Raw genomic sequence first — 55,663 nt, 5'->3', positions numbered from 1 at the left:
CGCCTGCTTCATCACCAGGACGACCAACTCGTCGAGCACAGCGTCTTCCTGCTTTCTAATATCGATGTAATAAGAGTATCGCATGAAATTTCTCGATCGACCCAACGTCGATGCTCGGAAAATAACCTAGTGCTCGGGCGAGCGCATTATTACCGTGTTCCCAGACCGGCGTCCCCGGCCGTGCTCATCGCCACCACCTTCTGGTTCGCCCCGCCCCAGACGGTCCTGCGGGATCATCCGACCGACCTTCGGCTGCAAGCTTCAGCCCGAACTTCAGTACGGTCAGCGGCAAGCGACGAAAACGCTGAGCCCCTTGGCATGCTCAGCCAGATCGGCCGGGGGCAGTGCAGCGCTGTCCGTCCCTGTCGCATAGGCCACGCCGTTGCTCTCCAGGAACGCCCCTGCCAGCGACCCCTTGATGGCGAAGTTCACGTTCTGCGGGATGTCGCCATTCGTGGCCACCATCACCTTCAAGGCGTTGAGCTTCGCACTCACCACACCGATCAGGTTGCCGGAGGCGTCCACGAGTGGACCACCCGAGTTGCCCGGTTGCACGGGCGCCGAAATCTGGAAGTAGCGGCTATCATCGGCGAGCCCGGTCAGCGCCGTGACGTTGCCCAGCGTGAAGTTGCCTGAGGTCGAGAGCATGCCCGACAACGGGTAGCCGAAGACGGCCACCGCCTCGCCGAGCCGCACCCCCGTGCGCAGGGCGGCGATCTTCACAGGGGTGATCTCCGCCTTCAGAAGCGCGAGGTCGTTCGTCCGGTCCTGGGCCACGAGGCGGGCGCCTATCAGTCCGTTCGGCCCGTTCACCTCGATGGCCGAGCAGTCCTGAACCACATGGGCGTTCGTCAGCAGGTGGCCAGCGCGGCTGATGAAGAAGCCGGTGCCCGACGAGGCCGTGTGCGGCTTGGGATCTGGCTGCTTGGGAGCAACTGCGGGCGGCGTCGGAACGACTGGCAGTGAGGGCGTGGTCACCGCGACCGCCGGAGGAGGAGGGGCTACGGCGATTGGCGCCGTGAATGGCGCGCCAGACATGCTGGCGGCCAGGGAGCCCGAAACTAGCACCGCGACGCGCTCCATGTGCAGGTCGGCCTCGGCGGACTTCCACGCCAGGAAGAAGCCGAGCGTGCCCGCCCCGTCCCGGTGGAAGCGCATGTACCAATCCAGCCCATCCGTACCGGAGGCCGATATCGCGAAGAAATCTGGGCGCAGTACCTTGTAATTCACCCGCGTGCCGTCCCCGGCGAACCGTTCGAGGGCAGTGCGATAGCCGTCCTCCAACGGGCTCGGGGTGGCGATGTAACTGAGCGTCGCGCGCTTGGCGGAGTCGGTCCAGGTCAAGCCCGAGCCCGTGCGCTCCTCGCGCAGCCCGAGGCCGAACGGCACCCAGATCGGGTGGCCCCTGTATGGGTGCGCAGCGGCGCGAAAACCCCAGGTGCGCAGCAGCGGCGTCGCCTCGCTCATGAGCGTGGCGGCCTGCCCCTCATCGATCACCCCGGTGACAGGTAGCCCGCTCTGCGACTGGAAGCGTACCACCGTCTCGAACAGTCGCTTGGAGAAATCGATGTTTGGCACGGCGACCTGATGGCCAGTGGCGGTCAGCAGCACCTGGAGGCGGATGCGCTCATTCACGGGCTGGGATGCGAAGGCCGCAGCGGCGGCCTCGTACCGGGCCGGGCCCGCAGGCACGGTGATCGCAGGCGGCGCCACCGCCAGGGGCCCGAGCCAGGGCGTCGGGTAGCCCGCTTCGTTCAGGTGACGACGCAAGGCGGTCGGAAAGTCGGTCTTGCGCTTCCGCGCCTCCGGGCATTTGGCCAGGGGCAGGGCGACTGTGCATTCCTCGTAGGGCCACTCGGCATTGCGGTCGTAGAGTTGCAGCATGCGCGCCCACGCGGCCTCACCGCGTCCGACGAGGATGCTCTGCGCGACCCATCCGCCGAGGAAGTTGTTGTCATGCCACCGCTCGGGGTCGAGGCTTGCCGCGTGCTCCATCCCCGCAAGCCGCTGGCGCTGGTAGCCCGCGAAGTTGGCGTGGCGGGTCACATCCTCCAGCCGTCCGGCGCGCAACCAGTGGATCTGAGCGGGTGGATTGGACGAGGCATAGGGGCCGAAGGCGTACAGGAAGCTGTTGTCGCCGTTGAGCAGTTCGTAGGCGCCGTCTCCGTCGAGGTCCTCGAAGGCGTAGCCGCCGCTATCCAAGGTCTCGCCGTCCGCGACCAACCAGCGGCCTGTCCGCGAGTCCTGCGTGGCAATCTTCGTCACCGTGCAGCAGTGGGCGCCGCCCCAGAACGATGAGAAGACGAGGCTGAGGCGCGGCGAGATCGGGTCGAGTCGCACGACGGCGACCTCGGCGAAGTCCGTGTTCGACTCGTCGTCCGTTCCACGCGTGGACTGATCGAGGGACATGGCGAAGGCCGCCTGTCCATCCTCGCGGCCCAAAGCAACCGGGTGGCGATCACCGTCCTTCCCTCTGGCGTTGCCGAGAAGCACCGAAAGGGTGCCGACGCGTAGAATGCTATCGTGCTTACCGTCGTACTTGGCGCTCGGGCCGCCGGGCGAAGGCGGTGGCGTCCAGACCTGCTCGACATAGCTGTCACCGCGCGAAAAGATAAAGTCACTCGGCAGGCCACCTGTGCGGGTGAGGCGCTGGCGCAGGGCGCGCGGATCGGCGGCGTTCTCCGGCCCAGCGACGACCGCAAACCAGCCGTTGGCCGCACGCATGACACGCACGCTCGGGAACTGCCAGCGATGGTAACGGGCGACTCCAATGGCGGCGTCGAGGTCAGGTCGGCTGGCTATGACAACCCACCGAGCGTTGCCGGACAGCGCGAAGCCGCCTGCGAAGGCGTCAAAGGGCGGCGCGATCAGAAGAAGCGTCGCGACAAAACCGGCCCACAATCTGCCCATGCCAACCTCCGGGAGGCAAACTGGCTGGGTCAGGACACCGAATCAATCTGAAGTCGGAGGCTATCCAACCCTCACGCGAGGGCTCGATCTGCCTATGTCAAAATTTTCTGAACGTGCGACGCTGTTGAGGTGGTCTGTCTCACGCCGACAGGCGGCATCTTTGGCACACCTCTGGCACACCATCCCTCAAAAGAGCAGGTGAACCACCCCGGCGCATCAGATAAGTCGCTGACGAATATGGGGATATTTGGCGCACCCGACACGATTCGAACGTGTGACCTTTGCCTTCGGAGGGCAACGCTCTATCCAGCTGAGCTACGGGTGCTGGCCGTGGCCATTCCCTAGCCCAACCGCGCGGGGAGCGCAACGGCGCCTTCAGCCTCTCTGAGCCTCGACGTGGAAGTCGCGAGAGCTCATAAGGCAAAGGTCACACGTCCGAAGCGTGTCGGGTGCGCCCAAGCGCTGAGCGGGTTGAGCGGGATAGGGTGGTGAGGCTCAGTAGCGGCGCTCAGCCTGCGCCGCGAACGTGCCGCGCCCCGGATGCCGGCCCCAGCCTTTCGCGACGTGCCAGAGTTCGATGCGCGGCAGCGCGACGTTTCTCCCGAGGCGCGACAACCTGAAGGTGTGAAGCCCGTAGCCAGGACCAACCAGCTGTGCTGAATAGCTCCAGAACGGCTGCATCTCGCTCAGGCGCCAGCAGCGAGCCGGCAGCACGGTCTCGGTTTGCTATCGCCTCTCCCTTTCGACACTATGGCCCGACCGCGGATCATGGCAGACGACCTGGCTCGGAGCCTTACCGGCTTGGGGCAGGGCGAGCGCCTGGTTATCATGGGCATCGGCCGCGACGTCATCCGCGCCCTTATCTCAGATGAAACTGAGCGCAGCGCGCTGCTGGTCGCAAGCGAGGGCCAGCTTGGGGCCGAGGCGCTCATCGATCGGCTTCTCGACGATCTCGCCGCGTTGGCTCTCGAAAGCTGGCCGCATTGGGACGGCTGTGATGCGTCTCTCAATCCGGTAATGGCCGATCCATGGCTGAAGGCGGCGTCCAAACGTGCCAGGCTCGGCCTGATCCCGCGCTTCCGCAAGATGGGGCGAGATCTCGAACTTCGCCGACTGTCCCGGCTGCTGGACCCTGCTGGCGTCATTCCGGTCTGGGATGTCGATCCAGCATCGGCGACGCGCGCACACCCGGCGATCGAGGCGCTGGAATGGTGCACGCGGCAGGGGGCCGCGGTTGTGACAGCTCTGACCGTGGGACCACCTGAGACCGCACCCTATGACCGTAATCTCTACGGCGCGTATGAGTTCATCCGGTCGGAAGGCGCGGCATCCGAGCGTTTCATCGCGCCGGTCGGAGCGCACCATGCGAGCGCCACTGAGCGGCGGGTCGCAGAAGCGTTGGCACAGGACGCCGACCTCAAGGACCTGTTCATCTGCAATGCACCTGTGCCCGTGGGTGCGTGGGGCGCGAGACCACGCGTCTACTTGCTCTGCCGCAAGCACCGCATCGTCGTCGAACTCGACGGCCCTGAGCACCGGAGCGAACCTAAGTTCGGCAACGATCGTCACCGGGACTATGAGCTGCTGACGGCGGGCTACCTCGTCCTGCGCTTGACCAACGATCAGGTCGCAGCCGACCTTCCCCTGGCGATCGAGAAGATCCGGACCGTCGTCCGCCTCCGGCGCGGTTCGCAGGAGGGGTGAGTCGATGAGCGCGACGCCGACGCCGAAGCAGGCGCTGATCCTGTGGTGCCTGCTCGGCCGTTATGGAAGCGCCCTGCAGAGCGCGATCGCACCGCGCATCGACAAAGCAGACCGTGAAGCCCTGATCGCGGGCCGCTACCTTGAGGCTGTGTGGCAGGGGCGCTCGCTGCGCTTGACTGTCACGGACAGGGGCTGGAACTGGGCGAGCGATCATATGCGCGAGCCGCTGCCGCCAACTTTCCGGGTGCCGCAAGATTGGCTGGAGCGCATTCAGTCCGATCTCGCCACGACAGGTCGGACTCTCGCCGACCTCGTCGGAACCGCCCCGGACGAGCCGACGCCAAAGGTATCTGCCTCTCGTGCGCGCAAACCGGCTGCCAAGCGATCGAAGAAGCTTGGCCCTAAGCAGCTCCGGGCCCGCATCGAGGCCGCGTATCTCGCCCTGACTGGCGGGGAGAGGGCTAAGGCCGTGCGCCTGAGTGCCCTGCGGATCCACCTCAGCGATCTTGACCGTGAGACTGTCGATTCGGGCCTCGCGGCGATCTTGCGTGGCGACAAGACCGCGCGGCTGAGTCAATTCAGCGATCCCAAATCGCTCGATGCCGCCGAGCGCGAGGCGGCTTTCAGCCCCGCGGGCGAGCCCTTCCATATTCTCTGGATCCAATCATGACCAATGCCCTCGACGCCCTGCGCCGGGTCGATTTTGACTAAGTGCGCACGCTCGACAGCATCTGGATTGATACGGCGCTGACCGGCGGTCCGAACGAGCGGCTCGTCCCGGACATCATCGCCGACCTGCACCGCAAGGCGCGCCAGCCGACCGACCGGGCGCTGGGCCGCGTGCTGGTCGGTCAGTCCGGAGTCGGCAAGACCCACCTCGTCGGTCAGCTCCGGCGCGAGGCTTGGCGCACAGGCGCATGTTTCGTGCCCCTCGACGTGCTTGGGCTGACAGATTTCTGGCGCAGCGCGGCACTGAGCTTCGTGACCGCCCTGCTGCAAACGATGCCGGACGGGCGGCGCCAATCAGATGCCGTGCTCGCCGGCGTGGCGCGCCGCTTCCGGGTCGAGGCGCAGGTCGAAGCCGCGTTCAATACCCCGAACATGGATGCGCGCCGAATCGTCGACGTGCTGGTCCGGGCGCTGATGAGCGTTGATGCCGGCCGCGCGCTCAAGCATCTCAACGTCTTCCGCGCCCTCTGCCTCCTGCGCTCGCAGGATCTGACCGTGGTCGGGCTCGCCCATGCCTGGCTGCAGGGCTACGACGCTGATCCAGCGGAACGGGCCGCCCTCGGCTTCAAGACGCCACCGCCGGCCCCCATCGAGCTCGTGCGCGGCATGTGCTGGATCATGGCACTGAGCGGGCCGACACTCATCGCTGTCGACCAGATCGACGGGGTCATCGAGACCGGCCGACTCGCGGCTGAAGACGGGATCGACGCGGAGGCAGGCCTCGCCGAGGTGCTGGCCGCGGGGCTTCTGGAGGTCAACATCGTCTGCGATCGCAGCATGACGGTGGTGACCTGCCTCCAGGAATCTGGGAGCGGCTGAAGGCACGCGGTCTAAATCCGATGCGGGAGCGCTTCGCAGCGGCGGTGGGGCTTGTGGGCATGAACGACCGGGCTGCCGCTGCCGCCCTCGTGGCCAGTCGCCTCGAGCCGGCCTACGCGGATGCCAGCTTCGTGCCCCCGTCCCCGACTTGGCCGTTCAGCGCGCGCGCCATCGCCGACGCGGCGGCTGGCATGATGCCGCGCACCCTGCTGATGCGCTGCGACGCCTTCCGCCGCCACTGCCTCGCGCAGGGCGCGGTCTCGATCTGTGATAGTCTCGGCACGGCCGGTCCGTCTCAAGAGGGCTTGCCTCAGGACGCCGGGTTCGATCTCGCTGCCGCGTGCCGCGAGGCCGACATTGCGGGCATCCGCAGCGATGAGGATACCTGGCTAGGCCAACTGCTGCGCGACACCTTCGACCTCTACGTCCTGGAAGAAGATCCGGACGACACGCTCGACGTCGCCAGCAAGGGCGAGCCCGACCAGCGGATCCCGCCGCTGCACGGAAGGCTGATCTACATCCACCGGGACGAGAACGACCGCGAGCAGCACGTCTGTTATCGGGCGCTCCAGCATCAGAACTCCATCGCGTTCCAGGCTCGTCTCCGGGCGGCGCTCACGGCCTCCGGCATCTCGGCGCGTATCCCCGACCGGGCATTGCTGCTGATCCGCCGCGGGCCCATGCCCGGCGGGGCCAAGACGAAGCAGCTCGTCGACGCCTTCACGGCGGCTGGGGGCGTATCGATCGACCCCTCGGACGCGGATCTCCGTGTCTTCGTCGCCCTGCGCGACCTGCACGCGCGGGCGCAGGAGGAGGGCGCGTCCGATCGGTTCGAACGCTGGATCCGTGCCGAGCAGCCGCTCGTGAACACGGCGTTCTTCCGGGATGCGGGTCTCGCCCATGCGGCGAAGGTCGGCCAAGCTCAGGGGAAGGCTCAAGCGGCCGGGGAGGGGTCTGCGGCTCCGGTCCACTCGCCGGTCCTCGACGGTAAAGCCGCCGCCGAGAACTCCGTCGTCGCGAAAGGATCCGCTTCGCCCGTAGCGGCTCGCACCGAAGCGGATGCGATACCGGTCGGGCATCGGCTCACCCCTGGCGTGCCCGGCGTGAGCCTGCCGCTGCGACTTCTGCCTCGCCACACCGCAATCATCGCGGGCTCCGGTTCCGGCATGACCGTGCTCCTGCGCCGCCTCGTGGAGGAGGCCGCTCTCGCCGGGCTTCCGGCCATCGTGATTGACCCCAACAACGATCTCTCGCGGCTAGGTGATCGGTGGCCCAAGCGGCCGCAGGGCTTTTCCCCCGACGACGATCGCAAGGCGGCGCTCTACGCCGAGCGGGTCGAGGTCGTGGTCTGGACCCCAGGCGTCCATGCCGGCCACCCGCTGTTCCTCTCAGTCCTGCCCGACTTTGCGGAGCTGGGGGAGAACCGGGACGAGCGCCAGCAGGCGATCGAGATGGCGGCCGAGACCCTCGGACCGCTGGCCGGCGCCAAGACCAATCTCCAGCGCGGGGTGCTGGCCGATTCGCTGCGCCACTTCGCGGAGCGCGGCGGCGGCAACCTCGCGGCCTTCATGGCCCTGCTGGCAGATCTGCCCGACGGGATCAGCCAGATCGGCAACGCCGCCAAGCTCGGGCTCGGCATGGCGGACCAGCTCCACGCCGCGATCGCTACGAACCCGCTCCTAAAAGTGGAAGGCACGGTGCTCGACCCGCGGCACCTGTTCTTCGGGCGCGACCCGGCGCGCACCCGCATCTCGGTGATCAACCTGTCGGGTCTCGCCTCGGAGGCGGCCCGCGAGGATTTCGTGAACCGGCCCCAGATGACCCTGTTCGGTTGGATCAAGAAGAACCCGTCACCGCGCGGCATGCTCTACGTCGTCGACGAGGCGCAGACCTTCCTGCCCGCCCAGAGGGCCTCGCCCAGCCTCGGCAGCGGCATCAAGCTCGTGGCGCAGGGCCGCAAGTATGGGCTCGGGATGATCGTGGCGACGCAGGTGCCGCGCGGCATCCACAACCAGGTCGTCTCCAACTGCAACACGCAGTTCTTCGGCCGACAGAGCGCGCCCGCGACTATCGCGGCCGCCCAGGAGATCCTCGCGGCGAATGGGGGCGCGGCTGCCGATATCGGCAAGCTGGGGGCAGGGCAATTCTACTTCGCCACCGAGGGATCCGGACGGCCGGCCAAGCTGCGCACGCCGCTCTGCCTCTCCTACCATCCGGCCAACCCTCCGACGCCGGAGGAGGTCATCCGGCAGGCAAAGCGCTCGACCGAGCCGGGCACCCGCGCGCGAGCCTCCTGACTGCACAGATCCCGAGCTGGCACCGCTACGACCAGGGCGGCGACATCAAATGCGCCGCTTCGACTTCGGAGACGGCAGCGCGGCCCCGTCGTTCATCGTAGCGAGAACAGCCATCACGTCCGCGCTTGAGATCGGGATCAGCGATACCTCGGCTATCGCGTCGCCGTAGAGGGCGGCGGCAAGCGAGTGCCGGACCGGCAGCGGCTGCCCATGAGAGGCGGCCCCGACGCAGAGCGTGACAGCCTCAGCATCGGGATGCACGACGATGCCGAAGCCAGCGTAGAATGGACCAGTGTCAAACACGCGCATGGCGATCACGAGACCTTCCGATGCCGAAGCCTCCAGGCTCTCGTCCATCAGCCAAATGCGTCGGCCGGGCTTGAGAAGGTCGTCCAGCCAGACACCGCCGGCCTCATGCCAGCCAGCAACGCAAAACATCGAGAAGAAGGCCGATGCAAGCTTATGGGCGACATCGCGGTCGGGTAGGGGGAGGGCGCCAAGACGCTTGTCGAGGAAGCTATCGACGACGCGGCGCCCGCGCTGATTGGGCTCGAACAGCGCGATATCACAGAGCATGGCGAAGGTTGCTTCGCCGTCGAGCTGTTCTTGGTCGATTAGATCGAGGTGCTTGGCGGCCCGGTCGAAATCCAGCTTCTTGCACTGCTTCACAGCTTCGGCGAGCACAGCCTGGATCGAGGCGCGGATCGGGCGGTAGCATGCGAGGATCTCTTCGCGGCTTGGCGTTGTTCCCTCGGTCAAGGTTGGCCTCCGGATCCGGGATGAGGTCCTCGCATGAGCGGCGTCCGAGATAGGCTGCGCGGCAAGTGGCGCATCACCGAGACCGGCACATGGGACAACGACAATCTAGATCTCGTTGAACCCGCCTTCATCGCCTTCGAACAACCGGGTGTCGGGAGCGAGTTTCGCTTCGGGGCCGTCGTCGCGTCCCTGAACTGCGCCTACAGCCAGACCGATGTCGGCTTTGAATTCCACAGCTCCGACGAGGGCACAGAGGTCTGGAGCGACGGCTGGGCCGAGGTGGACGGGCCGGACGCGATTCACGGCGAGATCGCGTTCCACAACGGCGACGAGACGACGTTCAAGGCACGGCGCTGGTAGCCTCTTCCTGTCCATTTTGTGGGACCGCAATTAGCGTCTGCGGATACGTCTCGTGGCACGTGCCGCAGGTGTGCCACGGCTCAAAGCTCGACGCTGGGGTTGAGCCGGCATGCGACGTGTGCCGCTGGTGTGCCGTTTCGCTCTAAGCTGAGCTGCTAGACCGACTCAGGTCGCCCTGTCTCTGGTCAGGGTGTCGGGAAATGCGCAAGAGAAGCCGATGACCCTCGCCGAAGCTCTACAACGATTTAACCGCAAAGAGCGCCACTGGCTCGTGCGAGACGCTCTCGGATCGGCTTCCGCTCTGCTCGACAAGAGTTTCACGGATCGCATTCAAACTGCCGTTCGGCTACGCGATCCTGATTTCGAAATCGATCCCGAGGCGTTGTGGGCTATCGATTTTCATATCGATTGGCTCGTCGCCGCCCTCCATATGCTTCAGCACGGGCTAGAAAGCGCTGTAGCACCACAACCAAATAATCCGGCGGTAGTTACGGGCAGCCAGCAAGATATCGACTTAGTGATCGCGTCAGGCTCAACGCTCGTTCTAGTCGAAGCGAAGGGTGTAGGGCTCTGGAGTAGCGTAGTGATCCGCCTCCAGTGAAGTGGTCCGCCCTGAGGTATGGCCTTCGGGCCAATGGAGTTGACCCGGTTTGTGGTCCACGACCTATGCAAGTTCTCGGGCTGTTGGAGTTGACCCGGTTTGTGGTCCACGACCTATGCAAGTTCTCGGGCTGTGACAGCTTGGTTGGCGAAGGCTCGGGGCGTCAAGCCGCCCAGGGCCGTATGGGGTCGATCTTCGTTGTAGTGGCACCTCCAGTCCTCGATGCGTTCACGGGCATCGGCCAGCGACAGGAACCACGAAGCGTTCAAGCACTCTGCCCGTAGGCGGCCGTTGAACGACTCGATGTAGGCGTTGTCGGTCGGCTTGCCCGGTCGTGAGAAGTCGATCTCGACCCCGTTCAGGTACGCCCACTGGTCGAGCATGCGCCCGGCAAACTCCGGTCCATTGTCGACCCGCAGGCTCTTGGGCCGCCCGCGCAGCCGGACCAAGGCGTCCAGGGCCGCAGTCACTTGGAAGGCGCGGAAGTTGGCTCTCGGTGTGAGCGAGAGCGCCTCTCGCGTATGGCAATCGACCACCGTCAGGATCCGGAACGGACGCCCGTCGAACAGGCGGTCGGACATGAAGTCCATGGCCCAGACCTCGTTGGGTCCGCCGATGGCCGGCCGCCCTTGCCGGTAGCGACAAGCCCGTTTGCGCTTGGGCAGCTTGGGCCGGATCGACAGCCCCTCGTCCCGGTAGATCCGGTAGGTGCGCTTATGATTCACCTCCCAGCCCTCTCGTCGCAACAGGATGTGCAGCCGCCGATAGCCGTAGCGCACCCGTGCAGCCGCTAACTCCTTCAGCCGCATGCGCAGAGCTACCTGCGGATCGGCGCGCTTGCGGTAGCGCTGGGACGAGCGGCCGAAGCCGGTGGCCTGACAGGCCCGACGCTCGCTGATGCCGTAGGCCACCTGCAGGTGACCGGCGACCTCGCGGCGAGCAGCGGGCCTCACCACTTTCGCTTGAGCACGTCCTGCAGCATGGAGCGGTCCAGTGTCAGGTCGGCGACCAGCCGCTTAAGCTTGCTGTTCTCGTCCTCCAGCTGCTTCAGCCGCCGGATCTCCGGCACGCCCATGCCGACGAACTGCTTCTTCCACCGATAAAACGTCGGCTCGGACACACCCATCTTCCGGCAGACCTCGTCCACCGTCGCACCGTTCTCCGCCTGCCGCAGGGCAAAGGCGATCTGCTCGTTCGTGAAGCGTTTGCGAGGCATGGCATCCACCCTCCTTCAGGGTTCAGGATGCCCGAAAAACTTGCGCTCGACGCGGACCAGTTTGCTGGGTCAGGGTCAGTGGTAAGGTCCTCAGTCAGACCGTCGGCGAAGAATTCTTGCTCGGGATCGTTGCTCAGATTGGCGAAGGGAAGCACCACAAGGGAAAGAGGTGGTAGCGGTTTCGGAGGCAAGCCGTTCTGAACGGCAAGCGTGTTCTCAGGAGAAGGCGCTTTTGCACGTGTGACCGACCAACCGTAGGAGCCTGCGGCTGCTGCGACGGCCGTTGCCACCAGCGCGATCGGAATGAGACCGCGACGGCGAGGAGCTTGGAACGTTGATGCTGGTTTCCTCCCCTGGCTTGGCTCAGGGGTCTCCTCCTCATCCTCCTCCTCATCGCCGGTCAGGGTTAGGGAGCGAACGGCATCGGCCGACAAGGCGAACACGCCGATGGGCCGGGCGATATTTTTGAGGTCCAGCTTGCCTTTGTCCTCGAAGCGGTAGGGGAGCTTGTCCTGCACTTGGTCGTGGACGGATTGTGACACGCACAGGCCACCGGGCTCCGCCAGGGGCTCAAGGCGAGCCGCTACGTTGACTCCGTCACCGAAGAGATCACCGTCTGGTTGAGCGACGACGTCGCCCACGTTGATCCCGAAGCGCAGCCTGAAGCGTCGGTCCTCGGACAAGACCGGCTCCCAGTCGGCCATAGCGCGTTGGATGCGAACGGCGCAGGAAACGGCTCTTAGCGGGCTTGGGAACTCGACGAGCAGGCCGTCGCCCATCGTCTTTACGATCCGGCCCTGGGCCGCGTTGATAGTGGGATCAATGAGTTCGCGTCAAAGGGCCTTCAGGCGCCTGATTGTGCCTGCCTCATCCAAGCCCATGAGCCGGCTGTAACCGACGATATCGGTGACGAGGATTGCCGCTAGACGCCTACCCATCGTCCCATGGCCTTCGGTTTACACGTCCGAGTGCGACGTGCCGTCGGACCCGTGATAACACGCTCGACTTCCACGCAATATAAAATCGGAATTGCTCCACCGCATGGGAAGCGAAGACTGCGGGTCGCCCACAATCGAGCGACCCACAATCCCAGCGTCACTCTGCTGGGGCCAGATCGGCCGACTCAGCAGCCTCCAAGTGCCTGCTGACCTTCAACGTCAACGCGACGAGTCCGCCGGCCAAGGTGCAACCTGCTAGGACGAGCAGGCCCGCCGAGAAATTACCCGTCGCGTCCTTGAGGTAGCCCATCACGTAGGGTCCTGCGAAACCGGACAGGTTCCCGATCGCATTAATCGCAGCGATGCCCGCCGCGGCCGAGGTTCCCGTCAAGAACGCGCTCGGGATAGGCCACAAGAGCGGCGGCGTGGCTGAGACGCCAATCTGGCTCAAGCAGAGCAGACCAAGCACCAGGACCGGCTCCGAGACCAGCGCCGCTCCGGCTACGCCGACGGCGGCGAGGACCATGGCGAAGCAGACGTGCTCCCGCCGCTTCAAGGTGCGATCAGAGTTGCGGCCCAGCAGGACCATGCCGACAGCGCCGAACACAAACGGTAGGGCGGATAGCAGACCAGTCTGGAAGTTGCTGACGCCGAACCCCTTCACGATGGTGGGGAGGAAGAACGCCACCCCATAGCTTGCGGCGTTCAGGCAGAAGTAGACGAACGAACAGGCGAGCACGCGCGGGTCAGACATAGCCTTGGTGATGCTGACGTGCCCGGCATGGGCTTTCTGTTCGTGCTCTGTGGCCAGGCGAGCCTCAAGCCAGGATTTTTCGTCGTGCGTGAGCCACGTCGCCATGGCTGGACGGTCCGTGAGATAGAAGATGACGCCGAAAGCCATGAGGATCGACGGCACCGCTTCAAGAATGAAGAGCCACTGCCAGCCGTCGAGACCGGCACCAGTGAGGTTCAGGAGTGCCCCCGAGACCGGCGCACCGACGATCGAGGAGAAGGGGATGGCCAGCATGAATAGGGCAACGACCCGGGCGCGGTAGACCGAGGGGAACCACAGCGTCAGGTAAAAGATGATGCCGGGAAAGAAGCCCGCCTCCGCGATACCGAGCAGGAAACGGAGACTGAAGAACACCCACTCGTTGGAGATCCCGGTCGCCGAAGAGATCGGACGTATGAAGGCGAATAGACCGGAGATCACACCCCAGCTGAGCATGATGCGGGCGATCCAGAGTCGCGCACCAAAGCGATCCAAAGCAAGGTTGGAGGGAACTTCAAGAAGAAAATAGGAGAGGAAGAACAACCCGGCACCGAAACCATAGGCGGCCTCCGACAAGCCAAGGGCCGCGTTCATCTGCAATTTGGCGAAGCCGACATTCACTCGGTCGAGGTAAGCGACGAAGTAGCAGACAAAGAGAAACGGCATCAGCCGCCACATCACTTTGCGGATAGTGACACTCTCGATTTCAGCCATGACGCCTCCACTCCCGATACTTTCAATGGCTCGTTGTTCTGGCGCGTATAGCTTGCCGTGGTCCTGAGCTGAATTTATTAGAACAGGCCGAACAGCAAGCATCCCAATACGGTCAAGGTCACGGCGCTCGCGATGAGTGTTCCTGGCGGATCATCGAGAAGTGGATTGCGGACTTGGGTTCTGAAGCTCATGGCCGCCTCCCGTTCTGCTGCGGAGAGTGCGCCGCCTGTTGGGCGATGTCACTCAAGGAGGCCAAGACTTAGTGACAGCCGGGTCCCACACGTCCACTTTTGGCATCCGGCCAAGTCAGGTTTAAGCCTCCGTTTCAGAACTGCCGAAATCGGCATTTTGCATCCTGGCTGCGACGTAGATAGCCGGTCAGCCATCTCCTCAAATGACAGGAAATGGCGTAGCTTCCTAAGCACCAAGGCTCAACAGTATCAGCAGTTTACATGCTGACCAACAAGGGAGGGCCACCGCATGACCGTCGCGGCAGCTCCCTTCCCGGAAGCAGCGGGCACGCCCTGTTATCGAGTGCAATTGATCGACCTTGAGGGCAACGTCGTTCGGACCGAACGCCTGCAGGCTACCACCGAAAATGAGGTACTGGCTCTCGCGTCCGCAATGACCGATGGCTACGCTGTCGAACTCTGGGACCGACTCAGGTTCGTAGAGCATTTCGACGCCGCACATCCGCACTTTTGAACTATCGGGTAGGGGGAGCCAACTCGGTTTGGAGCGTTAACTTATTGTTGACATGGGCAACTCAGGCTCAACCGCCGCGTAGCGAACAGCTCGGGATCGTCTCTGTCTTGGCGACCTACCTCTTCGACCTACACAGTGACAGCCTGTCATCGTGGGATGATGAGGGACAGGAATGCGCGAAACCTGAGGAAATCGTGCAGCGCGCTAGCGAGATGCTGACGACCGCTCTGGAAGGCACGAGATACGATCACGCAGTGGTGTCTGTGCGTGATGCAAACGGGAGGTGGGTCCTGACGGTCACGCTCAACCGGCGGTTGGGGCCTCGCAGCGACTGGGCTACCCCTGTCCGGCCCGGAACGGATCTAGACAGCGCGTCGTTCGACTCCTGAGACGCCACGTTCAGGGCGCCTTTGAAGGACGGAGAACAGCATGGCTGTCGATAAGGATCGCGTCGAAGGCTCCGCTACGAATCTCGGTGGGAAGGTAAAGGAAGGCGCCGGCAAGGTCACCGGCGATGAGAAGCTCAGGAACGAAGGACTTGCCGATCAAGCCAAGGGCAAGATCCAGAATGCGGTGGGCGGCGTGAAGGACGCGCTCAAGGCGAAGTAACCTCTCCTACATTCAGCCTCTCGCGTGCTCAGTGATGTGCGCGAGAGGCGCTGAGCTCCCCGGAAGTATCTCAGAATGTTCGCCTCGTTAGGGCTTACTGCCTGCTGAGGCGTAAACCCGAACGGCACCACAGGGTGGAGTGGGACGTATGGCCGATCAAATTCCGAACGTCCCTGGTAGCCCGCACTTACGAACCGTTGCCATGCCTCGGGACACCAACGCCTCAGGCGCCATTTTCGGAGGCTGGACCGTTTCGCAGATGGATCTGGCTGGAGGCACCTTCGTCGCTCAACGCGCCCAGGGGCGCTTCGTGACCGTCAGCATCGAAGCGATGCGATTCCTGAGGCCCATCTCGGTGGGTGATGAGGTGAGCGTCTACTGCACCCTCCAGGAGGAGGGCGACACCTCGATAACGGTCAAGATCGAGACTTGGGTTCGTGACCGATCCGGCACCAACCCGGAGAAGGTGACGGAAGGGGTGTTCACCTACGTGGCTCTGGATGAGGACGGAAAGCCTCGCGCTCTCAACGTCCATGGGTAAGGGCAGATCGGGGCGTAGCTGACGGCCCGTCGAGGTAAACTCCTCATCGCAAGGACACTTGAGGTCAGTCGAGCACCGGATCGAAAGCCGTTGGGAAAATGGGGCTGGGAGTGCCCACGTCGCAGCCTGGGTTCTGAACCAAAGCCGTTCCCCAACGTTTTTTCCTCATGGAGCAGATTTTCTGCCGTATCCTGATTAGTGCTCCTGAGTGCACAATCAGGATCGATGCTGAGACTGAACGAAAAGCTGCAGAATCAGCTGAGGCTTTCCTGCGGCTGTGCAAGGGACGAATTCAATCATTGACCGTTGAGATTGAGTGTTTTGACGGTCGAGCAGGTGAACGTATGCTGACCTACCTCTCCGAAGTAGCAGAAGAGTTGGATTGCGTCTAAATGCCAAAGGCAAACTTAAGCTTGAACATTGGCAATTCATGTTTTTCTTCTTCTCTAATCGCCTCGGCTGCGCTGGATCGATCCTCTTATCCGTTGTGCTCACATTGGTGCTGATCGCGATATTTCGAGGTCTCTAAAAGCTCACAAAGAAAGGCACAGTTGAAGCATGTTATGACTATCAAGCCGATCGCTCTTCAATGCGAAGGGCGGATGTAGGTCTCCCTAGCAGGTTCAGCCGCATCCGAGTGCTTCTGCGGGCTTAGAGCGTGGAGACAGCGGATCGACCGTAGGTCGACGCTGGTTGAGGAGAGCTACTGAGATCGCTACGACCGAGACGCGAAAATTTGTCCAACGCAGCGCAGCTTGCGGCGCAATTCAATTCTGACCCAAAATATTCCTACTACATCTCAGGAAGCTTCACCGCCAATACATAAATTTGCCATTTTCTGGTTCGGATAAGAAGCTGTATTGTGCAGGCCCCTCTTCAGCGAGCACCGCCGAACCGACTCGGTCAAGGTAAGACTGGATGCGGAATGACTTTTCCTCGAGCGGTTCGGCTCCTGCGTCAAACGAAGGAGCGTTGCGCGATCTCGATGTGCTGGTGATTGGCGCCGGCCTTTCCGGCGTCGCTGCTGGCTACTACCTGCAGGCGCAGTGCCCCGGCAAAACCTACGCAATACTCGAGGCCCGCGATGCCATGGGCGGCACCTGGGACCTCTTCCGCTACCCCGGATTTCGCTCAGACTCCGATCTCTACACCTTCGGCTTCAGCTTTCGGCCTTGGACAGCAAACAGGTCGATCGCCGATGGCGCCTCGATCCTGCGCTACGTGCGCGATACGGCCGCTGAATACGGCATCGACCGGAAGGTCTGCTACGGTCACCGCGTGCTCAACGCCGCGTGGAGCACCGCGGAGGCGCGCTGGCACGTGCAGGTAGAGATCCGCGGCAACCCAGCGCCAGTCCACTTCACCTGCCGCTTCCTGTTCGGTTGCGCCGGCTACTACAACTACGATCAGGGCTACATGCCCGGCTGGCCAGGGATGGAGCGCTTCCAAGGCCCCGTCGTGCACCCGCAGGCCTGGCCTGAAGATCTCAACTATGCCGGCAAGCGCGTGGTGGTGATCGGCAGCGGCGCGACCGCCGTGACACTCGTGCCTGAGATGGCCAAGACCGCCGCGCACGTCACCATGCTGCAGCGCTCTCCCTCCTACGTCATGGCTCTGCCGGCCGAGGACCGGATCGCCAACTGGCTGATGAAGCGGTTGCCGTCGCGGCTCGCCCACAGACTTGCACGCTGGAAGAATGTGAGCCTTGCCATATTCCTCTATCAACTCGCTCGCAGGAAGCCGGATCTGCTCAGCGCGCAACTGCGCAAAGCCGTGCAGGCTCAACTCGGGCCGGACTACGACGTCGCCACGCACTTCACGCCGGCCTACAAGCCCTGGGACCAGCGCCTCTGTTTTGTGCCGGACGGCGATCTGTTCCAGGCAATCCGGAAGGGTCAGGCCTCGGTTGAGACTGACACCATCGAGACATTCAACGAGGCAGGGCTGCAGCTTGCCTCGGGCAAGCACCTGGAGGCCGATATCGTCGTGGCTGCCACCGGCCTCGAGTTGAAGATGATGGGCGGTGTGACGCTCGAGGTTGATGGGACGCGAATCGAGGCTTCGGCAACCCACCTCTACAAGGGCATGATGCTCAGCGACGTGCCCAACTTCGCTGCGGCCATTGGCTACACCAACGCCTCTTGGACACTGAAATGCGAGCTGACGGCGCGCTATGTCTGCCGCCTGATCCGGCGCATGGATGCGCGCGGTGAGGCTTGGTGCGTGCCGCGGCGCGATGGCAGCGAGGGCGAGGCGCCAGCCATCGACTTCTCGTCCGGCTACATCCAGCGAGGCAGCCACCTTCTGCCGAAGCAGGGCACACGCAAGCCGTGGAGGCTCTACCAGAACTACGCGCTCGATTTCCTCACCATCCAGTTCGGCTCGATGGACGAGGCGCTCGAGTTCGGCCGTCTCAGTCCGCAGCAGGGCGCGGCAGCGCCCCCATCAGCTCAAGTTCTGGCTTGACGAACCTTCAAGGGCGGACCTCCCGCGTCACTTCAGGTCGAAGTCTGCCAAGGATGGGATGTCGATGCTGGTGGCAACAAGAGGCACAGCCCAGCCAGCACGACGGATTTTCTAGGACTTCACCATCGCCCTGGAGAGAGGTTCTGGGCCCGGCGCGGCTCCCACGGGCTCGCGATCGTGAGGGAGCTGGGTGGACGGGCCAACAGGGCCTTTAATGTCGCATGTCTATCGTGCTGTGCCGCCGAAAGAGGCAGCCTGACGAACGCGGCTTTCAGACGCCGCAAGCCCGCTGCGGAAGGCGGGGGCGGCGAGCTGCCCGATGTGGCCCAATTGCGCCGTGAGCGCGTCATACGCGCTGATCGGCATCTGAGCCACCTGCTAAGATATTGATGTGATTGGAGGCACTTAGCGCACCGAAGAGCTGGGTCCTCCACCTTCGGAGGGCAACGCTCTATCCAGCTGAGCTACGGGTGCTGGCCGCGGCCACTCCCTAGCCCAACCGCGCCGCCAGCGCAACGGCCGCCGCCGGCTCGTTCTCACCCGAGGGCGCGCTCAGATCATCGGCCAGTGTTGCCTCCGCGTCCTTGTGTTCGCGCGCCGTTTCCCGGCCCCTGGCATGGGTCTGAGGGATCAAAGGCGGGCAGGCGTGTCGGAGGTGTTGGGCGGCCGAGACAGGGCGGCGAACAATTTCGGGTCGCTGCGTCTTCTGTTCGCCGTCTTGGTGGTTCTGTCGCACGCACCCGAACTCGTGGACGGAAACCGCTCGCGCGAGTTGCTCACGCAGGTCTTCGGCACGCTGTCCTTCGGGGAGATCGCCGTCGACGGCTTCTTCCTGGTGAGCGGCTACCTGATCACCGCGAGCTACTGCGCCAAGCGCTCCTTCTCCGACTACGTGATGCGCCGGGTATTGCGGATCTACCCGGCCTTCGTGGTCGCCTCCCTGATCTGCATCGCCGTCGTCGCGCCGCTCGGCGGCGGCAATGTCGCCGCGGCCTCGCCGCTGGAGACCCTGCTCCGGCTGTCGCTGCTACTCATGCCGGTGGTCCCGGGCGCCTTCGCGGAGCTGCCCTATCCGCTGCTCAACGGCTCCATGTGGACGATCCCCTGCGAGTTCGGCTGCTACCTGCTGCTCGGCCTCGTCGGCACCGCCCGGGCCCTGCGGCGGCGGGGCCGCTATCTCGTCATGCTCGCGGGCCTCGGCGTCCTCCTCGCCCTGCGCTGGCTCTACCTGCCCGTCGGGCATCCGGGCGACGGGCTCGGCTCCCTGTCGGAGATGATCCGCCTCACCTTCGTGTTCTGCTGCGGCGGCGCCTTCCGGCTGTTCGGCGACCGGATCGCCTATACCGGCCGCGGCGCGGGCCTCGCCGCCCTTCTGCTCCTGCCGCTGATGTTCAGCCGGCCGCTCGCCGAGCCGGCCTTCGCGATCCTCGGGGGCTATCTCGTCTTCTGGTTCGCCTTCGCGGTGCGCCCCAACGCGCTCAGCCGCGTCACCGCGCAGGTCGATTTCTCCTACGGCCTCTATCTCTACGCCTGGCCGGTGCAGAACCTGCTAGTCGCCCGGCTGCCCGGGATCTCGCCCTGGGCGGTCGCGGCCCTGACCCTCGCGGCCGTCATCCCCCTCGGGATCCTGAGCTGGTACCTGATCGAGCGGCCGATGCTCCGGCACCGGCCGGGCGCGAGTGGCTCCCCCCGACTCGAACCGGGCGAGGCGCCGGCCGCGAAGCCCGCGCTCAGCCCCCAGGCCTCGTGACCGCGGCCCGTCTCGCGGGTTCTGTGATGAGGATGCAGCACGCGACCAGGGGAGCGGGCGATGTCGCAGACCATCGATCGCGGAACGCTCGACCGGCTGATCGCCCTCGGCCGCAGCCGGGGGGAACTCACCGTGGATGACCTGCGGGCGGCGCTGCCCGTGGAGCGCATGGACGTCGATGCCCTGGTCCTGGTGATGCTGGAACTCGAGGCGGCGGGGGTGAGCGTCGAGCCCGAGGCCTTCGGACCACCCACGGACCGGTCGGTGCCCTCGCCGGCGATCCTGCCGGCACGGGATCCGGGCAGCGTACCGCCGATCCGGCGGGCGGAGGGGGTGGCTGTCGCGGTGTCGGCGACCGCCCCGGTGCGGCAGCCGACCGAAGCGACGCAGCCGGCGCCGGAGGACCGGGCCGGCGTCAACCGGGCGATCGTCCTGGCGGGCCTCGCGACGCTGCTCGTCCTGGGCGCCGTTCTGCTGATGCTGTGAGAGCCCGAAGCGGAACGCTTCGGCCGATGGCTCCGTTGGCCCGGGCCCGACAGGAAAGACCCAGAGGAAGAGCCCGCCCCATGCGTCCACGCACCGACGGAACCCTGGCCCTGCTGGTCGCGTCCCTGCGCGACGGGGCCGCCCATATCGAGGCGCTGCTGACGCTGGCGCGGATCGAGCTCGACGGCAATCTGCGGGCGATTGTCTCGCTGATCGCCATCGTCGGCACGATCCCGGTGCTCCTGATCGTCACCTTCTTCCTCGGCCTCGACGCCGTGGTGAAGCTACTGGCCGTGCCGTTCGGCTCCGAGGCGCCGGCGGCGCTGATCGTCGCCGCGCCCTTCCTGGCCGTGGCGCTCGCGCTGGGCTGGCTCGGGGCGCGCCGGATGGCGCTGTCGAACCTGGAGCCCTGGCGGACGTGGCGACAGGTGAAGCGGGACGTCCGGGAGGTGGCGCGGACCGGAGCCTGAACCGCCCGGAGCGCTTCAGAGCAGGATGCGGACAAGCGGAGGCCGGCTTTCCGAGAACATCATGCCGTAACGAAGATATAGAGCGCTCGCTGCCGAAGGGGACGCCGGTTCGGCGCAGGCGAGCGCGTCAGGTCAAGAACTCAGGGCCGCTTCCGATTGCAACGCGATCGGGGACGGCTCTAGCGCGTCGGCACCAGGATTCCGCTGAGGCCCGGCGCCAGCGGCACGTCGAGCTGGCAGCGCAGCCCCCCGGCCGCGAAGGCGATGTCGACGGTGCCGTCGAGTTCGCGCTGCACGCCGCCGGTGATCAGCCGTGTCCCGAATCCGGTCCGGGTCGGCTCCCGCACCGGCGGGCCGCCGCTCTCCTGCCACGTCAGATGCAGGCGCGACCTCCCCGCCACGGAGGCGGCGAGCGACCACGTCACCCGGACGCGGCCCTCCGGCACCGAGAGCGCGCCGTACTTGGCGGCGTTCGTGGTCAGCTCGTGAATCGTCATGCCGAGCGCCAGCACCTCCCGGGGGGACAGGGATAGGTCGGGACCCTCGAGGCCGATCTGATCGCCGCCGGTCCGGTAGGGCTTGAGTTCGTTCTCCAGCACCTCGGCCAAGGGGGCGCCACTCCAGGCCTCGCGGGTCAGGAGGTCATGGGTCTTCGACAGGGCCAGGATCCGCGCCTCGAGGGCGCCCTCGGAACCGCGCGACTGACGCACCAGGGCCTGCACGGTGGCCAGCGTGTTCTTCACCCGATGGTTCAGCTCGTGCAGCATCGTGACCTGCTGCTCCTGCAGGGCGCGCCCTCGGCGGATCTCCCCATGCAGTGCGCCGGTGCTGCGCTGGAGCGTGCCGGCCATGGTGTCGAGCTTGCGGCCCAGCCGCCCGAATTCCGTGGTGCCGCGCAGGCCGGTGCGAGCCGCGAGGTCGCCCGCCTGCCAGGCGGCCGCCGTGCGCAGCAGGCGCTCGATCGGCCGGCGAATGAACACCCGCCCGGCCACCAGGGCGGCGGCCAGGGCCAGAACCGCGCCCAGGGCGATCAGCACCAAGCCACGGCGCGTGGCGGCGTCGATATCCGCGAAGGCCGCCGCGCAGTCGCGACCGACCACCACGCGCACGCCCGCGAGCGGGCCGTCCGGCCTGACGGTGGCGATGATCCGCTCCCGGCCGTCGAGGCCTTCGGCAACGCGAACCGTCCCGCCCTGGGCGTCGAGCATGGCGACGCGTCCGGGCGGGATCGGCTTGCCGATCCAGGCCGGCCCGTCCGGACGCCGGGCGATGACCAGGCCGTCGCGGTCCGTGACGGTGATCGCCGTCTCGTCCTGACGCAGCGCCTGCTCCAGGTGGTCGGAGAGCCAGTCGAGGTCGACGGCAGCCAGCAGGACGCCCTTGGGGACCGCCGTCGCATCCTCCCCGCGCCCCACCGCCCGGGCGAAGTGGATCGAGGGCCGTCGCGAGACGTGGCCCACCGTGTAGCCGCCGATGGCGAAGCCGGCCGACTCCAGGGCTTGGCGGTGATAGACGCGCATGCCGCTCGAATAGGCGCCCGGTACCGAGCCGGCGCTGTCGCAGATCACGGTGCCCTCGGGATCGGTGAGCGCGAGCAGGAGCACGTGCGGGAGCCGCGCGGCGGACCGCTTCAGATAGGCGGCGCAGGATGACGGGTCGCGCGCCTGCACGGACGGATCCCCGGAGATCAGGTCCAGGGCCTGCCGCATCCGCTCGGCGGTCTGGGAGAAATCCGCCGCGACGCCCCGGGCGCTGGCGAGGGCGTCGGCGCGCACGGCCGCGTTCCGGCTCGCCCGCAGGGCGACCTCGTTGTAGCCCTGGATTGCCAGCGCCGGCGCGAGCGCCAGTAGGACCAGCAGCAGGATGCGCGTCGTCAGCGAGAGGGAGGGCAGCGGCATGGGGGAGCGCGCGAGTCCGTCAGTCGAGGCCGGCGCTCATCGCGCGCACCCGGGCAGCCAGCGCTTCGACGGGGAAGGGCTTGGTGATCATCCGGATGCCCGGCCCCAGGTGCGGTCGAGATGCGTGCTGGCGGTCACGAGGTGGCCGTCGTCGGGCATCGCGTCCCGGGCGTTGAAGGCGAGGTTGAGAGGGCATTCTCGAGCTGGTGCGGGCGGACCACCTCGTCCTCGAGGGCGCGGTTGCGCCGCCGGAGATCCTCCGTCTCACCCGCACTCATGAAAGGGCGACCGCGCCGCGCCACCCGGACGCAGCCGAGGCATGGGTGGAGGCGTGGTCGGGGGCGGTACTCCGGCGCATACCGGCGTTCTTGCAGAACCGACCGGGGCTTGCCAGCCTGCAGACGGGACCGCCCCCGGTGGTTCGCGGGACGGATCGTCTCAGCGCCCGCGCGGCAGGCCCGCGCCGGGGCGCAGATGCAGGAAGCTGCGCTCGCCGGTGGCCGCTTCCGCCACGTGCTGGATCGTATCGAGCAGGTCGGACACCGCCTGCGGCGCGGACGGACGAAAACGGGCCTCCGGCGCGACCCAGCGCTTCTGCGTGCGGCCCGCGGCGATCTGTGCCGCGCTCAGCGCGTCGAAATCCCGGCCTTGGGTCATGCTCAGCCCTCCATGAGAAAATCTGCCCGGAACATGGTTGATGAAAGGTTAATGCCGGGCCCGCCCCGGTGCGGGGACCGGCTGCGGGCCGCGGGTGGTGGCACACGGAGGCAACGGACCGGCCCGGCTTGATCGGCGCCGCCGTCCCGCCTAAACAGCAAAACCTGAAGCACATCAATAGATTAGTGTGATTACAAACTACCGCTCCCGGGCCATTGCCGCTCACGGTTCCGGATGTCGGTCGCGGTGACCGGCTCCGCCGGACTCGCGATCGGGAGCCGCGTCGCCGGGACCTGGGCCGGGCTGCGCCCCCTGGCGCCGTTCTTCTTCCTGTACGTGACCTTCGGGGCCACGCTCGGCTTCCTGTCCGGCGGGGTCCCGCTGATCCTGCGGGCGCGGGGCGTCGACCTGGTCGAAGTCGGGCTGCTGCAGCTCATCAACCTGCCGGTCGGGCTCACCTTCCTGTGGGCCCCCGTCCTCGACCGCGTCCGCCTGCCGGTCCTGGGGCACCGGACCGGGTGGATCGCGGCCGCGCAGGCGTCGACCGTCCTCCTGCTGACCACCATGAGCTTCGGCGAGCCCTGGCCGCTCCCGCTGCTCCTCGCCCTGGCCGTGGCGGCCTGCGCCTGCGTGGCGACCATGGACATCGCCCTGGAGGCCCTAGTGGTCGAGACCGTGCCGGCGGCGCAGCGCGCCTTCGTGGCCTCGGCCAAGCTGTGCGGGGCTTCGCTGGGCGGGATCCTGGGCGTCGGCGTGCTGGTCGGCGCCTTCGGCAGCCTCGGCTGGCGCGGCGCGGCCCTGGCCTGCGCGGCCCTCGACGCACTCTGCCTGCTGCCGATCCTGGGCTGTCCGGAGGTGCGCCTGCACGGGGCGGCGCCCCCCGAGCGGTGGGCGGGCTCCCTGGCACGGCTGCGCGACTTGGCGGGGCACGTGCTGGTGCTCGGGGCCTATTTCGCCGCCGCCTACCTGCTGTCCGGGCCCAACACCCTGGCGCTTCTCGATCTCGGCGTCTCCCTCGGCCAGGTCGGATTCCTGACCGGCAGCGTCCTGCCGGCGATCAACCTGGTCATGGCCCTGGCGGCGGGCGGGCTCGCCGCCCGGTTCGGCACGGTCCGGCTGATCGCCGCGGGCGCGCTCGGCGTCCTCGCCTCGGGAGCCCTGATGGCGGCTGCCTGCGCGGGCGGGATGGCGGACCTCGCGGTCGCCGCCACGGTCCTGAACTTCGTCGCCGGCGGGTTCCTGGGCGTGCCGGTGTTCAACATGATCTATCGCTGGGCCCAGGGGCCGAAGCCCGCCACCGACTACGCGCTGCTCTTCGGGGCGGCCTTCTTCGCCGCCATGCCGTTGCGGGTGGCTGCCCCGGCGCTGGCCGGCTGGATCGGCTGGCCGGGCTACTTCGCCGCCACCCTGCCGCTCTACGCCGCCGCGGTGGCCTGGCTCGCCGTCGCGGTGGGCCGGACCCTTCGAGCCGACGGGGGAACGCGATGATCGCGGAGGTCGCCGCCCGGGTTCCCGACGCGCTCGCGGCCTACCGGGACGGCATCGCCGTCGGTCCCGGCGGTGGGCAGGCGCTGCCCCTCTGCGCGCTGCGCGATCCCTGCCTGTTCGACGCGACCCTGTCGGCCTTCGCGGCGGGCCTCGGCCAGGGCTGCGGCACGGCCTGTGGCGGAGCCTGCGCGGTCCCCGACCGGCGCGTCGTCGTCTCGTACTGGAGCCAGTTCTACCTGGCCGCGCTGGCCACGCCTGCGCTGACCGCCCTGATGCGCCTCGGCCGCCCGCTGCCGCTCGCCTTCGACGCCCTGCGCCTCGAACTCGACGCGACCGGCCGCCCCGTCCGCTTCCTCATCCCTGAGGCGGAGACAGGCTCCGACCCGGCCCCCGGACTCGCCGGGCTGATCGAGGCGCATCTGCACCCGTTCGTGGAGCTGTGCCACGCCCGATGCGGGATCGCCCCGCGGATCCTCTGGGGCAATGCCGCGGTCATTCTCGACTACGTCGCGCGGGAACTCGGGGGGACGTCCGGCGCGTGCGAAGCCGGGGCGGGGACCGGCTGTGACGACGTCGCGGCCTGCCTCGGATGGCGCGGCGGCCCGGCCTGCGCTAGGAGCCCGCTCGCGCAGGCGCTCTGCCCGGGGGCGTCGGGCTGCCGGCGACGGCGCGTCTGCTGCCTGCGCCACCGCCTGCCCGGGATTCCCTCCTGCGGTGCGCTCTGCCCCGCCGAATGCGCCGCCCAACGCTGATCCGAGCCGCGATGCTGAAGGCCTTCCTCGCCTATTACCGGCCGTACCGGACCCTGTTCCTGGTGGATTTCGGCTGCGCGGTGCTGTCGGGCCTGCTGGAACTCGGCTTCCCCGTCGCCGTGAAGGGCTTCATCGACTCCCTGCTGCCCCGGCAGGATTGGGGCCTGATCCTGCTCGCCGCGGCGGCGCTGGCGCTGGTCTACGTGGCCAATGCCGGCCTGATGGTGGTGGTCACCTACTGGGGCCACGTGCTCGGCATCAACATCGAGACCACCATGCGGGCGCGGGCCTTCGACCACCTGCAGAAGCTCTCGTTCCGCTTCTACGACGGCCAGAAGACCGGCCACCTCGTCGCCCGGGTGACCAAGGACCTGGAGGAGATCGGCGAGGTCGCCCATCACGGGCCCGAGGACCTGTTCATCGCCGTGATGACGCTGGTCGGCGCCTTCGCGCTGATGCTCTCTGTCCACGCACCGCTGGCGCTGATCACCGGGGCGATCCTGCCGGTGATCGCCTTCGTGTCGATCCGCTACGGCGGCAGCATGACCCGCAACTGGCAGGCGCAGTACGGCCGGGTCGGCGCCTTCAACGCCCGGATCGAGGAGAATGTCGGCGGGATGCGGGTCGTCCAGGCATTTGCCAACGAGCCGCACGAGCGCGCCCTGTTCGCCCTGGACAACGCCCGCTACCGCGACACCAAGCTCGAGGCCTACCGGCTCATGGCGGCGGGCCTGTCGATCAACTACCTCGGCCTGCGCCTCGTCCAGATCGCGGTGCTGCTCGGGGGCGCGGCCTTCGTGGTGCGGGGCGACCTGACGCCCGGCGGCTTCGTGGGTTTCCTGCTGCTGGTCGGCGTATTCTACCGGCCGCTGGAGAAGATCGGCGCGGTGGTCGAGACCTACCCGAAGGGCGTCGCCGGCTTCCGCCGCTACCAGGAGCTGCTCGCCACCGAACCCGACATCACCGACCGGCCCGACGCCCGCGCGGTGGAGTCCTTACGCGGCGACATCCGCTTCGAGGGGGTGGGTTTCGGCTACGGCCCCGGCCGCCCGGTCTTCACCGGCCTCGACCTCGCGGTGGCGGCCGGCGAGACGGTGGCGTTCGTGGGCCCCTCGGGCGTCGGCAAGACCACCCTCTGCGCCCTGCTGCCGCGCTTCTACGAGGTCGAGGCGGGGCGGATCGCCGTCGACGGGATCGATATCCGCGACCTGACGCTCGCGAGCCTGCGCCGCCAGATCGGCATCGTGCAGCAGGACGTGTTCCTGTTCGCCGGCACGATCCGGGAGAACATCGCCTACGGCCGCCTCGGCGCCACCGAGGCCGAGATCGACGCGGCCGCCCGGCGCGCCCGGCTCGGGTCGCTCCTCGACAGCCTGCCGGAGGGGCTCGACACGGTGGTGGGCGAGCGCGGGGTGCGGCTGTCGGGCGGGCAGAAGCAGCGCATCGCCATCGCGCGGGTCTTCCTGAAGAACCCGCCGATCCTGATCCTCGACGAGGCGACCTCGGCCCTCGACACCGAGACCGAGCGGGAGATCCAGCGGGCGCTGGCGGAACTCGCCCGCGGGCGCACGACCCTGGTGATCGCCCATCGTCTCGCCACCATCCGGGACGCCGACCGCATCGTGGTGCTGGGGGAGGGCGGCGTGGTCGAGCAGGGCCGGCACGCGGCGCTCCTCGCCGCACAAGGCCCCTACGGCCGCCTGCACGCGGCCCAGTTCGGGCGTGCCGACGGGGAGCCGGAGGGGATCCTCGCCGCCGAGTGAGGAAGACCGGGCGGCCCGCGCCGGTCCCGCCCGGAGCGGGCCCGGCCCTAGGAATGCGTCCGCGGCTCGGACCCCGTGGAATCGCGGACGACGAGGCGGGTGGGGAACAGCCTCTGCGCAAGGTCGTCCGGAGGGCGCGTGCCCTCGATCACCTCCACCAGCGTCGCGAAGGCGAACCGCACCATGTCGAGGGTCGGCACCTCGACCGAGGTCAGGCTCGGCACCGTGTAGGCACCCTGGACGAAGTTGTCGAAGCCGACCACCCGCATCGCCTCGGGCACCCGCACGCCGCTCTCGTGCAGGGCCTTCAGCACACCGAACGCCACCTGATCGTCGGCGGCCACGATCGCGTCCGGCCGGGACCGGCGCGCGAGGAGATCGAGCGTCACCCGGTAGCCGCTCTCGGAACTCCAGTCGCACGGGACGACGAGGTCCTCGCGCAGGTCCAGACCCGCCTCCGCCAAGGCGTCCTTATAGCCCCGGTACCGCTCGGCCACGGTCCGCAGCCGCCCGTCGCGCTCGCCCTTGTAGAAGCAGATCAACCGGCTCCCCGCCTGGATCAGGTGACGGACGGCTTCGTAGACCGCGTCGCGCTCGGCCCGCATGGCGAAGTGCGTGCCCGGCACATCGAGGCCGAACACCACGAACGGGAAGCGCTTCGCCTGCAGCAGCGCGATCAGCGGGTCGTCCCGGCGATCGGCCAAGACCACGATGCCGTCGACCCGGGCCTCGCTGACCAAGCTGGCGATCCGGCTCAGGCCGTCCGGATCGTCGCCGCGCCAGCGCCGGTGGACCAGCGTGTAGCCGTGCTGGTCGGTGACGTGCGCGAAGGTCTGCAGGACGAGGCCCTGATAGGTCTCCTGCATCAGACCCGACACGTCGTCGTAGGGTTGGGCCCCCACGGAGAACACGCAGGCGATGCTGCGGCTCGGCTTCTTCCGCAGCGAGCGGGCCGCGAGGCTGGGCACGAAGTCGAGTTCGCGCATGGCGGCCTCGATGGTCGCGCGGGTGGTCCGGGCAACCTTCTCGGGGTGGTTCAGGACCAGGGAGACCGTCTGGAAGCTCACGCCGGCCCGCCGCGCGACATCCTTGATCGTCATCTGGCCCATTATCACCTCAGCCCCGGCCTGTCGGCCAAGTCAGCGCTCCCAGGGACGATTCCGGCTTGCCGCGTCCGGGGCCCCAAACGCTGCCTTGTCTGATGAACCAGTCTAGGGCCGACTTGATCGGAGATAAAGCTGCGGATGCGAGGGAAACACCCCCTCTAATAGGGAGGATGCGGGTAAACCAAACTCGAAGACTGCCATCGCCGCAATGAAAGCGGAGGGCGATCCGCGGCAGACGGTCGGGTCCCGGACGCTCTCCGCCGCGCTCGATCCACGACACGCGCCGTGGATCCCCCGGGTGATCGATGCGGCGGCCGAACGGCTCCGTCAGCCGACCCGGTCGCGCCATGTCCGCACCAACCTGAGCAGCACGCTGCGGACATGGGACCGAACGGAGGTGTTCTCTGCCATGGGCTGCCGTGGGAGGCGCTGGACCGCGGAATGTCCAGAAACACGCCCATTCGAAGAGCGTTGCTACGTAAAAAGTGGGTCGGCCGCGGAGGCTGCACCCCAGGCCCACCCACCAAGGGCGTATCGCGAGGACCGCATCGACGCGTCGCTTCCTCCGGTATGATTGCCCCGGATGTTCGACAGAACGCTCTTAATATGCGCGCGCAACTTATCTTTGCTTTGTGAAGCCTTGTCGGTGCTCTTGGCGGCAGGTGGATTGGTGGAGGACGACATGGCAAGGGCCCCGGATCAGGAGCGCCGTCTCTTTAAGCCACAGGAACGTGGTCGGGAGGGCGTCCGACGAAACCTATAGTGGATAGCTTTGCCGGAATCTCGCCATCATTGCACTGCCCCCGACAAATTCAGGTTTTACATGCATTAAGGTTTATCCTGTCCAATACCTATCCCTGTCGTGTTCCGCACTACGTAGAGAAATCCATACGCCCGTCAGTGGGTAGCAGGAGGGGGGAGGTCGGTGCCCGAGCGCTTTTACTTCGACGTCGAGAACGGCCGGGACACGATCCGCGACGAGGAGGGCGTGGAGGCCGGCAGCCTGGATGAGGCCCTGACCGAGGCCCGCAGCGTCATCGCCGAGATGGCGGACGAAGTGAGCGCGGCCGATCCCGGCCGCTCTTGGACCCTCGTCGTGCGGGACGCGTCCGGACTTGCCCTCTGCCGGCTGCCGATCAGGCGTTAGAGCCTGCTGGCTTTCGCGGACGCACGCCCCAAGCCTTTGGTGTCGGGGGCGTTCGGAATACCGGATGCCGCTGTTCCGCATCCTGCCCGTGCGACGCCGCCCCCGGGGGGGTCCCGGCAAAGAGCCCGCCGCGGCGCGGGCCGGGCGGGCTAAGGTGATCTCGTCTCGGAGAAGGCTTGACCGTAGAGGCTGCGCCGAGGCAACGCATCCCCCATCCGGGTGAAGCCGGCACACGATCCTGCGACCAGGCCGGCCGATCCTGCGGCTCAGGATCGCGTGAGCCGGCTGAGGACGTCGGCGAGCGACAGGGAGAACAGGATCGCCGCCCAGAACAGGCCACAGGCCGCGGTGAGGCGGATCAGGGCGCTCGCCCGGTCGAGGCGCATGAACAGCAGGGCGACGAGGCCGGCCTGGGTGGCCGCCAGCCCGAAATTCACCGCCACCGTCCAGGCGCCCAGCGGCGCGTAGGCCGCGGCGCAGGTGAGCGCCAGAAGCGCCATCAGGCCGAGCCAGACCGGCAGCACGGGGCGCCAGACCGCGCCCGCGGAGACGGGGCCACTCATCCCGCGCGCCCCGCCAGATACAGGGCCGGGTAGAGGAACAGCCAGACCATGTCGACGAATCCCCAGTAGAGCATCGTCACCTCGACCTGCGGGTTGCCGGGCAGGCGCTCCGGTTCGCGCCAGCCGATCCAGATCAGGCGCGCCACGAGGCCGATGCCGATGGCGAGGTGGATCCCGTGGACGCCGGTCGAGAGCCAGTAGAAGCCGAAGAACAGTTGCGCGGGCGCCTCCGGCAGCTTGAAGCCGGGCCCCGGTACGAGGTGCTCGGTGATATCCTCGTGGTATTCCAGGCCCTTCGTCACCAGGAAGGCGAGGCCGAGGACGGCCGTCGCCACGAGGCACCACAGGGTCAGCCGGCGTAAGCTCGCGTGCTCGGAGGCCCGCGAGGCCGCGGCCGCGGTCAGGCCGCTGGTCAGCAGGATCGCGGTGTTGAGGGTGCCGTAGACGATGTTGGTCTCGCGGGCGGCCGCCGCGAAGGCCTCCGCGTGCTCGGCCCGCACGGCGGCGTAGAACAGGAACAGCGCCCCGAAGAACAGCACCTCGCTGGCTATGAAGATCCAGATGCCGAAGGTCGCGCCGAAGCGCTGCGCGGACAGCGCCTCGTCCTCCGGCAGCCTGAGCCCGTCCCAGGGCTCGCGCAGCAGGGCCTCGGTGGCCATCGCGGGATCGGTCATGTGAGCGAGCCCTGCGAGGGGATGCGCGGCTGGTCGTGCAGCGGCTCCGCGCCCTCCGGGTGGTAGTTGTAGGGTTTGCCGAGGACCGCCGGGTGGCCGAAGAAGTTATCCCGCGGCGGCGGCGAGCTGGTGCGCCACTCGAGGCCCGAGGCGTTCCAGGGGTCGTTCACCGCCCGGGCGCCGAAGAACAGCGACCACGTCAGGTAGCCGAGCGGCATCAGGTAGGCCACCGCCAGCACCGCCGCGCCGGAGGAGGAGAGCACGTTCCAGACCTGGAATTCCGGCGGGTAGACGTGATAGCGGCGCGGCATGCCGAGATAGCCCGCGATGAATTGCGGGAAGAAGGTTAGGTTGAAGCCGAAGAACATCAGCACCGCGGCGAACTTCGCCCACGTCTCCGGGTACATCCGGCCGGTGAACTTGGGCCACCAGAAGTGTAGGCCGGCGAAGTAGGCCGAGACGGTCGCGCCCACCATGATGTAGTGGAAATGCGCGACGACGAAGTAGGTGTCCTGCACGTGCACGTCGATCGGGATCGAGGCCAGGAACAGCCCGGTGAGGCCGCCCACCGTGAACAGACCGAGATAGCCCAGCACGTAGAGCATCGGCGACTCGAACCCGACCTGCCCGCGGTAGAGCGTGGCGGTCCAGTTGAACACCTTGATGGCCGAGGGCACGGCGACCACGAAGGAGAGGAACGAGAAGATCAGGGCCGCGTAGGGCGACATCCCTGAGGTGAACATGTGGTGGCCCCAGGTGAAGAAGCCGATCACCGCGATCGCCACCAGGGCGTAGACCATGAAGTCGTAGCCGAAGATCCGCCGCCGGGCGAAGCAGGTGATCACCTCCGAGACGATGCCCATGCCGGGCAGGAGCATGATGTAGACGGCCGGGTGCGAGTAGAACCAGAACAGGTGCTGGTAGAGGATCGGGTCGCCGCCCCGGGCCGGATCGAAGATCGGCAGGCCCAGCGTCCGCTCCGCCGCGACGAGGATCAGCGTCAGCGCCAGCACCGGTGTGGCGAGCACGAAGATGATGCTCGTCGTGTACATGGACCACACGAAGAGCGGCAGGCGGAACCACGTCATCCCCGGCGCCCGCAGCAGGTGCGTGGTGGCGATGAAGTTGACCCCCGTGGCGATGGTCGAGAAGCCGGAGACGAACACGCCGAACACGCCGAGGGTCACGGCCGTGTTGGAGAACGTGGTCGAGTACGGCACGTAGAAGGTCCAACCGGTATCGATCCCCCCCGCCAGCACCGCGGTCGTGGTGAGCAGGCCGCCGATGACGTTGAGGTACCAGCTCGCGAGGTTGAGCTTCGGGAAGGCGAGGTCCCGGGCGCCGATCATCAGCGGCAGCAGGAAGTTGCCGAAGGTGGTGGGAATCGACGGGATCAGGAAGAACCACACCATGATCACGCCGTGCAGCGTGAACAGCTTGTTGTAGGTGTCGGCCCCGACGAGGTCGGCCTGCGGGGTGAACAGCTCCAGCCGCACCAGCGTGGCGGCGATGCCGCCGATGAAGAAGAACACCGTCACCGACAGTCCGTAGAGGATCGCGATGCGCTTGTGATCGGTGGTGGTCAGCCACGATTTCAGGGTGCCCCCGGCCGCGAGATAGCTCTCGGGCAGGCCGAGCGCCAGCTCGTCCGGGTCGGCGAGGCTCGCCGGGCTCTCGGCGACGCGCGTGCTCATGCTGGCACTCCGGATCGGGAGGTTGGGACGGGGATCACGGCCGCACCGCCGGTCCGGCGGGGGCCGGCGTGCCGGCGACGGGGGCGCCCGGCACCATGGCGGGGCTGCGCTCGGGCTGGGCCCCCGGCACCCGCGAGGCGAGCGGCGGCATGCCGGGCGTGCGGATCTCCCGCGGCCCAGCGCCGAGCGAGCGGATATAGGCGGTCAGTTCCTGGATCTCGCCGTCCGAGAGCAGCCCCTGATAGCTCGGCATGATCGGCGCGTAGCCCGCCACGATGTCCCGGGCCGGCTGCAGGATCGAGTCGCGCACATAGGCGGCATCGACCGTGGCGAGCTTCCCGCCGTCGAGCTGCACCGCCTGCCCCCAGATCCCCGCGAGGTTCGGGGCATGGACCGTCGAGCCCGGCGCGTGGCAGCCCGAGCAGCCCTTCTCGGAAAAGAGACGCTCGCCCTGATGGGCGAGGTCGTCCCCCTCGGGCTGGGCCGAGAGCCAGGCCGCGTAGTCCTGCGGCTCCATCACGATCACGCGGCCGAGCATGCGGGCGTGGTCGGTGCCGCAATACTCGCTGCACATGAGCTGGAACGTGCCGGTCTTGGTCGCTTGGAACCACGTCTCGGTGACCTGATCGGGCACCGCGTCGCGCTTCAGCCGGAAGGCCGGGATGTAGAAGGAATGGATCACGTCCTGCGAGGTCAGGACCAGGCGCACCGGCACACCCACCGGCACGTGCAGCTCGTTGATCTCGCGGGCGCCGTTGGAGCTTTGCGTCTTCCACATCCACTGCTTGCCGACGACATGGACCTCCATGGCGTCCTTCGGCGGGGAGAAGGCGGTGATCTCGGCGGAAGCCGCCCACCAGAAGATGAAGACGAAGACGAACAGGGTGGCGGTGGTCCAGCCGATCTCGAATTCGCGCGAGACCACCTCGGGGAGCGGCCCGCGGTCCGCCTTGGAGCCCCGGCGGTAGCGGATCGCGAAGGTGACCACGAGGCCGACCACGATGAGCACGATGAAGGCGGAGATGAGGGTCAGGCCGTAGAAGATCCGGTCGACCTTGGCGGCCTGCGTCGAGGCGGCGATGGGCATCAGCCAGGCGGGCATGAGCGATTCCATCAGCGTGCCCCCTCGGAGGCGGCGCGCTGCTCGCTGCCGGGCTGCCCGTCGGGCGAGGGCAGGGCGCTCGACGCGCCGCCGCGGCTCCCGAGCGGCGGCACCTGCTCGGGCTGGACGGGCGCGGCGAAGCCGGCATCGCCCTCCGCGGCGAGGCGGGCCATCGCATCCGCGATCGGCATGCGGGCGACGCCCTTCTCCCGGTCGACCCAGGCATAGCCGGAGAGCCGCGCCTTCTGGGTGCGGAGGAGGGCGTCGAGGTCGCTGGCCGGCGCCCGCTGCAGGTGCGGTTGCGGGAAGGTCCGGGGCGGCCGCATGAGCGGCAGGTCCACGGTGAGCGTGTAGTAGAGGCGCAGGCCCGCGAGCGTCGCGCCCACAAACACCACGATGAACAGGCCGGTGAGCAGCACCGGGCGGAGCGCGAGGGTCGCCGCCTCCGTGCCGGGGCGTGCGTGGCCCACCGCGTCGTCGTGGACGCCGGTATGCAGCTGGCCGTCGGCCTCGGAGACCGCCTGCTCAGACATGGCGCGGCCTCCGCGAAGGCCCGATCCGGGCGAGGCGGCGGCCGACCGGCACCGACAGCGCGCCGAGCAGCGCGGCGCCCAGGACAGCGAAGGCGGCGGCAGGCCCCGCGCCGGTCTCGTAGGCGGGCAGGACGTACCAGGCGAGGTGCAGCGCGACGCCGACCAGCACCAGGAGGCCGACGACCCTCAAGGAGGCGGCGCTCCGCCGGATGCGGGTGAACAGCAGGGCCGCGAAGGGCAGGATACCGCCGGCCGCCAGCGCGGCGAGGAGCACGGCGATCCAGGGTCCCGTGCCGCGCTTCAGGTACCAGACCGACTTCTCGGGCAGGTCGCCGTACCACGCCACGATATAGGACATCAGGCCCATATAGAGGACGCCGAGCAGCGTCGCGAGGATCAGGCCGGCGAGGTCGGAGGCGCGCTCCTCGTCGAGCCCCGCCGGGCTCGCGACCGCGGCCCAGGCGAGGGCCGCCAGGATCTGGTGCAGGGCGAAGCTGGCCGCGAAGGCCGACGAGGTGAAGTGCGGCTCCGCCGAGAGGATCCAGTCGACCGCCACGAGGCTGATCGTGAGCCCGTAGAAGCTGAGGCCGAGCCCCGCCGCGAGGGCACCGCAGCGGCCGGCGAGGCACAGCAGGGCGAGCACCGACCAGCCGACGAGCGTCACGGCCGCCCGCAGGTCGAACAGGGCGGGGTCGAGGTAGAGTTCGGCGACCCCCGGCTTCACCGTGCCGGGATCGGCCGCCCAGGGATAGAGCGCGGGCAGGCCGAGCGCCACGCCCAGGAAGGCGAGGGCGGCGAGCGGCACCAGGGCGGCCGCCGGCCGCAGGGCCGGGGCCAGGGACTCGCCCCAGCGCCCACCGGTCACCCGGTGGATCAGCATCAGGACGAGGCTGCCCACGGGCACCGTGCTCCAAGTGAGCCAGGCGAGAAGCCAGCCGCGGGCGAGCGCGTGCATCATGGCAGCCGCTCCGCGAGGCCCGGCACGTCGGCGACCCGCGCTCCTTGCGAGAGCTGCAGGGCCCGGATGTAGGCGGCGATCGCCCAGCGATCGCGCGGCGCAACCCGGTTGGCGTAGGGATACATCACGCCGTAGCCCTTGGTGATCACGTCGACGAAGTAGCGGGCCGGCGCCGCCCGCAGGCGGTCCTCGTGATAGGAGGGCGGGGGCGGGAAGCCGCGCTGCACGACCATGCCGTCGCCGTGGCCGGTATAGCCGTGGCAGGGGGTGCAGATCGCCTCGTAGCGCTCCTTGCCGCGCGCCAGCAGCGCCGCGTCGAGGTGCGGGGGGATGTCGAGGCCGGCCTCGTAGGCGGCGTCCCCCTGTGCCACGGTGCCGGCCGGAGGCGTCTGCGTCTCGGCGCCGCCCGGGAAGAGCGGTGCCTTGCCGTAGACCTCGTAGCGGTTCTGCACCCGCATCGACTGGTCGTCGCAGGCTGTGAGCCACAGGGCCGGCAGGACGGCGAGGAGGAGCGCGCGCCTCATCCGTGCATCTCCGAGACCAGCAGCGCGCCAGCCTCCTCCAGCCGGGCGCGCAGGGGGCCGGGGCCGCCCTTCGGGGCGACGAGCAGCAGGAAGCGATCCTGGCTCGCCCGCTCGAATTGCGGCATGTCGTGGACCGGGTGGTTGAGCCGCGGCAGGCCGCAGGCCCAGAGCATCGCGGCGAAGCCCGCGAGCGCCGCCGCGAACACGCCGAACTCGAACGGCACCAGGGTGAAGACCGGCCAGGAATGGAGCGGCCGCCCTCCGGAATTCAGCGGGTAGTCGTAGACCGCGCTGTACCATTGCAGGCCGTACATCGCGGCCGCCGCCCCGAAGCCTGCCGCCGCCATGACGAGCCGCACGGGGTTGCGCGCCGGCGGGAAGGCGCCCGACAGCTCCTCCAGCGGGAAGGGCGTGAAGGCGTCGAGCAGGCGGTGGCCGTCCGCGCGGGCGAGCCGGAGCGCCCGGACCAGAGCCTCAGGGGTCTCGAACTCGGCGAGCAGCGGTCCGTTGGAGGGTGCACTCATGCGGCGGCCCCCTCGTCGTGGCTGACCTGCCGGACCTCGTGCATCGACACGGCGGGGAAGACCCGGACCAGCACCAGGAAGCCGAACACGAACAGGCCGAGCGGCCCGAACAGGATCGCGAGGTCGTAGAGGCTCGTGTGGTAGGTCCGCCACAGGGTCATGGCGTGGCCGTGCGAGAGCGTGTTCCACACGATCAGGATGCGCTCGAACCACATTCCGACATTGATCACGATCGCGATCGCGGCAAGGATCCAGAGGTTGCGGCGCGCCCGCGGAAACCACAGGGCCTGCGGCACGACGCAGTTGCACGCGATCAGGGCGTAATAGAGCCAGCGGTAATCGCCCGCGAAGTAGTAGCGGACCACGTCGCGGTCGGCATGCTCGCCGCCGTACCAGGCCATGAACCACTCGGTGGCGTAGGACAGGGTCATCACCACGCTGGCGAACAGCATGACCTTGCCCATGACGTCGAAATGGGCCGGCGTGATCACCGACTGGAGGTTCAGGCCCCAGCGGATGAAGATCGCGATCATCACGACCATCGCGAAGCCGGAATACATCGCGCCGACGACGAAGTAGGGCGGGAAGATGCTCTCCTGCCAGCCGGGCATCAGGCTCGCGGCGAAGTCGAGGCCGACGATGGAGTGCACCGAGCAGACCAGCGGCACGGCGAGCGCCGCCATGGTCTTGTGGTAGGTCTCGTAGACCTGCCAGTGCCGGGCCGAGTTGCGCCAGCCGAGCGCCAGGGCGCCGTAGATCACCTGGCCGGCCCGGGTCGTGGCCCGGTCGCGCATCGTGGCGAGGTCGGGCAGGAGACCGGTGAACCAGAACAGGGCCGAGAACAGGATGTAGCTGAGGATCGCCCAGAAATCCCACACCAGGGCCGAGCGCCATTGCGGCCAGAGATGCATGGTGTTGGGGTAGGGGGCCAGCCAGTAGGCATAGAGCGGCCGCCCGAGATGGATGATCGGGAAGATCCCGGCGATCCCGGCGGCGAACAGGGTCATCGCCTCGGCGAAGCGGTTGATCGAGGCCCGCCAGCGCTGGCGGGTCAGCAGCAGCATCGACGAGATCAGCGTGCCGGCATTGCCGATGCCGATCCACCAGACGTAGTTGGCGATGGAGAAGCCCCAGACGACGGTGGTGTTCACCCCCGACAGGCCGATCCCCACGGTGAGCACCGCGCCGATCGCTCCGAGCGTCACCAGCACGAAGGGCAGGGTGGCGAGCAGCGCGATGACCCAGACCTTGCCCGGGCCGCGCTTCTGGATCGGGTCGGCGATCGCCGCCGAGATCGCGCCGTGGCTGAGCTGCGCCGGGGCGATCCAGCGATAGGCCTGCGCGCTGCCGCTCATGTCCGCCCCCCGAGATCCGGATTCGGGGCGTGCAGGTCGGCGAGGTAGGTGGTGCGCGGCCGCGTGTTCAGCTCCTCCATCAGGGCGTAGTGCCGGGGGTCCTGGCGCAGCGTCAGGACCGGGTCGCCGGGCTTGGCGAGGTCGCCGAAGGTAATCGCCCGGGTCGGGCAGGCGGACTGGCAGGCGGTGGCGACCGGGCCCATCGGCCGCCCGTCGCGCTCGGACGCCTGCCGCTCGTTGGCGATCCGCTGAATGCAGTAGGTGCACTTCTCCATCACGCCCCGGGCGCGGACCGTGACGTTCGGGTTGTGCTGCGCCTTGACGCTCTCGGCGCCCATCGTCGCGTAGGGCTGGCCGTCCGCGTAGCCGAAGAAGTTGAAGCGCCGGACCTTGTAGGGGCAGTTCGCCTCGCAGAAGCGCGTCCCGACGCAGCGGTTGTAGACCTGCAGGTTGAGCCCCTCGCCGTCATGGACCGAGGCCGCCACCGGGCAGACCGGCTCGCAGGGCGCGTGCTCGCAATGCAAGCACGGCACCGGCTGGAAACCGGCGTTCACCGCCTCGGGCGTGCCGGAATCGTAGAGGTCGACCCGCAGCCAGTGCATCATCCGGCCCCGGGCGATCTCCTCCGGCCCGACGACGGGCACGTTGTTCTCCGACTGGCAGGCGACGACGCAGGCGTTGCAGCCGATGCAGGCGTGGGTGTCGATCACCATGGCCCAGGCATGGCCGTCGGCGTCGCCCTGCCACGGATCGAGGAGGGTCGGCTGGTCGTCGCCGATGCCTTTCGGTTTCGCCGACGGCAGGTCGGAGAGCGCGATCTGCCGGAAGAGTTTGCGGGTCTCGCCCTCGATCTGCGTGTAGTTCTGGGTGCGCAGCACCTCCCCGCGCCGGCCGATCTTCCCCAGGCTCGCGCCGGCGAGCAGGCGCGGGGCCGCCGTGGTGGCGAGGCGATACCCGTCCGCGCCGACACCGTTGCCGATGGCCCCGGCCCGGGGGCGCCCGTAGCCGAGGGTCAGCGCACCCGCCCCCTCGGCGACGCCCGATTCCACCGCGACCAGCGCGGCGATCTGGCGGCCGTTCAGGCCGAGGGTGACCAGATCTCCCGCCTCAAGGCCGCGCCGGGCCGCCTCCGCGTGCGAGAGCGCCAGCGCGTTGCCCCAGACCTGCTTGGAGACCGGCTTCGGGCATTCCTGCAGCCAGGCATTGTTGGCGTAGCGGCCGTCATACAGGCAGGGATCGGCGCGCAGCTCCACGGCGAACCCTGCATCCGGGGGTGCCGGCAGCGACGGCAGCCGCGCTTCGCCGGGATCGACCGGCTTGGCGGCGCTGTCGGGGATCACCCCGTCGTGCAGCGCCCGGCGCCACCAGCCCTCGAAATCGCCGCCCCCGCGGTCGCGCCATGTCGCCCGGACGCTGTCGTATCCGGCGGTTGCGGGCTCGTCGGCGAGCAGAGACAGGATCTCGTGCGCCGAGCGGCCGCCGTAGAGCGGCCGGACCAGCGGCTGGACGAGGCTCGCGGTGCCGTCCAGGGCGCGCAGGTCGGACCAGGCTTCCAGTTCGTGCGCCAGCGGCAGGTGCCAGTGCGTGGCGCCCGCGGTCTCGTCGCCGTGCAGCCCGGCATGGACCGAGAAGCCGGCGCGCCCGAGCTTGTCCGCGAAGGCGAGGTCGGCGGGTGCCGTCTGGACGGGGTTGCATCCGAGGATCGCCAGGCAGGAGACGGCGCCGCGGTCGAGATCCGCCGCCAGGGTCGCGAGATCGGCCGGTGCGTGGTCGCCGGCCACGTCGACGGGCGCCATGTAGGTGATGGGGGCCTTGAGCCGGCCGTTGATCCAGTGGCCGAGCGCGTGCAGCTCGGGCGCCAGGGCACCGCCGGTGAGGATCAGGGCCCGGCCCTCGGCTCCGCGCAGATCCGCCGCGGCGGCCGCGGCGAAGCGCGCCGCCTCCGGGGGCAGGTCGGGAGCGGGCAGGCCCGCGCCCAGATTGTTGGCCACCGCGACCAGCAGGGCACCGGCGTCGCGGGGATGGAGGGCGCAGCGGGCGTCCGCCTTGATCCCGCTCTGCGTCAGCGCGGTCTCGGCAACGTAGAGCCGGCCGAACCGGGCCGGGTCGCGGCGGCGGTCGATGAAGGCACGACCGAACCGGATCTGGTCGGGGCCCGGCCCGAGGGGGTCCGCGCCGACGCACAGGATCGTCTCGGCCCGGCCGGGATCCGGCAGCGCCCGCAAACGGCGGCCGAAGGCGAGATCCGCCCCGCGGAGCGCAGCGGCATCGTCCAGGGGCTCGTGGACGTGCCAGACCGCCCCCGGCATCGCCTGGAGCAGAGCCGCGATCTGACGCGCGAGCGTCGGCGAGGTCACGCGCCCGGTGAGCAGGCGCAGACCCTGGCCTTTCTGCCGGCGCGCCTGCGCCAGGGGCGCGGCCAGCGCCCGCTCGAACATGTCCCAGGAGGCGATGCCGTTCACCCGCTCGGTCACCGTGCGCGAGCGGTCGGGGTCGTAGAGATCGAGGATCGCGGCCTCGGCGAAGACGTCGGTGGCGCCGCGGCTGCCCGGGTGCAGCGGGTTGCCCTCGATCTTAATCGGCCGCCCGTCCACCGCGATGGCGTGGACGCCCCGGGCCCAGCCGCCGAGCGAGAGCGCTGTGGCGTAGCGCTCCGGCACGCCGGGCAGGAGCCGCTCCGGCGCGACCACGTAGGGCACGAGTTCCTCGGAAGGTTTCGAGCAGGCGCCGAGGCCGAGCGCGATCCCGGTGGAGAGCAGGCGCAGCGCCTCGCGGCGGGAGGCGAGGGGAGCTAGCGGTGGCATATGGAGCACTCGCTGAGCCGCTCGGGCGACTTGATGTGATACGTCTTCGCAAGCTGCGCCCCCACCGCCTTCTGGTCGGGCGGGGGCGTCCAGTTCGTGTCGAACACGGCCTCGCGGGGGCGCAGGTTCGGGGCCGGGTCGCGGTGGCAGTCGAGGCACCAGCCCATGGTGAGCGGGGCCACCTGCCGGATCAGCTTCATGGTCTGGACTTCGCCGTGGCAGGTGGTGCAGCCGACGCCCTTGGCCACGTGCACGGAATGGTTGAAGTAGACGTAGTGGGGCAGGGTGTGGACCTTGCGCCATTCCAGCGGCCGCCCCTCCGCCAGGCTGGTGCGCACGGGCGCCAGCATCGGCGCGTTGGTCCAGATCTGCGAGTGGCAGCTCATGCAGGTCTCGGTCGGCGGGATCCCCGGGAAGGCCGCCTTCTCCACCGACGTGTGGCAGTAGCGGCAATCGATCCCGAGGCCGCCGACATGGTGCTCGTGGCTGAACGGGACCGGCTGCTCGCGGGTCACGTCCTGCTGTGTGGCGTAGGGCGACCGCCAGAACGCGTAGGCGAGTCCGACGGACAGGACCGGGACCGCTGCCACCGAGGCGAGGACGACTCGGACGACCGTGTCCGCGCCCGGACGGAAGATCTGCACCATTCCGGGTGTCCACCTCCCCGCGGCGTGAAAACCGTCGGACGCGTCGGTCGGCTCTCCGTGCCGCGGCTCCGCATGGAGGGATAGCCGCGGTCCCGGGATCGAGCGTCAATCTATGTTGGCGCGCCCGGCGCGTAGCGTCGGACCATGGCGGCGCAGAACTCCGCGAACTCCGCCCGGACCAGCGGCGCGCTGGTGTGATGGGGCGAGATCCCCCGGTGCTCGGGCGTGAAGCAGAAGGTGACGGTGACGTCGAAGTCCTTCAGGGCCTCCATCTGCCGGTCGAACCAGTCGAGCGCCCCGGGGCGGAAGCTGTCGGCCCAGGACAGGCCGGTCCGGAGATAGCGGACGCCCAGCCGCTTCATCCACGCCACGGCCTCGTCGAGCCGGTGATCCTCGAAGTGGAACCATTGGCACAGGCCGATCTCGGGGGTGTGGCGGGCGAAACTCTCCAGGGCGATCTTCGGCGTGCCGTCCTGGCGCAGCAGGCCCATGTGGAAGTGCCGGTAATAGGAGGAGCCCTCCGCCTCCTTGTGGCGGGTGGTGGCCTCCCATTCCCGCGGCAGGTCGTAGAGGCTGTACCAGTGGATCCGCGGCGCCCGGCCGGAGAGCAGCTCGAGGGTGCGGCGCAGGCCCCAATCCTGCACCTCCTCGGCGCCGAAGGTCGACACGCCGACCTCCGAGACCCAGACCGGCAGGTCCGTGACCGCCCGGATCTCGTCGACCTTGGCCGGCCAGTCGTGGATCGACCACAGGTTCCAGTCGAGGGGGAAGCCGTGCACCGCCACCGCGTCGACGGCGTCGAGGACGCCCCGCCCCTGCATGTTGCGGATGAAGTGCGGGTCAATCGGCGAGATGCCGCCGAGCACGCGCGTCAGGTTCGGGTTCACCGCCCGGACAGCGTGGCCCGCCTCCTTGACCATCTCGGCGAAGAGCAGCCAGTCGGGATCGATCTCCGGGTCCCAGTGCGACTTGTTGTTGGGCTCGTTCCAGAGCATCACCGAGTCGATCATCGCGTGCTTCCGCGTCCTTGAGCATCCGCGCGCGCAGGATATTCGGCCCCCAGCCCATAGGGGACCGGCGCGGTGCGGCAGATGTAGACCTCCGCCTCGGGCTGGGCCGCGATGCGGAAGCCGCTCGCGCGCAGCATCGCCTCGATGCCGGCGCGGTTGGGGATCCACCAGTTGGTCCAGTCGTGCGCGTAGGCGCGCTCGACGAAGTGGAGCTTCGGGTATCCCGGCAGCTCGAACTGATCCATGTCCCAGAAATCGTAATCCTCGGCGATCGCCTCGACCGTCCGGCTGCCGCGCAGCATCGACTGGAACACGAACAGGTCGCCGGCCACGTGCTCGCGGATCAGGTCGAGGGCGAGCAGCGGGTGGCGCAGGTGATAGAGCACCCCCATGAACAGCACGATGTCGAACCGCTCACCCAGCGCGCCGACGTCGTAAACGGACAGGTTGCGGAACTCGATCTCCTGGCCGAGCCGGGCGGCGGCGAAGCGGGCCTGGTCGAGGTAGCGCTCGTCGGCATCGACGCCGAGCACGCGGGCCGCGCCGCGCCGCTTCATCTCGATGGCGTAGAAGCCGCCGTTGCAGCCGATATCGAGGACGGTCTTGCCGGTCAGGTCGGCGGGGATCGCGTCGGCGAACCGGCGCCACTTCACGTTCGGATAGTCGCCCAGGAAATGGTCCGGGGCCGTCCAGACACCGCCGCCCAGGTCGATGTTGTGGAACCAGGGGCCGAGCGCCTCCGCCTGGCAGCGCAGCGCCGCCGCGGAGGTCTCTGGGCCTGGAATGGCGGAGGCCGTCATGGTGCGGTCCGTTCGTTGATGGAGACGACGCGCCCGCCGCCGGGCCAGAGGGCGAGTTCGCTGCAGGAGGCCGGATCGACGACGATCCGGTCGTAGGCGTCGAGGCCGAGGCCGAGGATCCGCAGGAGCGCCGCGCGGATCACGTCGCCGTGGCTCACCAGGATGGCCGGCGCGCCGTCCTCGGCGAGGCGGTCGAGGACCCGGCCGACGCGGCCCTGCGCCTCCGCCATGCTCTCGCCGCCCGGCGGCCGCGCCGTGGCCCGCGCCGCATTCCAGGTGGCCCAGAGGGGATCGGCCGCGAGGTCGTCGAAGGTACGGCCCGTCCAGGCGCCGACCTCGATCTCGTCGAGGTCGGGCTCGGTCCCGACCGTCAGACCGAGGGCCGCGGCGATCGGCGCCGCGGTTTCGGCGGTGCGCGCGCGGGGGCTCGCCAGCAGGGTGGCAGCGCCGCTTCCGGCGAGGCGGCGCGCGACGGCGTCCGCCTCGGCACGGCCGGCCTTGCTCAGGGAGACGCCCGGCATGCGCCCGCACAGGACCCGGCCGAGCCGGTCATGGCTGCCGTGGCGGACGAGGACAACCCGCCTCATGCGGCGCCTCGCCCGTCGCGGGCCCGCATCACGCCTCCTCGCCCGCCACGAAGCGCAGGGTGCGTTCCCGCGCCTCCGTGTCGGTGAACTGCCGGGGCGGCGACTTCATGAAGTAGCTCGACGGGCCCTCGAGAGCGCCGCCGAGGCCGCGGTCGAGGGCGAGGCGGGCGCAGCGCACCGCGTCGATGACGATGCCGGCGGAGTTCGGCGAATCCCACACCTCGAGCTTCAGTTCGATGTTGAGGGGCGCGCCCCCGAAAGCGGTGCCTTCGAGGCGGATATGCGCCCATTTCCGGTCGGTCAGCCACGGCACGTGGTCGCTCGGGCCGACATGGACGTCGCCCGGGGCGAGCGGCGTGTCGAGCTGGCTGGTCACCGCCCGGGTCTTGGAGAGCTTCTTGGATTCCAGTCGCTCGCGCTCGAGCATGTTCAGGAAGTCGGAATTGCCGCCGAAGTTGAGCTGGTAGGTCCGGTCCAGCCGGACCCCGCGCTCGCGCATCAGGTTGGCGAGCACCCGGTGCACGATGGTGGCGCCGACCTGGCTCTTGATGTCGTCCCCGACGATCGGCAGCCCCCGGGCGGCGAAGCGCTCCGCCCATTCGGGGTTCGACGCGATGAAGACCGGGATGCAGTTCACGAAGGCGCAGCCGGCCTCGAGCGCGCATTCGGCGTAGAACTCGGTGGCCGCCTGCGAGCCCACCGGCAGGTACGAGACGAGCACCTGCGTATCGGTGCGCCGCAGCTCCGCCACCACGTCGGCGACCGGCTCGGGCGATTCCGCGACGAGGCCCTGCAGGTAGCGGCCGATCCCGTCGAGGGTCGGCCCGCGCCGCACCGTGACGCCGGTCTCCGGCACCGCCGCGAAGCGGAGCGTGTTGTTGGGCTCCGCCAGGATCGCCTCGGAGAGGTCACGTCCGACCTTGGCGGCATTCACGTCGAAGGCCGAGACCACGGCGACGTCGCGCACCCGGTAGCCGCCGAGATCGGGCGACATCAGGCCGGGCACGGCGTCGCCCGGGCCGGCGTCGCGGTAATGGTGCAGCCCCTGCACGAAGGACGACGCGCAGTTGCCGATCCCGACAAGGCCGACGCGGATGGGGGCGGGAGCCATCAGCGCCTCGGCGGTTCGCAATGGGGTTCAGCCGACGACAACGGCGCGCTCCTCGATCGACGGACGCGGTTGGCGCGGGGCGATCTCGCGGGAGAACCACGCGATCGTCGCCTCCAAACCCTCCTCCAGCGGCACCTTGGGCGCCCATCCGAGAAGGGTCTCGGCGCGGGTGATGTCCGGCCGCCGGCGCTGGGGATCGTCCACGGGCAGCGGCCGGCGCACGATCCGGGACGGCGTCTCGGTCATCCGCACGACCAGGGCGACCAGCTCGCCGACGGTCATCTCCCGGGGATTGCCGAGGTTGACCGGGCCGTCGAGGGCCGTCTCGGCGCGCATCAGCCGGAGCAGGCCGTCCACGAGGTCGCTGACGTAGCAGAAGGAGCGGGTCTGCTCGCCGTTGCCGTAGACGGTGATGTCCTCGCCGGCGAGCGCCTGACAGATCACGTTGGAGACGACCCGGCCGTCATCGGCCCGCATCCGGGGCCCGTAGGTGTTGAAGATGCGGGCGACGCGGATGTCGAGTCCGTGGCGGCGCTCGAAGTCGAAGGTCAGGGTCTCGGCGGAACGCTTGCCCTCATCGTAGCAGGCGCGCGGCCCCGTCGGATTGACGTTGCCCCAGTAGGATTCCTGCTGCGGGTGCCGCTCGGGATCGCCGTAGACCTCGCTGGTGGAAGCCTGGAGGAAGCGCGCGCCGGCATCGCGGGCGAGTTCCAGGAGTCTGCCGGTGCCCAGCACGCTGGTCATCATCGTGTGGACCGGATCCGCCTGATAGTGCGGCGGCGAGGCCGCGCAGGCGAGATTGAACACCCAGTCGAAGCGCGGCAGCAGCGGCAGCGGCTCGGTCACGTCCGCCTCGATGAAGTCGAAGCGCGGCTCGGCGGCGAGGTGGGCAAGGTTCGCCCGCCGGCCGGTCAGCAGGCTGTCCACGCAGGTGACGCGGGCCCCGTCGCCGATGAGCGCGTCGATCAGATGCGACCCGATGAACCCGGCGCCGCCGGCGACGAGGACTCGGACACCCCTCCTGTTTGCCACCATCATTCTCCCGCGTGCCTAGTGACCGATGAGCGCGAGGCCGGGCGCGGCCGGACGGCCGGATCCCCGCCGGGCCCGCACCTCGACGAGGAAACGTTCGAGATCCTCGGCGCGCGCGGCCGCGGTGTGCCGGGCAAGGATCGCCGCGCGGGACGCCGCGCCCAGGCGCCGCCGCTCCGCCTCGGACCGTCCGTGCAGGATGGCGAGGACCTCTTCCGCGCCTCCCGGAAGCAGGATCTCGCGCTCCGGAACGAGCAGCGTCTCGAGGCCGTCCCAGCTGTCGGAGATCACCGGCGTGCCGCAGGCGCCCGCCTCGAACAGGCGCACGCTCGGGCTCCAGCCGGCCCGGACCATGTCGGCGCGGGTGACGTTCAGGGTGTAGCGGCTCGCCGCGTAGAAATCGGGATGCCGGTCCGGCGGCAGGTGCTCGATCCGCTCGACGTTGCCAGGCCAGTCGATCGTGGCCGGATATTGCGGACCGGCGACGGCGAAACGCAGCTCCGGGGCGCGGCGGGCCGGCTCGATCAGCAGGCGTTCCAGGGCCGGCTGACGGTCCGGGCTGTAGGTCCCGAGATAGCTCAGATCGTAGCGGGCCGGACGGTCGAGGGCCGGGTAGGCTTCCGGATCGACCGAGCAGTAGAGGGCGCGGGCGGACGGCGCTCCGTAGGTGCGCTCCAGGCGCCGCAGGGTCGGGCCGCCCGTGAAGGACAGGTAGAGGTCATAGTCGCGGATCTGGTCGGCGGCGAGATACGCGCAGCTGCCGGCCTCCAGGGCCGCCAGCGTCACCGGGGTGTCGATGTCGTAGAAGGCGCGCACGCCCCGCGCCCAGTCGAGCACCCGCTCACCGGCCGCGATGCCCTCCGGCACGTAGGAGCCGACGATCACGGCATCGGCCGCCGCGATCGCGGCGCGGTACGCCGCGAGCCCGTCGAGGTCGGCGTAGAGGGCGAGATCGCAGAAGCCGGGATCAGGCAGGTCGCGGTGGGCGGCGTACCAGGGTACGTCGCGCTCCAGGAACAGCACCGCGTGGCCGCGCGCCGCGAAGGCCTTGAGCAGGGCCCGGTAGGTGGTGGCGTGGCCGTTCCCCCAGGACGAGGACAGGCTCAAGCCCAGCACGACGAGGCGCAGCGGGGCAGTCCGGAGGAGCTGCGGGGCCGTGCTCACGCGACGCTCCGTCGGATCGCTCCCGCCGCCGCGTCCGCCTTGCGAGCCGCCTCGCGTCGCAGGATCGCGTCGACCTCGACGGCCCGGCGCGCGTAGGCGTGCTCGGCCGTGATCCGGCGGCGGGCGGCCGCGCCGATGGCGCGGGCGCGCTCCGGGGTCAGGGCGGCGATGTGGTCGGCCACGTCGCGGCCGTCCCGGGCGACCAGCACCTCGCTCCCTTCGTCGAGGAACAAGCCGAGGCCCTCCCAGGCGTCGGTGATCAGGCAGGCGCCGGCGCCCGCCGCCTCGAATACCCGGGTGGCCGGCGAGAAGCCCACCGCCGCCATGCTGTCCCGGGCGATGTTCAGGACGGCGAGCGGCGTCGTGTTGAAGGCGTTGTGCTCGCGCGTGTAGACGTGCCCGAGATGCCGGACGTTCAGCGGCAGGCCGCGGCTCTCCCAGCCGTTGCCGCCGATGAGGAAGGACCGCTCCGGCAGGCGCGCCGCCGCGGCGAGGAAGAACTTTTCGACGCGGGCCTCGCGGTCGGGCAGGCGGTTGCCCAGGAAGGCGAGGTCGGCCGCGAAGCGCGGCTCCGGCGGCACCGGGAAATGGGTCTCCGGGTCCAGGGCGTTATAGATCGGGATGCAGGCTCGCGCCCCGAAGCCCTCATAGGCCGAGACCACCGGCGGCCCACCTCCGTAGGTGAGCACGAGGTCGAGGTCGGGAAGGGCGCGGCGCAGGGCGTGGTCGGGATTGGCACGCATCTCGGCGAGCGTTGCCGGGGCGTCCACGTCCCAGAAGATCCGCACCGCCTCGGGGCGGGCGGCGGCGATCACGCCTGCGAGCAGCTCGTCGTCGAACACCCCGACGCCGCTCGCCTTCACGACCACGTCGGCCTCGGCGGCCTCGGCGATGACCGCGCGCGCCGCCTCGATCGTCGCCGGGTAGACCTTCACGGCCGCGTAGGGCGGAGGCTCGATGTCCCGGTGCTGCTGCCGGTCGAAGGCGTCTGGCTCGTAGAACGTGATCGTGTGGCCGTGCTGCGCCAGGGCGGCGAGCATGCCCCGGTAGTAGGTCGCGGCGCCGTTCCAGTAAGACGACAGCAGGGAGGAGCCGTAGAAGGCGATTTTCACGCGGTGGCCTCCAGTGGGGTGGGCGCCCGCAGGCCTTCGGCGATGGCCAGCAGTTCCTCGGCGCGATGCGCGCAGGTGTGGCGCGCGCGGATGGTGGCGAGACCCGAGGTCGCGAGTGCCGCCCGGAGGGCCGCATCCGCCTGCAGGGCGCGCAGGTGGCTCTCCATCTCGGCGCCGGTCCGGGCCACGAGGTAGTCCCGGCCCGGACGGAACAGACCCTCGGCGTCGTCCCAGGGCGCGCAGACCAGGGGGATGCCGCAGGCCAGGGCCTCGAACACCCGGATCGTCGGGATGCCCGGCAGGCGCTCCACGTAGAAGCGCCGCGGCACGTGGACCGTGGCGCGGTGGCGGGCGAACAGGCCGGGCGCCGCGGCGTTGGCCGCCCAGCCGTGGTAGCGGGCGCCGTAGCGCCTCAGGGTCGCCAAGGCCGCCTCGGGATAGCGCACGCCGTAGATGTCGAGGGGCAGGCCGACCCGTGCGGCCGGGCGGAACAGGAAAGTCTCCAGTTCGGCGCTGCGCTCGTCGTCGCCCCAATTGCCGATCCAGACGAGCCCGGCGCGTTCGCCCTCCGCGGCGGGCGGATGGAACAGGCGGGTATCGGCGGCCTCGTGCCAGACGAAGGCGCGGCGCCCCCAGCCCTGCGCCCGATAGACGGCGGCGAGGGTCTCCCCGAAGGCGAGCACGCCGTCGTAGCCGGAGAGATCGAAGCGCTCCATCTCCTCCGGGGCGCTGACTGCCCGGTGGTGCGTGTCGTGGAACAGGAGCGTGTAGCGCGCCCCGCGGCGCCGGGCGGCCCCCAGGGCCGCCACCAGGGCCGGCTCGCTCCACTCGTGGACCACGACGAGGTCGCATTCCGCCACGCGCTCGACCATCGCGTCGATGGCGGCGTAGCGCTCGGAGGCAAGCTCCGGATAAGCCGCCCGGTAGGCGTCGAGGCCGACCTCGCCGTGATCGCGCAGGAGATTCTCCAGGCTCCAGGCCCCCGCGGGCTCGTAGGCCGCCACGCGGTGGCCGCGCGCCATGAGTTCGCGCAGGACGCCGCGCAGGAAATGCGCGTTGCCGTGGTTCCAGCACGAAGCCAGCGAGTGGGTGAAGTAGGCGATCCTCATGCGGCGGCTCCACCGAGCCGCGCCGGCGCCCCGGCGAGAAGTCCGCGCAGCACGCCGAGCACCCCCTCGGTCATCGCCTCGACCCCGTAGCGGGCGGCGCGATCGGCAGCGGCGGCCCCGGCGGCGGCGCGGCGGACGGGATCGTCCAGGAGGCCCTGCACGGCCTCGGCCGCAGCGGCATCGTCGTCGGCGCCCACGAAGGCGGCGGCGCCCTCCCACAGTTCGCGAAAACCTGGCCTGTCCGACAGGACCAGGGCGCAGCCCGCCGCGGCGGCCTCCAGCACCGCGAGGCCGAACGGCTCGTAGCGGGCGAGCGACACGAAGACCGGACGGCGGGCGAGTTCCGCGGCGACGCCGGCATCGTCGAGCCGCCCGAGGAGCTGCAGGTGGCGCGTCTCGACCCGCGCGCCGTTCGGCCCGTTCACGGAGCCGGCGGCGCGCAGGGGCGCGGAGAGGCGGCCGGCGAGGCGGTCGAGGGCGGCGGCGTTCTTGGCCCGGTCCCAGAGGCGGCCGGCCGTGAAGGCGAAGGGCTCGGCGAGCCGGGACGGCACGCCGCTCGGGGCGCGCCCGTTGCGGACCACCACCGGCAGCTGCGCGAGGCCGCAGACGCGGGCGGTTGCGGCGGCGTGCGCCCGGGTCGGCGCCAGGAGCGCGTCGGCGGCGCGGCAACCCCGGGCGGTGAGGTCGTGGCGCCAGGCGAGATCGGCCGGGAGCGGGCCGGTCTCGACGGAATCCCACCACGTCGCCACGCAGGAATGGCACACGGCCGCCACCGGCACGGGGAAATCCGCGAGCGCCATGGCGGGACTGTGCAGGTGGACAAGGTCGGCCCCGATGTCGCGCGCAAGCCGCGCGAGCGCCCGCGCGGCGTCCAGCACGGAATCGGGCGTCTCGGCGGTCCAGTCGAGGGGCAGGCCGGTGGTAAGGATCCGCGCACCCGTCACGTTCTGGGCCGCCTCGATCCGCGCGTCGGTCGGCGCAGGCCCCAGGACCGCCACGGTCACGGCCAAGCCCCGCCGGACGAGGCCGGCGGCAAGGTCGAGGCTGTACTGCCAGACGCCGCCCACCGCATCCGCGCTCATCAGGACGTGCGGCGCCGTTGTCCGGGAGGGGCTCAGCAGCACCCGCATGCGGCCTCCAGCTCGGAAAGCGGCAGGGGGCGCTCGTCCTGGATGTCGCTGAACTGGGTGAACTGGCCGAGGTAATGCGCGTGCGCCCGCTCCCAGGCCCGGTCGTCGGGCTCGCCCCAGAGGCGCCGGTAATCGGGGGAGCTCGGATAGGGGTAGAGCGGCACCGGGTCGTTCGCCCAGACGCCCTGGCCGCGCAGGCGGTCGCGCCACGTGGCCACGAGGTCGGGATCGTCGCCCGCCATGGCGATGAGGTTCGCCTGCACGAACGGCACCGTGCGACGGGCGTGGATCAGCCGCTCCGCGAGATCGTCCGTGGAGGCGCGGCAGCGCTTGTCGAGGGCGGCGCGGCCCGCCTCGGTGAGGCTCTCGATCCCGGCCTCGATGGAGACGCAGCCCGCCGCTCCGAGGAGGTCGAGCATGTCGGGCTTCCACAGGTCGATCCGGGTCTGGATCCCGAAGCGGAGATCCCGGGCGACGAGGGCCTCCAGCAGCGGCTTCTGCGGCAGGAAGATCTCGTCGACGAAGTAGACGTAGGTGACCCCTTGCGCGATCAGCCCGTCGATCTCGTCGAGGACGATACCGAGATCCCGGCGCCGGTAGGCGTCGCGGAAGTCGATCTTGGCGCAGAACGAGCAGGTGTAGGGACAGCCGCGCGAGGCCTCGACCTCGGCGCCCGGCCCGTCCGGAGCGGCGTCGAAGCGGTGGTGGTGGTGCCGGTGCCGGGCGATCCAGCCGTCCGGCCAGCGCAGGGCCGGCAGATCGGTGAAGCGACCGGCATGGGGCGGCCCGGTCACCGCGGTCGCATCGCAGTCGCGGAAGGCCAGGGCAGGGACGGATCGCAGGTTCTCGCCGCGCAGATCGCCGAGGCCCGCAAGCCGGGCGACGACCTCCTCGCACTCGCCGCGCACGACGATGTCGCAGCCGAGCTTGTCGAGCACAGGCCGCGGGGTGGCCGAGCCGTGCGGGCCGACCACCACGGTGGTCCCGCCCCGGCCGGCCAGGGTGTCCAGGAACGCGCGGGGCACCCGCAGCTCCGGCGGGGCGCAGCGCCAGAACAGGTAGGTGGGTGCCGTGGTCACCACGGTCATGGCCGGCGCGAAGGCCGCCACCCGGTCAGAGGCGGTCTGGGCGGTCAGGCCCTCGAGATGGGCGTCGACCAGCAGCGTCTCGTGCCCGGCGGATTCCAGAAGCGCGGCCGCGTAGGCGAGCTCCAGGGGCAGGTGGGGCTCGCGGCACCCGAAATAGATGCTGTTGCGGTAATCCCAGGGCGGGTTGACCAAGGCGACTCTCATGCGGCCGCTCCCGCGATGGGGGCGGCAGCGCCGGCCTGCTCGCGCCCGGAGGCGAGCCAGGTCCGGAGCCAAGCCATGAGGTCGGCGACGCCCTCGCGCCAGCCCAGGAAGGGTTCGAGGCCGAGGCTCTCGACGGCCCGGCGCGTGTCGGAGACGTAGTAGCGCTGGTCGCCGGGTCGCCAGTCCTGGAAGCTGCGCTCCACCGGGCGTCCCAGCAGCGCGCCCACATGGTCGAGGAGCTGGAGGAGGCTCACCGCGTTCCCGGGCCCGCCGCCGATGTTGAAGGCGCGGCCGGCCGCCTCGTCGATGCGCGCGAGCGCCGCCCGGTAGACCGTCACCACGTCGCGCACGTGCAGGATGTCGCGCACCTGCTTCCCGTCGCCGTAGAGCGTGATGGGCTGGCCCGCCAGCGCCCGGATCAGGAAGTGGGCGACCCAGCCCTGGTCCTCGTTGCCCATCTGGCGGGGGCCGTAGATGCAGCTCATCCGCATCACCGCCGCCGGGATGCCGAAGCTCCGCGCGTAGTCGAGGACGTACTGGTCGGCGCCCCCCTTCGAGCAGCCGTAGGGCGTGTGGAAGTCGAGGGGCCGGGTCTCGCCGATCCCGCGTTCGCGCAAGCTGGAATCGGCCGGCAGGTAGGCGTCGCCGATCGCGTCGAGGGCGATGTCGGGCAGATCGCCGTAGACCTTGTTGGTCGAGGCGTAGAGCACCGGCACCGGCCGCGACTGCGCCCGCACGGCCTCCAGCAGGTTCACGGTGCCGAGGAGGTTGACCTCCATATCGGTCCGGGGCGCGACGAGGCTCGTGGTCACGGCGACCTGGGCGGCGAAGTGGAACACCGCCCCCGCCTCCGCCACCGCGCGGCCGAGCTCCTGCGCGTCCCGGATATCGGCGATGATCGGGGCGATCCGGCTGCCGTGGCGCTGCCGCAGCCACGCGAGGTTGGCCTCGACGCCCGGACGCGACAGGGCATCGTAGACGATCACGGCGTGGCCGTCCGCCGCGAGGCTGTCGGACAGGTTGGCGCCGATGAACCCGGCCCCGCCGGTGACGAGGATCGGCCGGCCGCTCACGCGACGAGACCGCGTGCTTCGAGTTCGCGCCGCGCCTCCGCGACACGGTCGATGGCCTGCTGCTCGGCCACCCAGGCGGCGAGTTCGGCGAGCCCCTCCTCGAAATCCCGACGCGGCGCGTAACCCAGCTCGCGCTGGATCTTGCCGATATCGGCGATGCAGTGACGGATGTCGCCGAGTCGCGCCTGGCCGGCGATCTCCGGCTCGATCCCCTCGCGGCCCATGGCACGGGCGAGGAGCCGGGCGACCTCCCGGACCGTGCGGTCCCGGCCGCTGCCGACATTGTAGACCTGCCCCGCGGCAGCCGGGTGCTCCAGGGCCAGCGCGAAGGCCTGCGCCACATCCTCAACGTGGACGAAATCGCGCCGCTGCTCGCCGTCCTCGAAGATCATGGGCGGCTGGCCGTTGTGGAGGCGGGCCGCGAAGATCGCCAGCACGCCGGTATAGGGATTCGAGAGGGCCTGGCCCGGCCCGTAGGCGTTCCACAGGCGGAGCGCCACGCCTTCCATGCCGTAGGCGGGGGCAAGCGTCAGCGTCAGGCGCTCCTGCATGTACTTGGTGAGCGCGTACACGGAGGCCAGCGCCGGCCGCTTCGATTCCGGCGTCGGGATCGGCCGCATGGGCTGCCCCTGCGCGTCGAGGGGATCCCAGGGCTCGCCGGGCCGACGCGGGCGGCGCACCACCTCCTCGGCGGTGGCACCGTCCGAGGTGCGGTAGAGCCCCTCGCCGTAGATGCTCATCGAGGAGGCCACGACCACGCGCTTCACGGGGGCGTCGATGAGCTGCTGGAACAGCACGGCCGTGCCGCAATCGTTGACCGAGACGTAGCGCTCGACCGCGTACATGCTCTGGCCGACGCCGACCTCGGCCGCGAGATGCACGACGCGGTCGATGCCGGACAGGGCACGGGCCACCGCCGCGCCGTCACGGACGTCGCCGAGATGGAACTCGACCTCTGGCGGCAGCATGTCGGCGCCGCTTTTGCCGCCGCCATGCACCTGCTCGATCAGGCTGTCGAGCACCCGCACGCGATACCCGCGGCGCAACAGCTCGGCGGAGAGATGGCGACCGATGAAGCCGGCGCCACCGGTAATGAGTACGAATTCCGGCACGAGGCGTGAAATTCTCCTGCAAGGACTTAAAGCTATGTAGATCGGGAATCCGATCCCGATGAAACAACTCAGGTTAAATTCTTCGGTCTTGCGCCGAAAAACGAGCCTTTAATGCTAAGCTCGCGAAAAGCTTGGGCTATTTCTTATCGCGCCCAGGAAATCCTCACGAGACAATCGGTCCCATCTGGCCGTCGGCAGACACCCGCCTAGACACGGGCAGGACCGGCGGCCCTCATGCACGATCGCAAGCCATGTCTTTGTTTGTTCTCGCGAAATCGACAACGACATGATTAAAGAAAATTTTCATAGACATTTCCTTGGGCTCAGGCTCACAAATTCTCGATCCTTCCGGACAATCGGGCCGGCAGCCTCCCCTTGCGCCCGCGCCCACGGGTCAGGGCATGTCACCGCTCCGGCAGGTTCTCCGGCTGGCTGAACCGGAAGCTCACGTTCGGATCCTCGGCGGAGCGGTCGCCCGCCGCCATGATCGACACGCGCAAGGCTGCGGCGCCCGCGAGCGTCGCGGCCGCGGCGAGCGCCGTCACCGGGCGCGGCAGGCCGCGGCGGGTGAGGAGCGAGGCCGCGAAGACGCCCAAGGGGAGGGCGGTCCCGAGAAGCGTCGCGCCCAGGTGCTCCACCCTGCCGGCCCGGCTCTTCAGGGCTCCCGCGACGCCCGTGCGCCGATAGGTTGCGTGCGAGATCGCCGCGCCGGCGAGTTCCACGGCGAGCGCCGCCGCGGCCGTCCCTTCGAGCGCCCGGCGCCGGCCCGGATCCGGCTCCGTCACCGAGAGCGCCGTGGCGGCGGAAGCCATCGAGGAGGCACCGAAGCGCATGGCGAGGCTGCGCGGGGCCGCGGCCCAGAGGGGCGTCGAGGTCGCCGAGAGGAGCGAGGCCGTGTAGGTCGAGAGGCCGAGGCCGGTGAGGGCCGCCGGCACCTGGGCGGCGCGGGCGAGCCCGTTCAGGCCCCGCGCCCGCGGCCAGAGGTCGGTGCCGAGCTGGGCGGCCGCGGTGAGGCCGGCGGCCCCCGTGAAGCCCATCAGGATCCAGGTGCCGATCGACATGGGCGAGGTGTGCTTGGCCACGCGCAGCATGTTGTAGAAGCGCTTGGGCGTGTGCAGGTCGTAGATCAGGAGCGGCGCCCCCAGGACCGGGGCGAGCAGCGCGAGGTAGCGCCCCCGGCGGACCAGGGGTGCCGCCGCCGAGCCCTGCCGGATGTCGGCCAGGGCAGCGATTGCCGAGGCGGAGCCGGACAGGCCTGCGAGGAAGATGTAGCCCCCGACCACCGGGTTCTCGAACGGCGACGCCTTGAGCTGCGGGCGTCCGTAGTAGGTCGGCCCCGTCCAGCCGGCCTGGTTGGGCCGGCCGTGGACCGAGGGCGGCTCGGTGGCCCGGCGCGGAACCCGGGGCGCGTCCTCGGGACCGTCCTGCGTGGCGGCAGCCGCGTCCGGGCTGATGGTGGCGGTCACGAGCGGCCTCCGTCGGGCCGGGAGAAGAGAAAGGCGCTCGCCAGCGCCAGGGCCGCCACGGTGGCAAGGCCGGTGGCGAGGCTCGGCGCCACCCGGTTGGCGGGCCGCGTCGGGGCGGCCGGCAGGTTGTAGATTTCGGGCCGGTCGATGAGCAGGAAGAAGGCGTTGAGGTGTCCCAGGCCGCCGGTGGCTCCGGGAGCGTCGGGGGTGCCGTAGAGGTAGGCACTCTCCACGCCGATGCCGTGCAGGTGCTCGACCCGCTCGGCGGCCCGGACCTGGAGGTCGGACAACTCGCCGAACTGGATCGAGTTGGTGGGGCAGGACTTGGCGCAGGCCGGTTCCAGGCCGCCCTTGAGGCGGTCGTAGCAGAGGGTGCACTTGTGCGCCTTGCCGTCCACCGTGCTGACGTCGATGACGCCGAACGGGCAGGCCGGCACGCAGTAGCCGCAGCCGTTGCAGATATCCTGCTGGACCACGACCGTGTCGAACTCGGTCTTGAACAGGGCGCCCGTCGGGCAGGCTTCCAGGCAGGGTGCGTTGTGACAGTGCTTGCACACGTCGCTCATCATCAGCCAGCCGGACTGGAACTTCTGGTCCAGACCCTCCCGCAATCCGCCGGGCCCCGACTTC

Annotated in this window: 53 protein-coding genes, 1 tRNA gene and 1 pseudogene (2 of these 55 running past the window's edge); 19 read left to right on the top strand and 36 right to left on the bottom strand. The window is 69.0% G+C overall.

The features are described 5' to 3' along the window. Positions 1-39, bottom strand: partial view of a hypothetical protein gene (locus ACYCO6_RS15810; protein WP_459772798.1) — the 5' portion only. Its footprint begins 255 nt before the window's first position; 39 of the gene's 294 nt are visible here — the first part of the coding sequence; the start codon lies at positions 37-39; its stop codon lies beyond the left edge, outside the window. A 243-nt stretch (positions 40-282) separates the two neighbouring features. Next, positions 283-2,724: a S1C family serine protease gene (locus ACYCO6_RS15805; protein WP_459772796.1), complete on the bottom strand. Its 2,442-nt coding sequence runs from the start codon at positions 2,722-2,724 to the stop codon at positions 283-285. A 27-nt stretch (positions 2,725-2,751) separates the two neighbouring features. Between ACYCO6_RS15805 and ACYCO6_RS15800 the strand changes: the two genes are divergently transcribed. After that, positions 2,752-2,961: a hypothetical protein gene (locus tag ACYCO6_RS15800; protein WP_459772795.1), complete on the top strand. Its 210-nt coding sequence runs from the start codon at positions 2,752-2,754 to the stop codon at positions 2,959-2,961. A 197-nt stretch (positions 2,962-3,158) separates the two neighbouring features. Here ACYCO6_RS15800 and ACYCO6_RS15795 read toward each other — a convergent pair. Both ACYCO6_RS15795 and ACYCO6_RS15790 read right to left on the bottom strand, forming a co-directional pair. Then, a tRNA-Arg gene (locus ACYCO6_RS15795) sits at positions 3,159-3,235 on the bottom strand. Positions 3,236-3,405: 170 nt separating this feature from the next. Next, positions 3,406-3,624, bottom strand: a complete 219-nt coding sequence (locus tag ACYCO6_RS15790; protein ID WP_459772794.1) for a hypothetical protein — start codon at positions 3,622-3,624, stop codon at positions 3,406-3,408. A 54-nt stretch (positions 3,625-3,678) separates the two neighbouring features. On the opposite strand from ACYCO6_RS15790, the gene ACYCO6_RS15785 reads away from it, so the two are divergent. Genes ACYCO6_RS15785 through ACYCO6_RS15770 form a run of 4 tightly spaced genes read left to right on the top strand, consistent with a single transcriptional unit; the run spans position 3,679 to position 8,459 of the window. Beyond that, complete coding sequence (locus ACYCO6_RS15785) at positions 3,679-4,614, top strand: endonuclease domain-containing protein (RefSeq protein ID WP_459772792.1); 936 nt, start codon at positions 3,679-3,681, stop codon at positions 4,612-4,614. Positions 4,615-4,618: 4 nt separating this feature from the next. Beyond that, positions 4,619-5,284: a hypothetical protein gene (locus ACYCO6_RS15780; RefSeq protein WP_459772791.1), complete on the top strand. Its 666-nt coding sequence runs from the start codon at positions 4,619-4,621 to the stop codon at positions 5,282-5,284. 41 nt (positions 5,285-5,325) lie between these two features. Beyond that, positions 5,326-6,162: a P-loop NTPase family protein gene (locus ACYCO6_RS15775; RefSeq protein WP_459772789.1), complete on the top strand. Its 837-nt coding sequence runs from the start codon at positions 5,326-5,328 to the stop codon at positions 6,160-6,162. A 20-nt stretch (positions 6,163-6,182) separates the two neighbouring features. Continuing rightward, a complete protein-coding gene (locus ACYCO6_RS15770) occupies positions 6,183-8,459 on the top strand; it encodes a helicase HerA domain-containing protein (RefSeq protein ID WP_459772788.1) in 2,277 nt (758 codons plus the stop codon). Positions 8,460-8,504: 45 nt separating this feature from the next. On the opposite strand, the gene ACYCO6_RS15765 is transcribed toward ACYCO6_RS15770, so the two are convergent. Continuing rightward, positions 8,505-9,218 (bottom strand): hypothetical protein, encoded by a 714-nt coding sequence (locus ACYCO6_RS15765; RefSeq protein ID WP_459772786.1) that lies wholly within the window; start codon positions 9,216-9,218, stop codon positions 8,505-8,507. A 33-nt stretch (positions 9,219-9,251) separates the two neighbouring features. On the opposite strand from ACYCO6_RS15765, the gene ACYCO6_RS15760 reads away from it, so the two are divergent. Both ACYCO6_RS15760 and ACYCO6_RS15755 read left to right on the top strand, forming a co-directional pair. Next, on the top strand, positions 9,252-9,578 hold the full coding sequence (locus tag ACYCO6_RS15760) for a hypothetical protein (RefSeq protein WP_459772784.1): 327 nt from the start codon (positions 9,252-9,254) through the stop codon (positions 9,576-9,578). Positions 9,579-9,795: 217 nt separating this feature from the next. Then, positions 9,796-10,179: a hypothetical protein gene (locus ACYCO6_RS15755; RefSeq protein ID WP_459772782.1), complete on the top strand. Its 384-nt coding sequence runs from the start codon at positions 9,796-9,798 to the stop codon at positions 10,177-10,179. 113 nt (positions 10,180-10,292) lie between these two features. Here ACYCO6_RS15755 and ACYCO6_RS15750 read toward each other — a convergent pair. The 3 genes and pseudogenes from ACYCO6_RS15750 to ACYCO6_RS15740 all read right to left on the bottom strand — a co-directional run bounded on the left by ACYCO6_RS15750 (position 10,293) and on the right by ACYCO6_RS15740 (position 13,819). Continuing rightward, a protein-coding gene (locus ACYCO6_RS15750) for an IS3 family transposase (RefSeq protein WP_459773587.1) occupies positions 10,293-11,395 on the bottom strand; the annotation gives its coding sequence in 2 pieces (ribosomal slippage) (positions 10,293-11,134 and positions 11,134-11,395; 1,104 coding nt in all). Between the two features lie 74 nt (positions 11,396-11,469). Continuing rightward, positions 11,470-12,333 (bottom strand): annotated as a pseudogene (locus ACYCO6_RS15745) (adenylate/guanylate cyclase domain-containing protein); the annotation flags it as partial. Positions 12,334-12,490: 157 nt separating this feature from the next. Then, positions 12,491-13,819 carry an MFS transporter gene (locus ACYCO6_RS15740; RefSeq protein WP_459772781.1) on the bottom strand — a complete coding sequence of 443 codons (1,329 nt, stop codon included), beginning with the start codon at positions 13,817-13,819 and terminating at the stop codon, positions 12,491-12,493. Positions 13,820-14,299: 480 nt separating this feature from the next. On the opposite strand from ACYCO6_RS15740, the gene ACYCO6_RS15735 reads away from it, so the two are divergent. From ACYCO6_RS15735 to ACYCO6_RS15700, 8 genes are all read left to right on the top strand, one after another. Further along, on the top strand, positions 14,300-14,524 hold the full coding sequence (locus tag ACYCO6_RS15735) for a hypothetical protein (RefSeq protein ID WP_459772779.1): 225 nt from the start codon (positions 14,300-14,302) through the stop codon (positions 14,522-14,524). Then, a complete protein-coding gene (locus tag ACYCO6_RS15730; RefSeq protein WP_459772778.1) occupies positions 14,521-14,913 on the top strand; it encodes a DUF6894 family protein in 393 nt (130 codons plus the stop codon). Before ACYCO6_RS15735 ends, ACYCO6_RS15730 begins: the two co-directional genes overlap by 4 nt. 40 nt (positions 14,914-14,953) lie before the next feature. Continuing rightward, the gene (locus ACYCO6_RS15725; protein WP_459772776.1) at positions 14,954-15,133 is read left to right on the top strand and encodes a CsbD family protein; all 180 of its coding nucleotides are present in this window, start codon (positions 14,954-14,956) and stop codon (positions 15,131-15,133) included. 202 nt (positions 15,134-15,335) lie between these two features. Beyond that, positions 15,336-15,674, top strand: coding sequence for an acyl-CoA thioesterase (locus ACYCO6_RS15720; RefSeq protein WP_459772775.1), 339 nt, complete (start codon positions 15,336-15,338; stop codon positions 15,672-15,674). Between the two features lie 918 nt (positions 15,675-16,592). Continuing rightward, on the top strand, positions 16,593-18,140 hold the full coding sequence (locus ACYCO6_RS15715) for a flavin-containing monooxygenase (protein ID WP_459772773.1): 1,548 nt from the start codon (positions 16,593-16,595) through the stop codon (positions 18,138-18,140). Positions 18,141-18,786: 646 nt separating this feature from the next. Beyond that, positions 18,787-19,890: an acyltransferase family protein gene (locus ACYCO6_RS15710; protein WP_459772772.1), complete on the top strand. Its 1,104-nt coding sequence runs from the start codon at positions 18,787-18,789 to the stop codon at positions 19,888-19,890. 60 nt (positions 19,891-19,950) lie between these two features. Beyond that, positions 19,951-20,376, top strand: a complete 426-nt coding sequence (locus ACYCO6_RS15705) for an RNA polymerase sigma factor region1.1 domain-containing protein (RefSeq protein WP_459772770.1) — start codon at positions 19,951-19,953, stop codon at positions 20,374-20,376. A gap of 80 nt (positions 20,377-20,456) precedes the next feature. Next, a complete protein-coding gene (locus ACYCO6_RS15700; protein ID WP_459772769.1) occupies positions 20,457-20,846 on the top strand; it encodes a phage holin family protein in 390 nt (129 codons plus the stop codon). 179 nt (positions 20,847-21,025) lie between these two features. Here the strand turns inward: ACYCO6_RS15700 and ACYCO6_RS15695 are convergent, their stop codons facing one another. Both ACYCO6_RS15695 and ACYCO6_RS15690 read right to left on the bottom strand, forming a co-directional pair. Then, positions 21,026-22,744 (bottom strand): sensor histidine kinase, encoded by a 1,719-nt coding sequence (locus tag ACYCO6_RS15695; protein WP_459772767.1) that lies wholly within the window; start codon positions 22,742-22,744, stop codon positions 21,026-21,028. A 438-nt stretch (positions 22,745-23,182) separates the two neighbouring features. After that, positions 23,183-23,401: a hypothetical protein gene (locus tag ACYCO6_RS15690; RefSeq protein WP_459772765.1), complete on the bottom strand. Its 219-nt coding sequence runs from the start codon at positions 23,399-23,401 to the stop codon at positions 23,183-23,185. Between the two features lie 234 nt (positions 23,402-23,635). Here ACYCO6_RS15690 and ACYCO6_RS15685 point away from each other — a divergent pair, with 234 nt between their 5' ends. From ACYCO6_RS15685 to ACYCO6_RS15675, 3 genes are read left to right on the top strand one after another with little or no spacing between them, the layout of a single operon-like run. Then, positions 23,636-24,889 carry an MFS transporter gene (locus tag ACYCO6_RS15685; protein WP_459772764.1) on the top strand — a complete coding sequence of 418 codons (1,254 nt, stop codon included), beginning with the start codon at positions 23,636-23,638 and terminating at the stop codon, positions 24,887-24,889. Beyond that, entirely contained in the window at positions 24,886-25,641 is a 756-nt protein-coding gene (fhuF, locus tag ACYCO6_RS15680) for a siderophore-iron reductase FhuF (RefSeq protein WP_459772763.1), read from the top strand. The genes ACYCO6_RS15685 and fhuF overlap by 4 nt, the downstream gene beginning before the upstream one ends. Before the next feature lie 11 nt (positions 25,642-25,652). Continuing rightward, a complete protein-coding gene (locus ACYCO6_RS15675; protein WP_459772761.1) occupies positions 25,653-27,404 on the top strand; it encodes an ABC transporter ATP-binding protein in 1,752 nt (583 codons plus the stop codon). Positions 27,405-27,451: 47 nt separating this feature from the next. Here the strand turns inward: ACYCO6_RS15675 and ACYCO6_RS15670 are convergent, their stop codons facing one another. After that, positions 27,452-28,513 carry a LacI family DNA-binding transcriptional regulator gene (locus ACYCO6_RS15670; RefSeq protein ID WP_459772759.1) on the bottom strand — a complete coding sequence of 354 codons (1,062 nt, stop codon included), beginning with the start codon at positions 28,511-28,513 and terminating at the stop codon, positions 27,452-27,454. Positions 28,514-29,435: 922 nt separating this feature from the next. Here ACYCO6_RS15670 and ACYCO6_RS15665 point away from each other — a divergent pair. Then, positions 29,436-29,657 (top strand): DUF6894 family protein, encoded by a 222-nt coding sequence (locus ACYCO6_RS15665; protein ID WP_459772757.1) that lies wholly within the window; start codon positions 29,436-29,438, stop codon positions 29,655-29,657. 266 nt (positions 29,658-29,923) lie between these two features. On the opposite strand, the gene ACYCO6_RS15660 is transcribed toward ACYCO6_RS15665, so the two are convergent. The 25 genes from ACYCO6_RS15660 to ACYCO6_RS15540 all read right to left on the bottom strand — a co-directional run. Beyond that, positions 29,924-30,220 carry a cytochrome C oxidase subunit IV family protein gene (locus ACYCO6_RS15660; protein ID WP_459772755.1) on the bottom strand — a complete coding sequence of 99 codons (297 nt, stop codon included), beginning with the start codon at positions 30,218-30,220 and terminating at the stop codon, positions 29,924-29,926. Continuing rightward, complete coding sequence (locus ACYCO6_RS15655; protein WP_459772753.1) at positions 30,217-30,894, bottom strand: cytochrome c oxidase subunit 3; 678 nt, start codon at positions 30,892-30,894, stop codon at positions 30,217-30,219. Before ACYCO6_RS15655 ends, ACYCO6_RS15660 begins: the two co-directional genes overlap by 4 nt. Then, the gene (ctaD, locus tag ACYCO6_RS15650) at positions 30,891-32,588 is read right to left on the bottom strand and encodes a cytochrome c oxidase subunit I (RefSeq protein ID WP_459772752.1); all 1,698 of its coding nucleotides are present in this window, start codon (positions 32,586-32,588) and stop codon (positions 30,891-30,893) included. The genes ACYCO6_RS15655 and ctaD overlap by 4 nt, the downstream gene beginning before the upstream one ends. A 34-nt stretch (positions 32,589-32,622) precedes the next feature. Continuing rightward, positions 32,623-33,702, bottom strand: coding sequence for a cytochrome c oxidase subunit II (gene coxB / locus ACYCO6_RS15645; protein ID WP_459772751.1), 1,080 nt, complete (start codon positions 33,700-33,702; stop codon positions 32,623-32,625). After that, positions 33,702-34,223, bottom strand: coding sequence for a hypothetical protein (locus ACYCO6_RS15640; RefSeq protein WP_459772750.1), 522 nt, complete (start codon positions 34,221-34,223; stop codon positions 33,702-33,704). Before ACYCO6_RS15640 ends, coxB begins: the two co-directional genes overlap by 1 nt. Continuing rightward, positions 34,216-35,181 (bottom strand): hypothetical protein, encoded by a 966-nt coding sequence (locus ACYCO6_RS15635; protein WP_459772748.1) that lies wholly within the window; start codon positions 35,179-35,181, stop codon positions 34,216-34,218. Before ACYCO6_RS15635 ends, ACYCO6_RS15640 begins: the two co-directional genes overlap by 8 nt. Next, the gene (locus ACYCO6_RS15630) at positions 35,178-35,705 is read right to left on the bottom strand and encodes a c-type cytochrome (RefSeq protein ID WP_459772747.1); all 528 of its coding nucleotides are present in this window, start codon (positions 35,703-35,705) and stop codon (positions 35,178-35,180) included. Before ACYCO6_RS15630 ends, ACYCO6_RS15635 begins: the two co-directional genes overlap by 4 nt. Next, positions 35,702-36,229: a DUF3341 domain-containing protein gene (locus ACYCO6_RS15625; RefSeq protein WP_459772745.1), complete on the bottom strand. Its 528-nt coding sequence runs from the start codon at positions 36,227-36,229 to the stop codon at positions 35,702-35,704. The genes ACYCO6_RS15630 and ACYCO6_RS15625 overlap by 4 nt, the downstream gene beginning before the upstream one ends. Further along, on the bottom strand, positions 36,226-37,584 hold the full coding sequence (nrfD, locus tag ACYCO6_RS15620) for an NrfD/PsrC family molybdoenzyme membrane anchor subunit (RefSeq protein ID WP_459772744.1): 1,359 nt from the start codon (positions 37,582-37,584) through the stop codon (positions 36,226-36,228). Before nrfD (ACYCO6_RS15620) ends, ACYCO6_RS15625 begins: the two co-directional genes overlap by 4 nt. Next, a complete protein-coding gene (locus ACYCO6_RS15615; RefSeq protein ID WP_459772742.1) occupies positions 37,581-40,388 on the bottom strand; it encodes a 4Fe-4S dicluster domain-containing protein in 2,808 nt (935 codons plus the stop codon). The genes nrfD (ACYCO6_RS15620) and ACYCO6_RS15615 overlap by 4 nt, the downstream gene beginning before the upstream one ends. Continuing rightward, complete coding sequence (locus tag ACYCO6_RS15610) at positions 40,376-41,035, bottom strand: cytochrome c3 family protein (RefSeq protein WP_459772740.1); 660 nt, start codon at positions 41,033-41,035, stop codon at positions 40,376-40,378. Before ACYCO6_RS15610 ends, ACYCO6_RS15615 begins: the two co-directional genes overlap by 13 nt. A 110-nt stretch (positions 41,036-41,145) precedes the next feature. Then, positions 41,146-42,045, bottom strand: coding sequence for a glycoside hydrolase 5 family protein (locus ACYCO6_RS15605; RefSeq protein WP_459772738.1), 900 nt, complete (start codon positions 42,043-42,045; stop codon positions 41,146-41,148). Then, the gene (locus ACYCO6_RS15600) at positions 42,042-42,845 is read right to left on the bottom strand and encodes a TIGR04290 family methyltransferase (protein WP_459772737.1); all 804 of its coding nucleotides are present in this window, start codon (positions 42,843-42,845) and stop codon (positions 42,042-42,044) included. The genes ACYCO6_RS15605 and ACYCO6_RS15600 overlap by 4 nt, the downstream gene beginning before the upstream one ends. Then, positions 42,842-43,432 carry a histidine phosphatase family protein gene (locus ACYCO6_RS15595; protein ID WP_459772736.1) on the bottom strand — a complete coding sequence of 197 codons (591 nt, stop codon included), beginning with the start codon at positions 43,430-43,432 and terminating at the stop codon, positions 42,842-42,844. Before ACYCO6_RS15595 ends, ACYCO6_RS15600 begins: the two co-directional genes overlap by 4 nt. Before the next feature lie 28 nt (positions 43,433-43,460). Continuing rightward, positions 43,461-44,543, bottom strand: a complete 1,083-nt coding sequence (locus ACYCO6_RS15590) for an inositol-3-phosphate synthase (protein ID WP_459772734.1) — start codon at positions 44,541-44,543, stop codon at positions 43,461-43,463. Between the two features lie 27 nt (positions 44,544-44,570). After that, complete coding sequence (locus ACYCO6_RS15585; RefSeq protein WP_459773585.1) at positions 44,571-45,578, bottom strand: UDP-glucuronic acid decarboxylase family protein; 1,008 nt, start codon at positions 45,576-45,578, stop codon at positions 44,571-44,573. Positions 45,579-45,593: 15 nt separating this feature from the next. Continuing rightward, positions 45,594-46,739 carry a CgeB family protein gene (locus ACYCO6_RS15580; RefSeq protein ID WP_459772733.1) on the bottom strand — a complete coding sequence of 382 codons (1,146 nt, stop codon included), beginning with the start codon at positions 46,737-46,739 and terminating at the stop codon, positions 45,594-45,596. After that, positions 46,736-47,851, bottom strand: a complete 1,116-nt coding sequence (locus tag ACYCO6_RS15575; protein ID WP_459772731.1) for a CgeB family protein — start codon at positions 47,849-47,851, stop codon at positions 46,736-46,738. Before ACYCO6_RS15575 ends, ACYCO6_RS15580 begins: the two co-directional genes overlap by 4 nt. Then, positions 47,848-48,960 (bottom strand): CgeB family protein, encoded by a 1,113-nt coding sequence (locus tag ACYCO6_RS15570; protein ID WP_459772730.1) that lies wholly within the window; start codon positions 48,958-48,960, stop codon positions 47,848-47,850. Before ACYCO6_RS15570 ends, ACYCO6_RS15575 begins: the two co-directional genes overlap by 4 nt. After that, entirely contained in the window at positions 48,957-50,090 is a 1,134-nt protein-coding gene (locus ACYCO6_RS15565) for a glycosyltransferase (protein WP_459772728.1), read from the bottom strand. The genes ACYCO6_RS15570 and ACYCO6_RS15565 overlap by 4 nt, the downstream gene beginning before the upstream one ends. Continuing rightward, entirely contained in the window at positions 50,075-51,382 is a 1,308-nt protein-coding gene (locus ACYCO6_RS15560) for a TIGR04295 family B12-binding domain-containing radical SAM protein (RefSeq protein ID WP_459772726.1), read from the bottom strand. The genes ACYCO6_RS15565 and ACYCO6_RS15560 overlap by 16 nt, the downstream gene beginning before the upstream one ends. Further along, positions 51,379-52,455 carry an SDR family NAD(P)-dependent oxidoreductase gene (locus ACYCO6_RS15555; RefSeq protein WP_459772724.1) on the bottom strand — a complete coding sequence of 359 codons (1,077 nt, stop codon included), beginning with the start codon at positions 52,453-52,455 and terminating at the stop codon, positions 51,379-51,381. Before ACYCO6_RS15555 ends, ACYCO6_RS15560 begins: the two co-directional genes overlap by 4 nt. Then, positions 52,452-53,567: an NAD-dependent epimerase/dehydratase family protein gene (locus ACYCO6_RS15550; protein WP_459772723.1), complete on the bottom strand. Its 1,116-nt coding sequence runs from the start codon at positions 53,565-53,567 to the stop codon at positions 52,452-52,454. The genes ACYCO6_RS15555 and ACYCO6_RS15550 overlap by 4 nt, the downstream gene beginning before the upstream one ends. A gap of 404 nt (positions 53,568-53,971) precedes the next feature. Further along, a complete protein-coding gene (gene nrfD, locus ACYCO6_RS15545) occupies positions 53,972-55,033 on the bottom strand; it encodes an NrfD/PsrC family molybdoenzyme membrane anchor subunit (protein ID WP_459772722.1) in 1,062 nt (353 codons plus the stop codon). After that, positions 55,030-55,663 carry the 3' portion of a 4Fe-4S dicluster domain-containing protein gene (locus tag ACYCO6_RS15540; protein ID WP_459773584.1) on the bottom strand. The gene runs 269 nt beyond the window's last position, so 634 of the gene's 903 nt are visible here — the last part of the coding sequence; the start codon falls outside the window, past its right edge — the gene reads right to left on this strand; the stop codon is at positions 55,030-55,032. The genes nrfD (ACYCO6_RS15545) and ACYCO6_RS15540 overlap by 4 nt, the downstream gene beginning before the upstream one ends.

It is taken from the genome of Methylobacterium sp. CM6257, assembly GCF_054611515.1.
This window is presented reverse-complemented; position numbering and strand designations above follow the sequence as displayed.

Coding starts and splice junctions, on each gene's coding strand:
- ACYCO6_RS15705 (WP_459772770.1), top strand. CDS start 19,951: ATGTCGCAGACCATCGATCGCGGAACGCTCGACCGGCTGATCGCCCTC.
- ACYCO6_RS15725 (WP_459772776.1), top strand. CDS start 14,954: ATGGCTGTCGATAAGGATCGCGTCGAAGGCTCCGCTACGAATCTCGGT.
- ACYCO6_RS15560 (WP_459772726.1), bottom strand. CDS start 51,382: ATGAGAGTCGCCTTGGTCAACCCGCCCTGGGATTACCGCAACAGCATC.
- ACYCO6_RS15625 (WP_459772745.1), bottom strand. CDS start 36,229: ATGAGTGCACCCTCCAACGGACCGCTGCTCGCCGAGTTCGAGACCCCT.
- ACYCO6_RS15615 (WP_459772742.1), bottom strand. CDS start 40,388: ATGCCACCGCTAGCTCCCCTCGCCTCCCGCCGCGAGGCGCTGCGCCTG.
- nrfD (WP_459772744.1), bottom strand. CDS start 37,584: ATGAGCGGCAGCGCGCAGGCCTATCGCTGGATCGCCCCGGCGCAGCTC.
- ACYCO6_RS15780 (WP_459772791.1), top strand. CDS start 4,619: ATGAGCGCGACGCCGACGCCGAAGCAGGCGCTGATCCTGTGGTGCCTG.
- ACYCO6_RS15740 (WP_459772781.1), bottom strand. CDS start 13,819: ATGGCTGAAATCGAGAGTGTCACTATCCGCAAAGTGATGTGGCGGCTG.
- ACYCO6_RS15585 (WP_459773585.1), bottom strand. CDS start 45,578: ATGGTGGCAAACAGGAGGGGTGTCCGAGTCCTCGTCGCCGGCGGCGCC.
- ACYCO6_RS15670 (WP_459772759.1), bottom strand. CDS start 28,513: ATGGGCCAGATGACGATCAAGGATGTCGCGCGGCGGGCCGGCGTGAGC.
- ACYCO6_RS15695 (WP_459772767.1), bottom strand. CDS start 22,744: ATGCCGCTGCCCTCCCTCTCGCTGACGACGCGCATCCTGCTGCTGGTC.
- ACYCO6_RS15760 (WP_459772784.1), top strand. CDS start 9,252: ATGAGCGGCGTCCGAGATAGGCTGCGCGGCAAGTGGCGCATCACCGAG.
- ACYCO6_RS15700 (WP_459772769.1), top strand. CDS start 20,457: ATGCGTCCACGCACCGACGGAACCCTGGCCCTGCTGGTCGCGTCCCTG.
- ACYCO6_RS15720 (WP_459772775.1), top strand. CDS start 15,336: ATGCCTCGGGACACCAACGCCTCAGGCGCCATTTTCGGAGGCTGGACC.
- ACYCO6_RS15640 (WP_459772750.1), bottom strand. CDS start 34,223: ATGTCTGAGCAGGCGGTCTCCGAGGCCGACGGCCAGCTGCATACCGGC.
- ACYCO6_RS15565 (WP_459772728.1), bottom strand. CDS start 50,090: ATGCGGGTGCTGCTGAGCCCCTCCCGGACAACGGCGCCGCACGTCCTG.
- ACYCO6_RS15800 (WP_459772795.1), top strand. CDS start 2,752: ATGGTAACGGGCGACTCCAATGGCGGCGTCGAGGTCAGGTCGGCTGGC.
- ACYCO6_RS15735 (WP_459772779.1), top strand. CDS start 14,300: ATGACCGTCGCGGCAGCTCCCTTCCCGGAAGCAGCGGGCACGCCCTGT.
- ACYCO6_RS15715 (WP_459772773.1), top strand. CDS start 16,593: ATGCGGAATGACTTTTCCTCGAGCGGTTCGGCTCCTGCGTCAAACGAA.
- ACYCO6_RS15630 (WP_459772747.1), bottom strand. CDS start 35,705: ATGAGGCGCGCGCTCCTCCTCGCCGTCCTGCCGGCCCTGTGGCTCACA.
- ACYCO6_RS15785 (WP_459772792.1), top strand. CDS start 3,679: ATGGCAGACGACCTGGCTCGGAGCCTTACCGGCTTGGGGCAGGGCGAG.
- ACYCO6_RS15590 (WP_459772734.1), bottom strand. CDS start 44,543: ATGGCTCCCGCCCCCATCCGCGTCGGCCTTGTCGGGATCGGCAACTGC.
- ACYCO6_RS15805 (WP_459772796.1), bottom strand. CDS start 2,724: ATGCGTGCGGCCAACGGCTGGTTTGCGGTCGTCGCTGGGCCGGAGAAC.
- ACYCO6_RS15655 (WP_459772753.1), bottom strand. CDS start 30,894: ATGACCGATCCCGCGATGGCCACCGAGGCCCTGCTGCGCGAGCCCTGG.
- coxB (WP_459772751.1), bottom strand. CDS start 33,702: ATGGAATCGCTCATGCCCGCCTGGCTGATGCCCATCGCCGCCTCGACG.
- ACYCO6_RS15685 (WP_459772764.1), top strand. CDS start 23,636: ATGTCGGTCGCGGTGACCGGCTCCGCCGGACTCGCGATCGGGAGCCGC.
- ACYCO6_RS15660 (WP_459772755.1), bottom strand. CDS start 30,220: ATGAGTGGCCCCGTCTCCGCGGGCGCGGTCTGGCGCCCCGTGCTGCCG.
- ACYCO6_RS15635 (WP_459772748.1), bottom strand. CDS start 35,181: ATGATGCACGCGCTCGCCCGCGGCTGGCTTCTCGCCTGGCTCACTTGG.
- ACYCO6_RS15605 (WP_459772738.1), bottom strand. CDS start 42,045: ATGATCGACTCGGTGATGCTCTGGAACGAGCCCAACAACAAGTCGCAC.
- ACYCO6_RS15690 (WP_459772765.1), bottom strand. CDS start 23,401: ATGACCCAAGGCCGGGATTTCGACGCGCTGAGCGCGGCACAGATCGCC.
- ACYCO6_RS15770 (WP_459772788.1), top strand. CDS start 6,183: ATGCGGGAGCGCTTCGCAGCGGCGGTGGGGCTTGTGGGCATGAACGAC.
- ACYCO6_RS15755 (WP_459772782.1), top strand. CDS start 9,796: ATGACCCTCGCCGAAGCTCTACAACGATTTAACCGCAAAGAGCGCCAC.
- ACYCO6_RS15595 (WP_459772736.1), bottom strand. CDS start 43,432: ATGAGGCGGGTTGTCCTCGTCCGCCACGGCAGCCATGACCGGCTCGGC.
- ACYCO6_RS15610 (WP_459772740.1), bottom strand. CDS start 41,035: ATGGTGCAGATCTTCCGTCCGGGCGCGGACACGGTCGTCCGAGTCGTC.
- ACYCO6_RS15570 (WP_459772730.1), bottom strand. CDS start 48,960: ATGAGGATCGCCTACTTCACCCACTCGCTGGCTTCGTGCTGGAACCAC.
- ctaD (WP_459772752.1), bottom strand. CDS start 32,588: ATGAGCACGCGCGTCGCCGAGAGCCCGGCGAGCCTCGCCGACCCGGAC.
- ACYCO6_RS15675 (WP_459772761.1), top strand. CDS start 25,653: ATGCTGAAGGCCTTCCTCGCCTATTACCGGCCGTACCGGACCCTGTTC.
- fhuF (WP_459772763.1), top strand. CDS start 24,886: ATGATCGCGGAGGTCGCCGCCCGGGTTCCCGACGCGCTCGCGGCCTAC.
- ACYCO6_RS15600 (WP_459772737.1), bottom strand. CDS start 42,845: ATGACGGCCTCCGCCATTCCAGGCCCAGAGACCTCCGCGGCGGCGCTG.